The organism is Rhodococcus sp. KRD197, from assembly GCF_017168235.1.
GTDB lineage: Bacteria > Actinomycetota > Actinomycetes > Mycobacteriales > Mycobacteriaceae > Rhodococcoides.
Genome location: NZ_JABFAO010000004.1, coordinates 1137878 through 1187196, shown reverse-complemented (window position 1 = coordinate 1187196; position 49319 = coordinate 1137878). Strand labels below are relative to the sequence as shown.

Sequence of the window (49319 nt, the reverse complement as noted above, 5' to 3'; positions counted from 1 at the left end):
CGCCACCAACCGGGCCACCATATCGATGGCATCCTTCTTCAACTCCGCCGAGTACCGCTTCGATCCTGCTGCCATGAGGTTTCATCTTTCCCTGAGACGAACCCTCCGGAAACACCGGGACGGATCAAGCTGACCCGAACGGCAGCTCAAAGGCTCGCTCACTCGCTAGGGTCGGGAGTGTGTTCGACACCTACTTCACACATGGGCCCGAAGACGGCAAAGAGTACGGACGATGCGCCGCGCTCATCGACGGCATGCAAGCCGACCTTTTGCACTCAAGGTCAGCGACACCAGGATCGCTTGTGGCCGAACTAGATATTCAATACGCGGGCTCAGACCCCACACCGTCGCTGCTGCTGAGGAATGCTCTCGAACACGCCGTGCACAACCTGCAGTTCGTCACCCTTACGCTCGAAAAATTTGGCGGGCACTCGATCCCGGTGACCACACTGATGTCCGCCATTCGCACATCGCTCCTCGGGGCCTCGCACCTGGCTTACGTCGTTTCCGACACCGACCTCTCCACCGCCGCTCAGCGCATGGGCTCGCTCTACCAGCTTGAAAGCAAATCAGCACGCAAATTCGTCAAGCAGATCGACTCACCCGCTGCGCGGCGTCTCATGCCAGGGATGTGCCCACCCCCCGGCAGCACCGTCCGATCGCTCGCCGCCTACGACCCTCCACACAAGACGTCTGGCCAGCTCAACGAAAGCACCCTGCTAGACAACCTGAAGACCGTCGTTCTACCTGGCGTCATCACCGCAACAGGGCACGACCCGGACTATGCGCAGATCATGGTCGACCATCTGTTCAACACCACTAGCGGTGCCGCGCACGGCTACGGGTGGATCAACACCGACGGTGTCGTCGCCCACGTGGTTGCGCAATTGTCCTTCTCCACTACCACCGCCAATATCGTGTTCAATCACTATTTCGCCGCGCTGGACAGCTGACGCCCGCTACGAGCCAGACGAATTACTGTCGGATATCGCCGAATCGTGCCTGCCGATTATCTCGTGACGGCGCTCATCGAAACTCCCCATTGACTCTCACTGAAATTCCCCACCCGTGTGGCACCGCCAACGAGGGCGGGTCTCCCCGGATGCTGGTGGTCTCTGACCACACACCAGCTACCCGAAGGAGACCCGCTCCTCATGCTTACACGGGAGGAAGACGTGGAAATACACGCCCTGCACCAACGAGGCTGGAAGATCGCCGACATCGCGCGCCATACCGGCCGCGACCGCAAGACCATACGGTCCTACCTCAACGGGACCACCACCCCCTGGAGTGCGCAAACGCAGCACACCGGACCCCTTCGAGGTGTTCCTGGCCTACGTCACCGCACGCCTGATCGACGACCCGCACCTGTGGGTCCGTACCTTGTGCGACGAGCTCGAAGACCTCCGATATGTGATGTCGTATCAAACGTTGCACCGCAAGATCCGCGAGCTGAAACTCCGCCCGATCTGCCAAGCCTGCCTCGCCGCAACCGAAAGACCCAACGCGGTGATCGAACACCCGCCCGGTGAAGAGACCCAGTGGGATTGGGTCGAACTACCCAACCCGCCCGCCTCCTGGGGGTGGGGTTCGATGGCACATCTGTTCGTCGGAACGTTGGCCTGCTCGGGCAAATGGCGCGGGGTCCTCGCCCCGAACATGACGCAGCCGCATGTCGTCGACGGACTCGACCGCATCTGCCGAGGACTCGGCGGAGTCAGCCGCGTGTGGCGGTTCGATCGGATGGCGACGGTTTGCCACCCGGAGTCGGGCCGGGTCACGGCCAGCTTCGCCGGCGTCGCGAAACACTACGGTGTCTCCGTCGCGATCTGTCCACCACGTCGCGGCAACCGCAAAGGCGCGGTGGAGAGGTCTAATCACACTGCCGCACAGCGGTGGTGGCGAACACTCTCGGACGATCTGACCGTCGAGCAAGCGCAAGCGAGCCTCGACCGGTTCTGCAGTCTGCGCGGCGACACCCGGCTGCGACCCACGAAAGACGGGAAGGCGTCGGTGGCGACGATCGCCACCACCGAAGGGCTGCATCCGATGCCGGCTACTGCGTATCCGGCGATCCTGACCACCGACCGGATCGCCTCCCGCCAAGCGTTGGTCTCCTATCGCGGTAACCGGTATTCGGTCCCACCCGAACTCGACTGTGCTGCAGTGACCGTGACGCACGTTCTGGGCGCCGATGTCATCGACATCGTCACCGCCTCCGGCATCACCATCGCCCGACACCACCTCGCAGCCGACGGAACCGGGGCGATGGCCGCGACCACGGCCACATCTACGCCCTCGAACAAGTAGCGATGTCCGGTGCGAACACCGGCCGCCCGCACCGCCGCAAAGAACGCATCCCACCCGGACCCGACGCCCTCGCTGCCGCAGAGAAACTCCGAACATCGACCGAATCAACACCGTCCGCCCAAGACGTTCAGACCGCAATCGGCAGTCACGCAACCGAATCCACTGAGACTGGGGCGGTCATCTACGACCTGTCGGTCTACGAACGGGCTGCACACGGAAGGAACACCCTCTGATGGCCGACATGAAGACGAGCGACCGGATGCCGGCACCGAACACGGCCGAGGTTGCCAGTCTCTATCAGCGCCTGCGCGGCCACCTCGCGGTCCTGAAACTTCACGACGCCGCCGAAGCGTTGCCCTCGGTTCTTGACCAAGCTGCGGCCGAGGAGCTGTCGATGACGGCGGCGTTGGATCGGTTGCTCTCGATCGAGGTCGACGCGACCGAGGCACGCCGGTTGACCGGGCGACTGCGGTTCGCGTGCCTGCCGACGCCGGCGTCTCTGGAGGACTTCGACTACGACGCCGCAGCCGGTGTCGACCGCAAGCTCATCGACGAGCTCACGACCTGCCGATACTTGGAGACGGCGACGAATGTGCTGCTCATCGGACCGCCCGGTGTCGGGAAAACGCATCTGTCGGTCGGGCTCGCGAGGGCGGCTGCGCATGCCGGGTATCGGACGTACTTCACCACCGCTGCCGATCTAGCTGCGCGGTGTCACCGGGCCGCGATCGAAGGCAGGTGGGCGACGACGATGCGGTTCTATGCCGGGCCGACACTGCTGGTGATCGATGAACTCGGGTATCTACCGTTGCCGGGAGAGGCGGCGTCGGCGTTGTTTCAGGTTGTCTCGCAACGATATATGAAGACATCGATCGTGATCACGAGCAATCGTGGTGTCGGTTCGTGGGGAACGGTTCTCAGTGACGACACCGTTGCAGCAGCCATGCTCGACCGTCTCCTGCATCGATCGGTAGTCCTCGACATGTCCGGTGATTCCTACCGGCTCCGCGACCACAACGCACGTTCGGAGAAGCTCCGCAAAGCCGTCACCGGGACCCGTCAACCGCTACAGTGATCACCGCTACCGGGTGAGCACTTTCGCTGACCGAAGTTGAGCACTTTCGATGAGCGCCGTCAGCCTCGCGCGTCGTGGGTGCGCGTTTGGCTGTCGATGCAGGCGGCATTGGGTTGCTTGACGACCTCATTCATCCCCAACCGTCGTTTTAGCCATCGATATGGTGTACTGCACGCCAGCGTTCCCAATTGGCACGGGAGGTCGGGAGTGGCGAACGACTTGATAACCCTGATTCGACTAGCTCAGCAGAACGGATGGGCCACCACTGATGCAGTCTCGTTCGACGTCCTATTGCGGCATGCAAAGCCGACTCTTTGGCCTGTGAGCAACAGGGACTCGGGCCCGGTCGTCGACTTACTCCGACCTACCGACGCCGATGAGGCGCACCAACGATCACTGAGCGCGCTCGTCGGCCTAGGCGAGCAGCCCCTCCATACGGACGGTGCGCATCATGTTGCTCCTCCGGACTACATAGTCCTGTCCTGTCCGCAAGGCAGCGGTGTCCCTACCTTCTTGTGGCGGTTTCGTTCGCATGACAGCGATAATCGGCCCGTCGAGGACCTTCGTAATGGGTTGTTCACCGTCCGTGCTGGCAACTCGTGTTTTCTCGCTCCATCGTTGACGATCACGCCGGCCCAATTGAGGTACGACCCGGGTTGCATGTCGCCGGCGGACGGCCGTGCTTCACGCGCATCCGAGTACCTCAACTCCAGGCGCGCTGAGAGCATCCCTTTTCAATGGGACACGCCTGGCCGCGTCCTTGTCATCGACAACAGCAACGTATTGCATTGCCGTGGCGACACGTCCGGCGAACCGGGCCGCGAGATGCTGCGGGCAGGCCTCAAAGTTGGACGTATGCCCAAGGCCCTGCGATTGCAACCGGCTCCGGTGGTGCGGGCATGACAGCTCCGTATGACCACGATGCACTCTGGCTCAAGGCAAAAATGTTTCTCAACCGCGCCATGGACGAACAAGACGTACGCCCGTTCGACGAACGTGCCCTTTGGGCAACTTTGGCGCTTGAGCTTTTAGGCAAGGCCGCTCTTTCGCGCACCTCGCCAGTGCTGATTGCCGAGCCCACAGAGGAAGGTACAAACTTACTGATCGCGACGGGGTTGCTCGAAGGTGAAGCGCAGTTCGTCTCCGTCCGCGCAAAAACCGTCTTCACCCGTTGCCAACGCGCCTTCCGACCGTTCAGTTCAGACGAAGCAGCCAAGCTTTGCAATGCGCGTAACGAGTACCTTCACGGCGCGACCCCTGGTTTCACCAATATCCCCGAGGATGGCTGGTGGCCCCTGTTCTGGAGGCAGGCCGTCATCCTCAATGGCGCTATCGATCGAGATATCGCAGACCTTGTCGGCGGCGACCGGGAAAATATCGTCGAGCATCACTTGGATCAGAATCGAAAAAATATCGAGCACCGCACCGAAATGCTCATAGAGCAAGCTCGAACTCGACTTAAACAGCACCACGCCGGGTCCTTGCCCGCCAAAATCGCCAAGCAATGGTCTCCCGGCATCTCGCAAACCGCCGGTCTCCGGTACACCGAGAATGCCCACTGCCCCGCTTGCGGTAAGACAGGGACGATCGAGGGCGACGATGTTGAAGATCGATCCTTAGAGCATCACCAAGTTGACGAACACGACTGGGATACCACGGTTGAGCTGACGATTTATTCGGAGTACTTCAGCTGCTCGAACTGCCGCCTCGTTCTCGATCGGCCTGAACTCCTAGAGACGGCCGGAATAGATTCGACCTTTGCCGTCGACGGAACGGAAGACTACATTGCACATCTCGAACCCGAATATGGCAACGACTAAAAAGCCTGCGGTTCGTTCGAGTCGATTGAAAATCCATTCTATGATAATTCTACGAACTCTCGCAGTTATAATTTTCTACTGAATTTGCACGGAATCGAGCTTGCAGCGAACCTCCGCCTCGCAGTCGATTGCCAGGCAGCATATCGCCGTGTCCCATTGCGTGTCGAGTTAATCACCTGAGCAAGAATCCCAGAGATAGGACCACATGACAACCTCAGCTGAGGCCAACTCGAGCTTAGTCGACGACGCAATGCAACAAAACCACTTGCTGCTGCGACGGTTACGCAGAAGTATCAGGTCAAGCATTTCAGCGAGTAGCCGGTCAAGCTCATGGAATCCAAAAGAAATCATGAGGGAAGTTAGCGAATTCGGTGAGACTCTCGAATACCGGAACGAGGAGCTAGGTTACGATTTGGGCCGCAATCGAATTAAAGCAAGAAAAGCACTTCAGGATGACCTAGACAAATACGTAACACCCTACGAAAGGAATTTCTACGGTTACCTGACAGTTGCAGAACATATTAATACGGAGAGCGCTACAAACTGGCGGGTCAGCACGAGATCGAACGCTAAACTTGATATCCTTTGCGAACTCCACAGTCAAGCACTTATCGTTGCAGAGGAAGTAGTAACCCTCATTTCCGCTGGACTACCTACCGGCGCTACCGCACGATGGAGAACCCTCTACGAGATAACCGTAACGGCACTCTTTATCGCGAAGTCGCCCAACATGGTTGCGGAACGCTACAAGCACAGTCACATAGTCGAACAGTACCTAAGGATACGCAATGGCGACACTAATCATTTGATGCGGGACGCGCGTTTTAGCAAAGCGGAGCGAGCGCGCAGAACGGCAGTCGAACACGAAGCAGCAAGGCTCGAAACGAAGTACGGCTCAAGTCTCATTAGACCGTACGGGTGGGCGAGCGAACGACTCAAGCAAAAGCGTGTGACCTTCAACGACATCGAAAAACGAGTCATGGATAAGCAACGTCACCTCACCTACATCACTGCGGCACAAGACTCTCACGGCGTCAGACTGTCGTCGGTGAGAAACATGGTGCGCCATCCCGAGAGCGAATCGCTCTTGACGACTGGTCCACTCGATCCGTACATCATCCAAGTGGAGACGGCTTGGACTCTCCAAGACTTGACATGGGAATTGGCGCGCCGTGTGCACCGACGCCAGGAACAACCCGAGGCGCTGTACTGGGGTTACGTCGCGTATATGTACGCCCTGGATCTCGCGACCGAAGCAACTCACGCGCGCTACACCGTATCGCCGTCACACCTTCGTCTGCTTTCATCAATCAGCGATAGTCGATCCCCGAAACTCAAGCCCCAGTCCAAGTCCTACGACAACCTGTCTAACGAGCCCATTTGACGAATCACGATCTAAGTACCATTCTGTCGAATGCTGCGTCCTACCTTCGATGCCTGTCCGATCGCAGGTCTAGGACTGCCCAAGCCTGCGCAACGTCCGCTGCGGCCTCGGGTGCTGTCACATTCAGCCGCGTCTGCCCCGATAGCTGACTTTCCCAATCAGCCTCGGTCGGCGCATCTGCGAACTGCCATTCACCCGGCAGCTTGTTCGTAGGCCCGAACCTCCGATACAAATTGGCCACTTCCGGCTCGAATGCGCCAATCCGATTCAGTGCCCACAAGTCCCACAGATCACGCGATGCCCGCCGATCACACCAGGTGGCTGTCTTACCCGCAACGAACGCGGGCCGCGTAGGCATCGTCAACGCAGCTCCGGGTGCATCCTCATACCGCTGTTCGAGCTACCGGCTCTCCAGCGGCCATGCCGGGCGACCTTCCGCCGACAGCAACTGCACCTTGACCGTCAGACCGAACTGCGACCTCAACACTGCACCGAGGTGCTCGGGCACCTCGGTGATCGCCGGATCCCACACCAGTCGCCCGTGGCTGCGCATGACAGCGCGCGGCAAAGCGCGGTCGAGATCACCAGCGACCTCAGATCTGGGACCGACCGCGATCAGGTCGATGTCCTCGCTGAGACGACCGTCGACCAAATGCGTTCGAGCCAAGGCTGTTCCGCCAATGAATACAACCCGGTCCGCGAAGTGCGCACTCAGATAGCCGAGCAGGTGCGAGATGAGATGATCCCGCTCGACCTGGGCACGCGCGACACCGAATTGCGCAGCCACCGAGGCCAACTCGTCTACATTCACCCTCGCTCCCCCAACCGATCCTTCACCCGCGTCAACGTCGTTCGCATCTTCTGAGCCTCAGCGATCTCGGCTAGCACCTCTGGATCGCACCGTCGATACAACTGCTCGACCGCTGGCCACGCCTCGCTTTCGGCATCACCGAGCCCTGGCCGCTTCACCAGATCCAACACCGTTTGCTCGGGCGTCGTCACCAACACCGGGCCCAACTCCGTATCGATCCGCTCCGCATCCAGACGCGCTGTATCGCGCACGACGAACCGGACTACTGCCTGCCGGTCGGCCAACTGAATCGGATCGTGTCGCGTCGGCACAGCCACCACAGCCGTCGCCAACGCCCGCGGAATCACACCGTGCAACCGAGCCGCGCTGACACCCATCACGACAGCATCATCTAAGCCGTATGCGGCAACCGCGATACCGGCCGAAGCAGCCTCCAACCCAGGCATCCAACCGCCACCCACCTGATCGTCGGGCACCGCCACATAGAAGCCCGTCGCCACACGATGCAGCAGACCCAAGTCCGTCAAACGCGCCAGCTCTGGACGCGGATGGGCATACACTCGCGCGGCCGTCGCAGCCCGCACCATCCGCATCGGGAGGCGAGCAAATTCGGGAGGTAACCCTGTCTGACGGCGTCGAACATCGCTCGAAGTCACGGCTACCTCCAGTCAGTATCGGATACGTAGGCTCAGAGCCTACAGAACCAACACTGACTGCAACACCCCGAGCGAACGCCGACGCCGCGTGCCCAGGCCATGCGGATCCACCTACATCCACACGAATGCTCACCGATGAGTTAGCAACGAGTTGTGACATTCTGTGACACCCAACGCCGAATCGAGCCGCCGAACCATCAAATCCCCAGGTCGCGATCGCCCAATAACTCCAGGTCAACGAACCGGCTCATTCCCGAATCGAGCGCTCCCCACCAGGCCGACAAGAAAAAGCCCCAACCATTTCACTGGTCAGGGCCTTCTCGCTGGAGCCTCCTAACGGGATTGAACCGTTGACCGCTCGCTTACAAGTATGTTGCGAGACAACCAGATACGTCCGCATGGAACCATCACAGATACTCTGACCTGCGTCAATCGTCCAGTCCGTACCACCCGAATCCACCCTCGTTCGTACCGACATGTGACACGCTCGTGACACCGAGATTCGTCTGGTAAAACCGTGTGGACCGTGGTGGATCCGCCTGAATGCACGTTGATTTGGAGCGCTCTGAGCGCTGCAAGTCGTTGCTCTCGAGCCACGACATATTCATCATTACAGTGTAGAACTCGCCTTTCGGACGGGCATTTGAACCCCTAACCTCCTGGTAGTAACTCACACGGTTTCGCGGACCGGTGTGGATCCATATACACCCCCTGAGCTGACGATTCGGGAGTTCAAGTGCCCGCCCGAGTTCAGGTGGGAACATCCGAACCGAGATCAAAGTGTTGAGCGAGTTCCGGGGTCGAGCGTCTTCCGAAGTCCGACGAAGTCAATCGACGTCGACCCGGTAGGCAAGGACCGTTGCCACCTGGGCTGGGCGGTTCCGACCGGTCGCTGCAGCGACAAGTACGTATGTCCGACCATGGAGCAGGTGACTGCACAGATCCTCACCTTTTTCGACATGTGAACACGACGGCCTCTGGCACGCCAGAGGCATAAACCTCAGTTACCGCACCGTCAACGCATCTTGACCTACGCAAGCGATCGTGACGGCGCCCCGTCGGTCGAGCAGGTCTACTACAGTCAAGAATCGACCCTCTACCCGGAGATGTCGCAAGCGTGGAAGCGGCAAGAAAACTCGGGGCAATTCAGAGTGTCGAGTGTCTCACGGGTCGAACTTTTTTTGCACGGCTCCGCCGAAGTCTCCTTTAGTCAGGACAGGGGAAGATCGGCCAGCGATTGGCGGTCCTTCTTTCGGTCGACGTAGGTCAGGTCCATATCTCCGACCGTAAAGCGGTCGGTCCAATACGTGCCGGTGATGTACTTGGGGAGTCTTCCGACCACAGTGAACTCACATGCCCCTCGGTGCGGAGCGCTCCGCGGGCGGTGTTCCGCCCGCGGCTCGTTTCGGTACGTGTAGGTCAGCAGCGTTTGCTCTTTGCTTTCGCCGTGGTTGCGCAATGATGCGATCTCCGACATCGAAGAACTCTCGGCCGTCAGCAGTCGCACGCTGATCGTCCAGAACGTCTGCTCAACGACCACAGCGCTTGTGATCGGCCCCCAGTTCCCACCCTTCGGAATTCGACTCTTCTGGTGCGGCCGGATGGTCGTGCGCCAGGTTCCGTCCATACGTGGTCGCCCTACCAATATATGAACCCCTGGCCACTTCCAGATCCAGAGGTCGAAAGCGACAGCGAGTAACACGGAGGCGGACGGAATGTAGGCGAGAAGTCGTCGCATCGAGTCATCGATATCGACGCCGCTGAGGTAAAGCCCAGCGCCCCAAACCGCGCTGACTGCAACGGCGACGATCCGGACAAGCCGAGCTTGGTCCTTAGACATTAGTAGTCCAGGTACTGCCAGGTCGCGAGCACGAGTTCACGTGCATCGCCCGGAGTCCATTTGGCTCCGGGGTGGAAGAGATACTTCAACCCGTTCGGTTCTTCCCAGTCTGTCCGCACGTAGTTCTCTTCCTTCAATCCGTTCCACAGCCACACGAGCACGGACTTGAACCCGGCGCTGAGATCCGACCCACCCGTGAGTATCTCGTCCTGCACATTCCAGATAAGACACTCCATGAAGTAGGACGGCAGGTCGCTGATGGTGCCGTCTGCGACCAATTGGTTCTCTGCACTCTTCAGAGCACGTGCGAATCTCTTGTATCGGCCGTTGGTCCGTCCGTTCTTGGCCGTGCCGCGGTCGAGTTGCTGTTGCGGGTAGTTGACAATGGGCGATCCAGTTTTCGGGAACACCTTGCTGCCTCTATGCTGCCGGGTTTGGTCGGACGAGTCGTAGCGGACGTAGTCAAAACTTGGGACCACGTCTATGTCGGGGCGGGTGCCGTCGTGCTCGTCGATGGTGATGGCGACGACTCCGGACCCGGAAACCTCGCCTGGGAATTTTGCATCTAGCGCCGCCAAGATTTCGGCGCGCCAGAGTGGCGGTGTCCAATCGCCGTCATATGTAGGGGTCCCTTCACTCGACGGTTGCTCGCAGCCGTTGTACTCGTAGTAAAGGCACTCTCGGTTTTGCACCGCGATGTCGACATCACTGTCGAGGCGGACGTTCGTGTTGTTGGCGTAGGAGCCTTTCGCGTAGATGTGGTACGCCACGCCATTGAAGGCCGGCCACGCGTCAATGGCGCTCTTGACCATCCGTAGAGCGCGGTCCTGCTTGTCCTTCTCGTAATCGCTCGACGGCATCACCCAACGACGAAGAATCGCTTGGCGTTCTACAAGGTTCTTATCTGCTCCCGGTTTCTCACCAGGAGGCTACAGCTGGGCACCGACAGTTCTAACTATGCGATGGAGCCCGTGACTCCAAAAGCCTCTGACAGGCGACAACGAAATTGCGAGCACGTACGTGATGCGAATCAACGAGGGCGACCCGGCGGCTCTAGGGTCGCGAGACCGTCACCTCCAGGCAGACTGGCTATAAGCCGATGTCGTTGACGGCATTCCCAACGAGTGGGGTGTGCTCGCGGCGGTACACCTCGACCGAGTCGAGGCTGGCGTGGCCGGTTTGGCGGGCGATGGCGGATCCGTCGGCACCGTTGCGGGTGCCCTGTGTGACAAACCCAGCGCGCAGGGAATGACCTCCGAGCTTGGCGAGAGCGGTTGGGTCGAAGCCCGCGTGGTCAGCACGGCGACGGATGGTCTGGTGGATTGCTGCTCCGGACAACGCAGTGTCCCCCAGGTTTCCGTTCTTGGCGATGGCGCGAAACAGCGGCGCGCGAGCGGCGGTGCGAGGTACTCCCCCACGGCACACGTGCGCGTCGAACAACTCCCGTTTACGGAGCAGCCTAATCACCGACGGCCTGCCGCCGACGTCGAATGCGCCGACGATCTGGACCCAGCGAACGTACGCGCATGGCGGGCAGGTCTCGTGAGAGTCGGTGTACGGCAGCGCTTTCACCGCTCCTCTGCCCTCTTGGTCGGTCTTCGACTTCCGCAACCGGATGTGGAGGCCGTCGTACCGATGCACAGTGACGTCCCCACACGCCATCTCTGACAACTCGCTCCGGCGGTATGCGCCGGCGAAGCCGAGGAGCAGAATTGCCGAGTCACGGCGTTCGAGGACCTCGTCGGCCCACCCGCGACACCGCTTCCGGGCCGTCTCGACAAGGAGTTTCATGTCATCGACAAGCAACGGGTCTCGCGGGGTGCGGGCGCGGTCCCCCGCGGCGGCGTACTCCCGGCGTATCCCGGACAGGGTGGCGGTGACGAGTTCGTGTGCGGACGGGGAGAGGTGTCCGGTGGTGCGGTGCTGGTGGTTGATCGCGGCGATCCAGGTCCCGAAGGTAGAGACGGCGTAGGACCGCTCCCCCGCTTCGGTGCGGGTATCTGCGGCGTCGACGAGATACGCGGCAACGGTGACCGGGTGCGCCGGCAATGCGGCATGTCCCTCGCGTTCGCACCAGCGGGCGAAGCGTCGCCACCCGGCGGCGTAGGTGCGCCGCGTCCCCTCCGACCGCGAAGATTCCACCGCTCTCGCGATCCGCTTCGCGACGGCCGGTGGGATCTCCGGCTCCACGGCCGCAGTTGCAAGTTCCACACGGCCGACCGATGTGCTCACCGCGGGTGTTCTGCCTGGCCGGAAGTCGATAACGGCAGCCTAGCGCAGGTCACCGACAGAGCTGCGGAGCGAAAACTGTGCTGAACTGGCGTTTCAGCCAAAACGGTGCGGAAAATGCAACTTACCGCGGGGACATCCGATGTACTTATAGACGTTGCTCGATACTGACCGTCGTGCAATGCGGTGGCGAGACTTCCGGCCCGAAGTCATTTTCACGCCGACGTTTCATCGTATCTTCGAGCATCTCCGTACGAACGCATCCAACCACTGGGTACAAACCGGAATACAGACCAGCTGGTTGCTAGCGCGACCTTCAGTCATTCGTTACTGTGCCTAGTTACCAAGGGCAGCGAGGTGCGGGAGGCGGCGTTAGATGCCAGGGGAATGGAGAGCAGTGGTCACCGGCGCAGGTTCTGGGGTCGGCCGCGAAATTGCGTTGCAGCTAGCAAGCCAGAAATGGTCACTTGCTCTCGCGGACAACAACTACGACGCACTGCTGGACACGCAGTCCCGATGTGCTGCTATGACCACCGTCGCACGCGCGACCCAAGTCGACGTCGCCAACCGGACCGAGATCAACTCGTGGGCCGAGTCATCACGTAGAGCGCTTGGCGGTCTCGATGCGATCTTCAACGTCGCGGGCGTTCTCTACAGGGGTGACGTCATCGACACTCCCACAGCTGACTTCGATCTCGTGATGGCAACCAACTTCGAGAGTGTGGTGAATAGCTCTCGCGCCTTCCTTCCAGACATCCTGAATTCACGTCGAGGTCGAATCGTCAACGTGTCGTCTGCATTTGGGGTTATGTCCGCACCAGGCTACTCGGCGTACAACTCGTCGAAATTTGCCGTACGAGGTTTCACCGAGGCCCTCAACCAAGAGCTGCGGCTCGCATCACGAACTGCGCGTGCGACGTGCGTTATCCCTGGTGGACTCAAAACGCCGATCGCACGGACGGCACGGGCGGCACCCGGCGTTGATCGCGCGCGAACGGCGAATTTTTTCGACACCCGCGTAGCCAGAACCGCCCCTAAAGTGGCAGCCCAGAAGATCATTGCGGGCGCATGGAAGGGTAAGTCGCAGGTGACAATCGGAAATGACGCCCGCCTCATCGACGTAACCACGCGCCTACTCGGCTCTCATTATCAACATCTGCTGCCTGCGCTCCAAGCACTGCGGCGGCGCTGAGAAGCCGTCACCAATTAACATTTCACTCACCAGACCTGCGGGGGTCGGTCAACCATGTCGAATAGCTGGATCCTGATTGAGACGTTCGGAGACGGGGAGCCGTCGGTCATCGGGGTTGGGTCTTCGCCCAAATCCTTTGTTCCACCTCGTAAAGTTCTCCGTAGCTCCACCAGCCGCGAAGAGGCAGTCGCCGCGGTAGCGGAGGCGCTTTCTACAGGAGCCGTAGTGGATCGGCTATCCAAAGACCGAGTCAGGCGAGTAGTGGCCGAACCACTACAAACGTTTGCTGCCCGTACGCATGGCGCGTGGGTATGGCTTGGCCAGCGTGACGAGACTCCACCTCCACGCCACGCCGCGGGGGCGTGGCAGTTCAACCTCACGAATAGCACGGCAAGCGGTAGCGACGATCTACTCGACCTGTATCGCGTTCCGCAAGACGAGCGCGAGACCCAGCGCGCACTCGCGGGCGCGTTCACCCGACTGGTCACCAACCGTGACGAGAGCGAAGCAATGGCGAAGATCGTGCAATCAGCGCCGGGCACCACTCACCAAGCGGTCTGGACAGTGAGGCGGGACGACGGTGAACTTCGGGCCGCGCACTTCTCGTGCCGGATGATTGCCGAAGACGGGGTTTCGGGAACCGAAGTCATCCTGAGGGGTATCACCCACGACATCGGCCCCGCAGGGGAAATCAATATCGCTCCCCCACCTACGATTCTCGAGCATCGCGTTCTGGAGGCTTCCACCAAAGAAGGCGAGTACCGCGCACTGGTGAACCTCAGAACACTCAACTTGTTGCGCTGGTACAACTCTGAACCCGCACCGGATATCTGCTGGGAAAACCTTCCTGGCGAACCGGTACCTGCGATTCATCCGGACGACGTACCAATTGCGAAGCAAATGTCGAACGCACTCGCACGCGAACGCGCCAACGGCGTGCTTCGCTTCAGAACTCTTGACGGAAATTGGAAGCCGATGACAATCGACGCGGTTTTAGTTTCACTCGATCAGCACACCACGGCCGCACTCGTCACTCTGACCGAATTGTGCAAGTAGTAAATAATTTCGCGGATTCATATGGATCCACAGAGACCGCTGCGGACCGAGAAAGATGGGAACCATTGGGACCCAGATCAGTTTTATAGTTGCGTGATTTACAATACCTGCGCGCGTGTCGTGCGAGCATCGCGCGTTCGACTCCATGCAGCTGCCACCGTACGCGTCGACACCCCATACGTTTCGGCAAACGACTCGATGCGCTCCTCGGTTTCGGGCTTACGCCCACGCTCGATGTCGGCGAGAACGGTGTTCGACATCCCGAGCAGCTGCGCAGCGTCGCCCTGAGACAGCGCGGCGTGCACCCTAAGGTCGGACAATTTCAGCTGAGACTCCGGGATCGGAACAAGCGCTGCGACCGACGTGTGCAGTGCGTTCGCAATTCGGCCAAGCGTCGCAGGCGGTGGCGTCGAGCGCCCCGTTTCCCAGGTCGACACTGCTTGCCTGGTCGCGCCCACCTTGGCCGCAAGGTCGTCAGCACTGAACCCCGCACGTACCCGCAGCTCACGCAACCGGTCGGCGCGAAACCCACGAACTCCGCTTCGCGGCACTGTCCCCAACTCCCTGTCGAACCTACAAGACAGTCCCATCTTGCTCGATCCACCGCAGCCTCGAACTCTTGTGCGTTTTATAGTTGCGCGTTACTGTTGCATCCATGCACCTATTCGATTTGAGTTCCACGAAGCAGAACGGATTGCGCGGTGCACCTAACCTGTTCTACAGTCCTGATGCGCGCCCAAAAGGGATTCCTCGGTGCTTGTCGTTCTCAGCACTGCTTGTAGCGCGGGACATCAGGTCGGTCTGTTCGCAGGTTCCGTCCGATCTTTCCTGTCGGGAGTTCCACATGTTCGCGTCTTTCGCCCTTGCCGCATCGCAATTGCCATCGACGGCTGAGATCAGCAATTGCCGTCGTCGAAGTTCAGCGTTGGGCCGTTACGGACAAAGTGCGACGGCAGGTGCATTCGCCCGACATCGCCGCTTTCGCCGGGGTTACGGGGGCGAATCAAGGTGAGTGCCGCACGGGATGCGATGGTGCCAAATTTCCTCCCGCAGAAACAGTTCTGCGCGTCAATCGTCGTAAATCGGACACATGGCGACTTGATTGCCTGCTCGCTCGACCACGGGCATTCCGGTCGCCACCAATACATCGGTGACGACGGAGCCCTGCTAGCCGAGTGGAGTCCATCCACATCGTGCAAGGAGCGGTCCATTCCTACCCGTAAGCCCTAGACCTGACAGTCCGGACTGCAACCCGACTCGGGTGGGCTTTCGCTGATAGTCCCACTCGTGAGCTACAGGAGCTCCCCCGCGCCCTGTAGCTCGACCGGTGGACCGGCGCGAGGGTCGCGCAGTGAGCGCATTCATCATGTTCAGCGCTGCGCGACCCCGCCGGGACATCACTCCTCGAGATCACACCCGTCCGCACAGAAAGGATTCCGATACCCGATGTGGATTTTTCAGCAGCCTTGGTTCTGGTCGGTGGTGTTCGGCTAGATCTAAATGAGTAAGTGAGGCAATCGGATCGACATCCACACATGCCGATGCGATTGCCCCACATAGCCTCCCTGCTGGTCAATAGCTGAATTGCTCGACCGATCTGAGATCCAAATTTGTTGTAGGTCAACAAATCTCAAAGGAGATATATCACCATGCCGACTCGCTCTTCAACTAAAGCACGCCACCGTGCGATCCCTCGCCCTGTCGCAGCGTCAGCGACAGCAGCGCTCACTTTGACGGTGGCCGCGATGTTCACCGGCGCTGGATTCGCCGTTGCCGCGACAGGGCAGCCCGGGGTAACCACAGAAGTTCCCGGCGGCCAGCCGAGCGTCACTGCACCGTCCCCGTCGGTATCGCAGCAAGATTCAGGCACGACGGCGGACTGGCAGTACGTCGGCCCCTACGTGCCACCGGCGGAGTACCGCAACGCACCGACCCGTTCGGTTCCCAACTACAACGCGCCGATCTACTACAGCGAACCCAAAGTCGAGCAGACGCCGCCGACGCCTGCCCCACAGCCCTCGACCGACGCTGTACCCGAACCTTCCAAGGACGAGACGGTCGTAGCACCGGGTACGCCGGTTGCTCCGATTCAGGCCCCGGACAACACCGTTCGTTTCGGTGCTATCTCCGGCGAGAAGCCAGGTTGGTTGAGCCAGGACGACGCGGACCGTGTCAACAACACCGCCGCTGTGCTCGAAGCCCAAGGCGCGACGTACTTCAACAACCTCGGTATCCCGACGACACGCTCGGACCGGATGGCTGCCGGCACCTCGGCAGGCGTCCTCATCGGAGGAACGACCTCCGCTGTCACGACCTACGCAGTCGTAGCACCAGCGGCGATCTTGGCCGGCGGCCTGATCGGCGGCACCATCGGCGGCATCACCGGCGCAGGAGTCGGGTCGGTTCTGATCCCCGGTGTCGGAGCTGTCCCGGTGGGTGTCGCCGCCACAGCCGGTGGTGCAGCGATCGGTGCAGCGGTCGGCGCTGCTGCAGCGCTGATTCCAGCGGCCGGTGTCGGCGCAGCCGGAGCGGTCATCGGCGGTGTCGTCGGCGGCGCATACGGTGCGGGCGAAAACCTCGGTGAAGCACCTTCGCCCGCCCCAGCACCTGCACCTGCACCTGCCCCGGCACCCACGCCAGTCGCGGCCCCGGTATGGACTCCTCCGGAGGCAGCGAGCATCGCACCCGCGCATCCGTTGGAGGTGCGGGAGATCGTCGCTGCGCAGCCGGGCGGTGCCGATGCACTCGCCGCTGCCGACAACGTTGCAGCGCAGGCGGGATCGTTCCTGGATTCGGTTGCCCCTGCTGGATGGCACCTGTGACCTCGCGTCCTCGACTCCGCGTTGCTCGCGTGGCGTTGGCTGCGGCCGCCACTGTGGCGGTCGTGGTCAATGCCACGTCGCCGGCGTTGGCTGCTCCGAGCGAATCGGGCACGGACCTCATCACAGGTCCGTGCCCGGCGCTGTTCGCCCTCGGCGTGCAAGGGACCGGGGAGTCCGCCCCCGATGCCGCGCCGACGACCGACACCGGGATGCTCTCGCAGGTCTTCATGCCTCTGCTCGCCAAAGCCGTATCCGGTGGTACCGAGCTCGCTGGGCGGGCGTACGTGCCGTACGACGCCGGGTTCGGCGGCGCGGTGCCCGGCGGCAACGTCCCCTACACACAGTCGGTCGAGCGTGCGGAGACCAGCATCGACGCCATGGCTGCGGAGGTCGCTGCCGCATGCCCGGAAACGAAATTCACCGCCGCCGGCTACAGCCAGGGCGCTCACGCGGTCTCGACGTGGGCACAGAAAGTCGGAGCCGGTCAGGGGTCGATTCCGGCCGCCAAGCTCGTCGGGGTCGCCACCTTCGGCGACCCGACTCGGGCCGTGGGTGCACCGCTGTTTCCCGGTGCACCAGGGCAGACGACCCCAAAGCCTGCACCGGGCACCGCAGGGACAGAGGTCTCGAAGATCGAGGCCCTCGACCAGAACGCGCCGACCGGTGGAGGTATCGCGCCCACGTCGGACACGGTGAGCAACTACGGCGCGTTGACCGGCCGGGTCGCGAGCTTCTGCCAGTCCGGAGATCTCGCGTGTGACGCACCGTCGGATTCGCCGATCCTGCGGGTGGTGACCAACATCGCCGGTCAGTCCGAGCTCTCGGCCGGTGACCCGGTTCGGTCCCTGTCCTCGGTCGCGGAAGCGTTGGCGATGACCTCGATCAAGACGGCAGTGACGGTGGTCAACGAGGACATCAAGGGAACGACGCTGGCGAACCTGTCGATCGCTCCGAAGAAGTCCCTGTCCGAGCGTCTCGCGGTGGCATCGGATCCCAATACCCCGCTACCGACTGCCGACCAGGCGATCTCGGCTCTGCTCAAGGTGGGGACGATCGGGTTCAACGCCGTGAAAACGGTCGCGAAAGAGATCCTGACGCCGGCGAATATCGCCGAACTCGCCACAGTCGGGATGTCCAACCCCGTCGCCGCGGTCGGGTTGCTCGGAACCAAGCTCCTCGGCGCGGCCGCCAAGCTCGTTCCCCCGGCCACGACATCGCGGTTGACCAACCAGGCCTTCACCGCTGTCAAAGACAACATCACCGACAACAAGGACCTGTTGAACCTGGCGACCCTGACGAAGTACTCGTCGACCATCGCTCAACACGGCTCCTACGGGTCGACACCGACCACCCCGACAGGTGAATCGGCGACGGCGTTCGTGACCGACTGGTTCGTCGCGCTTGCCAAGGACCTGGCTAACGGTTCGACCGATACGGGCGGCATCGACGCCGACCCCAGCTCCCCACTCCCGAGCACTGCGATCACCACCACCGCCGTCGTCACACCACCGGCCAGCAGCAGGCCGACCACGACGACCCCGGCCGCTCTGCCGAATTGAGAAAGCCCCTGGCGCACACCTGCTGTGCGCCAGGGACTCTCGAAGACAGGAACCAAAGATGATGACATACAACAACGAAGCATCGACCTCCCTCGACTCTTGGTTTCCACCCTTCGATCCCCTCGACGCCACCCCGGTGGCTGATCCCACACCGCCACAGGACGTTCCAGCAGACAAGACCGATGACACCCGCTCCGCCGACGACGGGTCGCACTGGCTTCTCGCGCCCCCACAGCCCGTCTCGACCGATACCCCACGCCCCGCTCGACGCCGCCCCGTCAACGCCCGCGCGCTCGGCATCACCGCGGCGGCCGTCGCGATGACGATCGGTGTCGGAGCACTTGCGGTCTCTGCCTTCACCTCCGACCCGGACACCACGCCCGAGATCGAGGCCGTGTCGACCCCAGCCCCGACATCCGAGCTGCCCGCACCCACGACCACCACCGCTGCGCTCGCCCACTCCTGGTGCCCCGAATCGGTGACCGACGGCGTGGTGACCGGCGCGGGCCCAGGCGGTACCACCTCGGGAAGCGCAGCAATCCTGGCGTTCGAGCACGCCTACTACGTCGAACGCAGCGGCGCGGCCGCCCGCGAGATCCTCGCGCCGAACGCGCAGTTGAAGTCTGCAACCGCCGACGAGCTCCAACGCGGCATCGACACCATTCCCGCCGGTACCGAGCACTGCGTGAGCATCCGGGCCGCCGCCCCGAACACCTACGCCGTGACCCTCGAACAGCGGTACAGCGACGGCACTCGCACCACGGACAAACAGACCATCAGCACCACCGACGCCGGTGGCCGCACCTTCATCACCTCGATCGGAGCAGCACAGTGACCGAAGAGCGCGCCGAATGGATGAGCGAATGGCTCACCCCGCCCCCAGAGAGTCCGTTACCCGACCCCGCGGACCAGGGCGCACGGGTCCTTCCCCTACGTGCTCACCCCGAACCGGTGCCCGCCCCCGAACCGATACCACCGATGACTCTGGTCCTCGGTGCCTGCGGGGGCGCAGGAGCGAGCACGACAGCACTCGGACTGGGCAACGCATGGTCTGCCCGCGGCCACGACGTGGTCGTCGTCGACGCAACACCTGCAGGCGGTGATCTGGTCGAACGCGGCGCAGATTCCATGGTCAGCGACACCGTCATCGAAACCGCCTTCGACAGCTCCGACCCCGACAACGTGCCGGCCTCGGTCGCCGACTGCACCTCTGCGACCTCGGCAGGAGCACACATACTCGGGCGCGCCTGGCTGCAGTCGGCCGAGCCGGCATACCGGGGCATCGATCGCTACCTCCGCAGCCAAGTCGATACCTCGATCTACGACCTCGGACACCGCGGGTTCGGCCGCGCCGCAGCCGATCCGCTGCGGTCCGAGCCCTGGGCGGCGATAGTCCTGGCCGTCCATGCCCGCGCCGATGCCGTCAATCGGATGCGCGCGGCACTGGAAACCATCCGCTACACCGCCACGGATGCAGGCCCACTGCGCACCATCATCGCGATATCCCACCAGCTCCCGGGAACACCTGGAATCGACCTCAACGAACTCCGAAACCACCTGCACGGCAAAGTGTTCGCCGTCCTCGACATCCCCTACGACCCTCACCTGGCCACCGGGCTGCCGATTACGGCCGACGAGCTGAACCCAGCGACGTCCGCCGCCTACGAGCAGCTGCGGGCAAACACCGTCCGCGCTGCCGCCGGAGGGCAGGACCGGTGAGCATTCCCCACCTCGCGACCTCCAGCAACCAGACACCCCGCAAGTCGGGAGATCTCTCGATGCGCCTACCCGAACGCGAGCTCCCGATCTGGGACAGGCCGATACCACTACCGGATCGTTCCCCGTCCCCGATGCTCTGGCTGCTCGGCGCACACGGCGGCGCAGGCGTGAGCACCCTCGCCCACGTCCTCGCTCCCGCCGGCGACTGCGGTGACCGCTGGCCCGGCGGGTACGGAAAGCAAAGTCCCTACGTCGCGATCGTTGCCCGCGAGACCGTCTCGGGACTGGTCAAAGCAGGTGAACTGCTCCGTCAACACACCGCAGGCCACGGTGGACCCTCCACGATCATCGGCCTGATCACCGTGGCCGACCGACCGGGTCGAAAGCTGCCCAAACAGATCCAGCAGACCCGCGACGTGGTCACCGCACTCGTCGGCCGCGACTGGCGCATCGGCTGGATCGAGCAGTACCCACTCGCGCGAGATCCCAGCGGCCTGGCGGTCTGGTCACCGTTCGATCCGCAACCGGAGAAAAAGCGCAGTGCCACAGACGTTCCCGCCGACATCGCCACCGTCGGATCGGAACTACGCGAGGCCATCCTCCTCGACGTTCAACGCTCCACCACCCCGACAAAAGGAAAGCCATGATCCTGCACAGCCTGCACACCGGAATCGACATCCTCGCCCAGATCGAGCTCACCCCCGAAGCGCCCCCGAAGTCCGACGGCTTCCTACGCCTGGGCCGCTGGCTCAGTTGGTTTGTCCTTCTCGCCGGGGTGTGTGCACTGGTCTACGGCGGCGGAAAATTCGGCTGGGAGAAGTACAACGGCGGGGCACTGGAATCGCCGAAGATCATTGTCGGTGCCCTGATCGGCGGTGTCATCGCCACCAGCGCCGGCACCATCATGACCAGCGTCGCCGGATGAGCGTGCACAGGTGAAGACACCACCGACCGAGGTCACCGAACCATTGGTGCAGTTGCTGCAATACCTGCTCTGGTTCGCCTTCGCGATATTCACCATCCGATTGATCTGGGCCGCAGGACGTTTGGCCTACACCCGACGAGAGTCCCCCCACGAGACCGACGCCGCTCAATCGATCGTGGTCACGCTCATCTCGGCCGTGTTCGCCTCTGCCGCAACCGGTATCGCCGCAGCCCTGTTGACGTTCTGACCATGCGAGCGCCCCAGCATCGCGTAACGAAAGAGGCATCTCCGACCATGACCGCATCCACACCCGACGACGGGGCACCCCGCATCCGCGGGGCACGAGCATGGATAGCCGTCGGGCTGCTCGCAGCGGCACTGGCCACGGCCTGCAGCTCCGGCGGCACCGAAGCCACCGATACGGCGGCTCCGACCACCTCGACGGCCCCGGATCCGTCCGCACCACCGACCGGGGTGCGCTGGCAGGACTACCAAGGCATCGCACTGCCTGTCGGCGATCAGGGCCCGGCCCGCAATCCGGGAAGCGGCCCTGTCGGCGGATTCACTCACGACCCGCAGGGTGCGGCCCTGGCAGCACTGCAACAGACCGTGCGGATCTCGGTCGCTCCCGACTACCAATGGCCATCGGTGGTCAATGCCGCGGTCGCTCCCGGACCTGCACGTGACTCGTTCGCCGTCAACCGGCAGCTGATCTCGATCACCGCACCCCCTGCCGCCGACGAGCGTCCCTCGATCGCCGGGTACCGGATCACCGACTACACCGCCGAGCGGGCGGCTCTGACGATCTACACCACCTTCCCCGACGAATCGATCGCCGCATCCGACACCGCAGTTCTCTGGTCGGGCGAGGACTGGCGGCTACTGCTTCCCGAGCCCGGCGACACCACCGTCAGAGTGCGCTCGATCACCGAAGTACCGGCAGAGGCAACACCCTTGGAGAAATCGTGATGAGCACAGCCCCGCGACACAATCCCGTGCCGTCGTCCCCGGGTGACGACGGACAGGTCCTGGGCGGACGCCGGTGGACGCTGGTGCTGTCGGTGATCGTGATCGTTCTCGTCGTCGTCGGCGGCACCGCGGCCGTCCTGATCAACCGCAGCGCCCGCGAGAGCGCCGCGTCGCAACCCGACACCGCCAGTCCCGCCGCGCCGCAGCCGACCCAGAGCAACCGCGCCGACTGGGGACTGCCCTACCTCGACGAACTCGGCTTCCGCGTCGAGGTGCCCCCGAACCCGAACGGCATCGCCCTCGACCAAGACCCCGGCTCTCGCCCCGATCCCAGCTCCGCCGACTACCAGAGCGCCCCGCCTGCCGGGGTGATCTGGCAGAAAGTGCAGAACTATCCCCTCCCGTTCTCCGCCTCCGACGGGCCCACCGCAGTCGACGGTGCCCTCGCCACCGGCTTCGCTCGAACCCCACAAGGCGCGGCCCTGGCGGGACTGCAGCTGGTGAACCGCAGCCAATCCACGTTCGAGGGTGCAGCGGCAGTGATGAGTACCCGAGCGGTCGCCTCGACCCCCGAGCTGCAGACCGAGCTCGACCGCAATCTCGCCAACGCCCAACGTCAGATCGCGGCCGGCAACACCGCGCCGCCGGCCAAGCCATTGTTTCGACAGGAGGCCTACCGCCTGACCTACTACTCCTCGGATTACGCGGTGATCGAATACGCCGGCAAGAACGTCTCCGGCAACGGCTGGACCACGGTGCCGATCGAGCTGCTCTGGCGCGGCGGCGACTGGTCCCTCAAGCTCGCCGAGGCGGGCAAGGTCGGCAACACCCCGACGTTGGCGGGGTGGACGCAATGGCCCGGCAAATGACGACCCTCGCCCTCCGGTACCTCCGGTCGACCGCAGTGGCACTGGTGATCGCGCTTGCGGTGATGCTGACCGGCAGTGCGATCGCGGCCGCGCAGCAACCCACCCCGGACGACACGGCACAGACGGACTCGGCGCAGACCACCGCGTGCGACACCGCCGGCGACGTCGTCGGAGACGTATTGGGCACGCAGTTGCCGGTTATCGGCGATCTGATCGGCGGCGCGAGCGGCGCACTGTGCGCCGCCGATGGCAACCCCCTCGACGCAGCCAAAAACTTCGCCACCAGCCAGTTCGCGGAGATGTGGGAATCGCAGTTCGGGGAGATCGTGCAGTCGATCCTCACCGGCATGGCGCAAGTACTGACCATGGCGATGACCTGGTGGATCAAGATCCCGAACCCGGATCTGCAGAATTTCACTCCGCTGCAGACGATCTCGGAGTACACGGGCTGGATACAACTCGCACTGCTGGTCGCGACGATCATCTTCCTGGCCTTGCGTCTGGCGGCTGCGCGTCGTCACGCACTGCTCAACGAAGCCGAAGAAACCTATAAGGCCCTCTCCCGCACCGTCATTGCCGCCACGATGTTCTCCGTCGTCGTCGCCGCGGGAACCCGTGCCGGGGACGCGTTCTCGGACTGGCTGATCACCGATACCTCCAACCGTGACCCGGTGGGCATGGTCGACTCGATGCTCTCGATCAACTCCTACGGCAGCGCCACCCCGGGGCTGATGCTGATCATCGGATTTGTCGGACTTCTCGGCGCGATCGCGCAGGCAGTGATGCTCGTGGCCCGCCAGGTGCTTCTCATTGCCGCTGTCGCGGCCGCACCGCTCGCGGCCGCGGCCGGAGGTACCTCGGTCGGCTCACAGTCCTACGAGAAGATCGTGGCCTGGATCATTGCGTTCCTGCTCTTCAAGCCCGTCGGCGCACTGGTCTACGCGATGGCGTTCCTGACCGCACAGAACTCGGCGAACGTCACCGAGGGCGAGATCCCCGACATCGACCAGCTCCAACAATCGCTGTTGGGCATCGTCATGCTCACCATGGCCGCGGCGGTTCTGCCCGCGATGATGCGCCTGTTGGTGCCGGCGGTCGCGGCCGTCGGCTCGGGTGGATCCGGTGCCGCCGCAGCAGGAACAGCTCTGATGGCCGGAGCTGCGGTCGCCACGGGCGGAAAGTCCATGGCTGCAGGCAAAGCAGTCGGTGGCGGCAGCGCAGGCGCGGCAGCGTTCTCCGGAGGGGCCGGTGAATATGCGACGAACGACACAGCACCGAGGTTGTACACCTCGTCAGGTTGAGCGGCGGAGAACGCCCGCATCAGCGACGACAGGTCGAGCAAGTTGCCGGAAAGGATCTCCACGAACGGGTGACTCTGCTCGAGCAACGCCCGCTTTGGATTGTTCTGACCGCGCACCAGGCCGTACACCTTGTAGCCCTTGTCGTGCAGCAACTCGGACAGGTACAAACCGTCCTGACCGGTAATACCCGTGATCAACGCTCGCTTCATCTGCTTCGTCCTCATACTTTCTGATCTAGACGCTGTGAAGCGCTAGATGCTCGGTAGACCGCTTGCTGCAGCGCCTCGGCAAACCGTTGTTCGCTGAACTGATCCAGATGGGTGTCCATAGCGTCCTGAGACCAACGGCGATCCTCTAGCGCGGTCAGCGCAGCAGCAATGGCTGTTGGCTCGGGCTCCCCGAAGTAGACTCCGGTAACGCCTTCTGCAACGGTGTCCAAGAAGCCTCCCCATCGCAGTACCGCACTGGGCTTCCCGTAGCTTGCGGCCTCCAATGGCGTAAGACCGAAGTCTTCGTAGCTTGCGGCGACCAAGCCTGCGCAATGTGCGTACAGCCAACGAATTTGGGCGTCCGTCAAGTCCTTGACCATCGTCACATTCGGTCCCGCCAATTCAGCGAGCTCAGCTTCTTGCGGGCCACTTCCAACAACAACGAGACGCCTGTCGCCATGCTCGAACGCACGGATAACCTTGTCGACGTTCTTGTACGGCAAGAGGCGCGAGATGCAGAGGTAGTAGCCGTCAGACCATGGCTCGACCGCCTGGACTGCCTCCGTTGGCAGGCTAGCGTCGAGGGACTGGGGAGCCGGAAGCACCGTGGACGGGAGGCCGTATGCGTTTTCGATTCGCGACTTGACCACGGATGAGATAGCGAAATACTTCGACGCGGACTTTGCGGCTCTGCGGTCCCATGCCTTCAGAGCCGGACTGGATGCCGCGATGAGGCCCCGCAGGGTTCGAGACGCCGAAGTACCCAGGTATGCCTCACGTTGATACAGCCAGCGCGCCGGTGAGTAGCAGTAGACGATCTTGGTACCCGATGTCCGGAAACCGTGAGCCCACCCGCTGCTGCTGGCAAGGACGACGTCGGCATCGATTTTCGTCGTCGACGACGCAATGGGCAACAATGGCAGTGCGCTGCGATGGTGCTCGCGAAGGTACTTCACCTTGTTGAGCGGCGAAACCCTGATGTCGAAGGATTCGAACTCAGGGTAAGTGCCGTTCGGGTCGTACAGCGTCGTGTAGATGGGTGCCTCCGGGAAGGCTCGCGCCATAGCGAGAACGACTTTCTCTGCCCCACCCCGCTGTGTTAGGTAGTCGTGCGCAATCGCGACCTTCAGTTTTTCTCGCAAGTTTTCTTTCCCCGACCTTGTTCTCCGACGCGCGCACGCGAGGAGCAATGCTCCAACTGACTAGGTACTGTCGAGAGTTCGCTCAGTACGCGCCGTCACTCCCGGCTACCGCCCTAACCGTTTTTGCGATGATCAGCAGGTCGCCCACCATCGACCAGTTCTCCACATATGACAGATCGAGCCGAACAGTCTCTTCCCAAGACAGGTCTGACCTACCGCTGACCTGCCATAGGCCTGTAATGCCGGGTTTGACCAGCAAGCGACGTCGAACCTCGCCGTCGTACGTCTCGACCTCTCGGCGGAGTGGCGGACGTGGTCCAACGACACTCATTTCGCGGCGCAGGACATTGATGAATTGCGGCAGTTCATCGATGCTGAATCGCCGCATGAATTTGCCGACTCTGGTAACCCGCGGGTCCTCGCGCATCTTGAAAAGGACGCCACCCTCGCTCTCGTTCTGCGCGAGCAGTCTTTCAACGTGCTTGTCGGCATCCTGCACCATGCTGCGGAACTTGATCATCGAGAACGGCTTACCGTCGATGCCCATCCGCTCGGACTTGTAGAAGACCGGCCCCCGGCTCGTCACCTTCACAGCGATAGCCGCGATCAACAGGACCGGTGTGATCAGAAGCAAGACGGCGGATGCAAACACCAAGTCGAAGGCGGTCTTGCTGAAGCGTTTTGCGCCGTTGTATTGCGGCTTCTCGACGTGGATGAGGGGGAACCCTGCTACCGGGCGCATGACGAGCCGTGGGCCGGCCACGTCCACCACACCGGGAGCGACAACCAAGTCGACGTCTTTCTTTTCCAGGTCCCACACCATCTTGCGGATCCCTTTGGTTCCGAGATGCTCGGTTGCTGTCACAGCGACGGTGTCAGCGCCCGAGGCTTCGATCGCGTCGACCACGCCATATTCGTCGCCGAGTACAGGAATCTCGTACCCCTCAAGTGTCACGGCGTCACGCGCCGGTTCGTAGCCGGGCAGGCACATGCCGACGACGCGGTACCCAGCACCCGGCGAACGCTCGAACTGCTTTGCCATCGAGACGGCAGCTTTGCGACTTCCGACGATCAGGACGGAGGTTTGGTACTTGCCCTTGCTGCGCTTCACCGCCACCCCCTTGCGCCACAACCAGCGGCTGAGGAGGAGCCCCAAGAGACCGACAGGGAGAGCGATTGCCAAGTACAAGCGAGCGAAGTCCACTTTGAAGAGCAGCGACACGATCGCAATCACGCCGAAGAGCTTGAAGGTGGCCGACACGATGCGGCGGTATTCCTCGGCACCGTTGCCGATGACGCGGGTCGATCGCGTCCGGAAAATGGCGAGGAACGCCACCCACAGCGCAGCCAGAACGATAGACACTCCGCTGTAGCTCAGCGTCGCCTGCAGGCCGTTGTTTTGCAGCTCGCCGAACCGGATGAGCTGAGCGAGTGCCACCGCGAGAACAACGACAGCGACATCGGTGATGCGTAGTCGATAGATGTACTGGTGCTCCCAAACACGGCGCGAGGTCAAGCGCTCTACGCGTCGCGCCTGCTGGTCCTTCTCAACCCCCTGCGGAGTCTGCTGCACGGATCCGAGTGTTGCCACCGGTTCCCCTCCTGAATCTGCTCTCTTGCTTCTATGTCAACGGTGTCTGCACTCCGACACGTCGACACTGACGTTGGGAGACGAGTCGATGGCTCCGCAGCCTGAGATTTAGATTTTCGCACGCGGTGCGACTTGCGACCTCTCAAGTGGGTCACATCACAAAACAATTACATCCAACATGATTGGTCTACCACACTTTCAGCACAGACCGGGAAGAGAATAGTGATCCGTCCCAATTCATCCCCTATCGTCCAACTCGTCGCCGTCGTTACAGCAGCACGATCCGACAGCCATTGTCGAAAACCACTGTTTCGCAGGCTGTTTGCATGTTCAAATCCAAATCACCGCATTGGTCGGGACGGATTTAACCTGACGGTAACTGGTCGACTTCATCGCTTTCGAAAAACTTTCAAGTAAATGGTCGCGAATCCGTCTAGAACCAAACCTGCCGTTATCAAGCAGTCATTGTGCCGGTTTTTCGCAAGCGCCACAAACGCCACCGTGCGGTGAATGCATCAACTGAACGACACCAGTCTTGTTTGGCCGGTTCGCAGCAGCGGACGAGACGGGTTACGGACGCCCGAGTCCGCGGTAGGTCCAGCCAGCCTCACGCCACTGCACGGGATCGAGGCAGTTGCGGCCATCGATCAAAGTCTTGGCGCGAACCACGTCATCGAGGTCCTTCGGGGTCAACGCCTTGAACTCTTTCCACTCCGTCAACACCAGCACCACGTCAGCGCCTTCACATGCCTCAAGCGCGGACGCGCTGTACCCGAGGGTCGGGAACAATGCCCGTGAGTTGTCCATGGCCTTCGGGTCGTAGACGTTGACAGCAGCACCCTGCAACTGGATCTGACCTGCGACGTTGAGCGCTGGCGAGTCGCGTACGTCGTCGGAGTCAGGTTTGAACGCCGCGCCCAACACCGCGACCCTGGCTCCCAACAATGATCCGCATGCTTCGCGGGCCAGCTCGACCATACGAGTGCGTCGGCGCATGTTGATGTTGTCGACCTCCCGCAGGAAGGTCAACGCCTGGTCCGCGCCCAGCTCACCGGCCCTGGCCATGAACGCCCGAATATCCTTCGGCAGGCATCCTCCACCGAACCCGATACCGGCATTGAGGAACTTGCGGCCAATTCGGTCGTCATGACCGATGGCATCGGCAAGAACCGTCACGTCCGCACCCGCGGCCTCGCAGACCTCAGCAATCGCGTTGATAAACGAGATCTTGGTCGCTAGAAAGGCATTGGCTGAGGCCTTGACCAGCTCAGCGGTCGCAAGATCGGTCACCAGAAACGGGATCTTCTCGTCGAGCAATTGCGCGTAGACCTCGCGGGCCAGGTCCTCCGCCCGGCCGGGTCGATCGCGGTCGACGCCGAGGACCAGACGATCGGGGTGCAGCGTGTCCTTGACTGCGTAGCCCTCACGGAGGAACTCCGGATTCCAGGCGATCTCGACGTCGTTGCCAGCTGGGGCGAGTTCTCGCGCCATTGCGCCTAGCCGAGCTGCTGTGCCCACGGGAACGGTCGACTTGCCGAAGATGACGGCGGGCTTGGTGAGCAGGGGCGCGAGTGTCTCGACCACGGAGTCGACATAGATCATGTCGGCCGCGAACTCGCCCTTCTTCTGGGGAGTGCCCACGCCGAGGAAGTGCACGTCGGCGAATTCAGCGGCCTCTTCGTATGAGGAGGTGAACCGAAGTCGACATGCCGCGATATTGCGCTGCAGAACCTCTTCGAGCCCGGGCTCGTAGAACGGGACCTCACCGGCCTCGAGCTTGGCAAGCTTCGCCGGGTCCACATCGACACCCAATACCTCATGGCCGAGCTCTGCCATGCACGCAGCATGGGTGGCACCGAGGTATCCGGTACCAAACACAGTAATCCGCATAGCGCTACTTCCCCCGTCGAAGACAAGACTCAGTTCATAAACGGCCGCACGAACCACCGAGTGGATTCCGACAACCGGCCGCTACGGCCACATCCTAAGGCCACCAATCGACAGCTCGCGCACCAGGGATTTTCCCTCAGAGGTCGGAAATGCTGCCGGACAGCCACCCAGATTGGCCACGAGAACACCAGCAGGGCAACAGGGCACGAACGGGCGTTGAACTAAGTTCGAACGACCAGAATTGTCAGCGGTGAATGCGCGCAGTCAGGGCGGCCGCGAGACTGCGGAGTACAGTTCGCGGCTTCTGTGGTTTCGGGGTCCGCTCTTGATCTTCGCCCCAGTATGGTTCCTGCAGCCATCCATATTGGTCGGCAGGAGGGCAAGGGGAAGGTTTTGTAGTCACAAACAAGAGAATCGGGTGTTTGTGATGGCTCGTTACAACCCGAACGTTGTTATTGAGTGGTTCATTCGACCGAGTGACGGCGGTCCGAAATGAGCGCGTATCGCGAGGGGTAGATCAAGCCGGGGCGCCTGGCCTCGGCCTCGGCCTCGTACATGTCGGCATCTTCCCTAGATGAACGCACATGGTCGGGCTCCTTGCACAGCAGCTCGCTACTCCCCGCATCAAAAGCTGAGTTCGGTCATCAGCTCGGCGTTCGAGAGTTCTTCAGGTTAGATGCCGAACCGTCCGTCACGATCGAATCGAGAGGGCCACGCTGTGTTCGCCGAGGTGGGCGCATAGCTCGCGTTATGCGCCCGTTTTCAAGCAAGCCCGACAGCGATCAGACCGAGCGGTACGGCATGATGACGCGGTGGATTCTCTCGCCCGTCTCAGCTACCTCGGACTTGCAGCGATCCCGCTCGATTGCGTGCTGTACATGATGCATCGCAGTGGCAACTCCGTGTTCCGATCACGCACCGAACGGAAGCTGGATAATGAGCGCGTGCCAACTGCGGGACCTGCGCGAGGACGTCGACCCACATGATGGGCGCACCTGCAGCGAAGCCTGCGCCGACGAACTATGGCTGGACCGCAACGGATAGGTGGGCGACTGACCACCCGGTACGGCACAATGACAGACTATGACTCTGGCGCACGCAACCCATGACGCCGAGGCTGTTCAGCCACGCAGCGTCCGTGACATACTGCGCGGCAATTGGCTGGTGTTTCTCACCGTGCTTGCCGTGCCGATCAGCTACCTGCCGTACGAGCTGACCTCGTCACGCTGGCCCCCGACGTATCCGTTCTTCGCGCTAGTCGTTGCCACCGGCGTTCTCGCCGGCGTGCTCGGTCGACGTCATGGCCCGGTCGACTACGCGCTTGCAGCACTTGGGCTGTGGATCGCCCTCGACCTGACGATCATGGGCATCGGAACCTCCACGCCGCCGTGGAACCAACTCACTCGCGAACTACTCACCCTGTTCGCCGGACTCGTCCTGTTCCGAATCGCGCAGACCTCCGAGCGGAAATTGGCCATTGTCTACGGCCTCCGCGCCGCCCTCGTCCTCTGTGGCGGCTGGGGTGTCTACCAGTATTTCGTCGGGCTTCCGTTCCTGCTGTCACAGGGGTACGGGTCGGGCTTCTACTTCGCCACCGCTGACGGCACGTACCGTCCTTTCGGAACGTTCTTCTCTCCGACCGTGTACGGCGGATTCCTTGCCATGCTGGGCATAGCGGTTATCGCAACGCTGACACGCAGTCTGTACTTCTGGCTGACATTCGTCGCGGTCGCTTCCGTGCTTCTCATGACCGAGACCCGATCGGCCATCATCGCTTTCGCAGTGGCGTTCGCAATTGTGCTGTTCCAATCCGGTCGAGCACGTGGGGTCCGGTTGGCCGTCGCCATCGCGGCGATGGGGTACGCCATCATCGGGTACCAGTTCTGGAAACCGCCCTATGTCGCGTCCGCCCTCGAACGACTGTTCTCGGCATCGAATGACGCCGACACTTCGAGCGTCACCCGGCAGGCTCTGTGGCAGGGCGTGATCGACGGCCTCGATCATCAGGGCGCGTGGTTGACAGGGTTCCTCGCCCGTGATTTCGTGCCTACGATCTCGCCGTACACCGGTCTGACGGTCGCCCGACTCGGCCACCCGCACAGCAACTACTTCCAAGAGCTCTACCGGTACGGTCTTCCCGGACTTGCGTTGTTCGTCGCGCTACTGCTGGCGATGTGGTGGACGATCCGCCAGGGCAGGGCGTCTGTTCCGCTCAGCATGAACACCGCCGCGCTGGCTGGTGTCGTCGTGTTCGCGGTCGACTCGATCTTCAACAACTCGCTGTCGTCGTTGAACGTGTTCGTTGGCCTTCTGCTGATTGCCGGTCTCGGGTCGGTACCGTCTCGCCGGAAGTCGGATCTTGGCGATAGATGAGCGGGCCAGGATGTGGGCCGTCTCGCATTGTCGAAGGGCCGCAGCGGGAACCGTTCTTGCCCTTACCCCGCCGGAGCGCGAGCCCGTCACCAACTCGATTGTCGATCAGTGCCGGGTCGCTCTTGCTGACCGATACAAGGTGACTGCGTGGCGCCATGATGAGTACGCGGTCAGCCCGGAGGGCGTCGAGTGCATCGAGTTCGTCGGCACCGTGCAGATTGGCGATGAGGGACGGAACTATTGACGGCGCTCAGTGAAAGTGCCCAGATCTGATCTCTGAAAGTGCTCACCCGTGTGGCTCCGCCAATGAGGGTGGGTCTCCTCCGATGCTGATGGTCTCTGACCACGCACCAGCGTCCCGAAGGAGACCCGCGATCTCATGCTTACATGGGAAGAGGACATGGAGATATCCGCACAGCCGCAATCGAGGCATGTCGATCTCGGACATCGCCCGCCACACCGGCCGCAACCGCCGAACCGTCCGCAACTACATCAACGGCACCACCACCCCCGGAATGCGAAAAAAGTCGAGCCCGGACCAGTTCGAGGACTTCATCGACTACATCCGGTATCGCTTCACCGAGGACCCGCATCTGTGGGCAGTGGCCTTGTTCGACGAACTGTTGGCCCTGGGATTCGGATTGTCATACCCGACGATGACCCGCAAGATCCGGCAACAGAAACTACGCCCGATCTGCCTGGCCTGCAGGACCGCAACCGACCGAGCCAACGCCATCATCGAACACCCACCGGGCGAGGAAACTCAATGGGACTACGTCGATCTGCCGAACCCGCCTACTGAATGGGGCTGGGGCAAAACAGCACACCTGTGGGTCGGTTCCCTCGCACACTCAGGCAAGTGGCGGGCAGTGCTGACCCCGGCGATGGATCAACCGCATCTCGTCGACAATCTCGATCGCGTTGTCCGCGCGCTGGGCGGCATCACCCGAGTGTGGCGTTTCGACCGGATGGCCACGGTCTGCCACCCCGACTCCGGTGCGGTGACCGCTAGCTTCGCCGGCGTCGCGAAGTACTACGGGGTCTCCGTCGCGATCTGCCCACCCCGACGAGGGAACCGCAAAGGCGTAGTCGAGAAGGCCAATCACACTCCCGGCGCAGCGGTGGTGGCGATCACTACCGGACATGAGCGTCGAACAAGCGCAAGCGCATCTCGACAACTTCTGCGCCGCCATCTCCGACAGTCGCACCCGCCACACCCCCGACGGGACCAGCACGGTCGCCGACCTCGCAGCGGCCGAACCATTGCAGGCACCGCCGGCCACTGCGTATCCAGTGATTCTCGGCGACAGTCGGACAGCGTCGCGGCAAGCGTTGGTGTCCTACCGCGGTAATCAGTACTCGGTGCCGCCGGAGTTAGCATCCGCGCAGGTCACCGTCACCCGGCCGGTCGGCGGCAGTCATCTCGACATCGTCACCGCCTCCGGCATCACTGTCGCCAGGCATGCGGTCGCCGCGGACGGCCTGGGCATGATCATCCGCGACAGCGGCCATGTCATCGCACTCGAGCAGGTCGCGATAGCGACCGCGAACACCGGTAAACCGCACCGCCGCAAGGAACGGATACCACCCGGTCCTGATGCGGTCAGGGCGGCAGAAACATTGCGTGGCAGACGTTTTCATCACTCGGTGACCGACACGACGGAGACCGAATCAGGCTCTACGGAAACAACATCGGATGTCATCGACCTCTCAACCTACGAGCGGGCCGCACGAGGAAGGAACACCCTCGCATGAGCGAAACACCGACATCGCGTGCCGTGGCCGATCGACTTCCCGCACCGAACTCCGCGGAAGCTGCGAGTCTCTACCAACGTCTTCGAGGTCATCTCGGGGGCCTCAAACTCGCCGACGCAGCCGAAGCGTTGCCATCGGTCCTCGACCAAGCGGCGGCGGAGGATCTGTCGATGACTGCAGCGTTGGAGCGACTGCTCTCGATCGAGGTGGCCGCCACCGAAGTCCGGCGGTTGACCGGCAGGTTGCGGTTCGCGTGTCTGCCGACACCGGCATCGCTCGAGGACTTCGACTATGGCAACGCAGCCGGCGTCGACAAAAAGTTGATCGACGAGCTCGCGACCTGCAGATATTTGGAGACCGCGACGAATGTGCTGCTCATCGGACCACCCGGAGTCGGCAAGACGCATCTGTCGGTCGGGCTTGCGCGAGCCGCAGCGCATGCTGGGTATCGGACGTATTTCACCACCGCAGCCGATCTAGCTGCGCGGTGTCACCGGGCCGCGATCGAAGGCAGGTGGGCGACGACGATGCGGTTCTATGCCGGGCCGACACTGCTGGTGATCGATGAACTCGGGTATCTACCGTTGCCCGGCGAAGCGGCGTCAGCGTTGTTTCAGGTTGTCTCGCAACGGTATATGAAGACTTCGATCGTGATCACCAGCAATCGCGGGGTCGGTTCGTGGGGCACAGTTCTCGGCGACGACACCGTCGCAGCAGCAATGCTCGACCGTCTCCTGCATCGATCGGTAGTCCTCGACATGTCCGGGGATTCCTACCGGCTCCGTGACCACAACGCACGCTCGGAGAAACTCCGCAAAGCCGTCACAGGAACCCGTCAACCACTACAGTGATCACCGCTACCGGGTGAGCACTTTCGCTGACCGAAGTTGAGCACTTTCGATGAGCGCCGTCACTATCGCTGCTCGATCGGCCCGGACCCGAAGATCGGCGCTGTGACCGATCTTCGACCCTGGGTTACACCGATCCGTGGATGCCTACTCCTGAATCAAGGTTCGTAGCACCGGCGGGAGTGATGGTTGCAGGCGGCGCGCCATTGTCGGAATCGGCGTACAACGCGAGCCCTGCCGATGCCGCGTACCCGCCGACCGCCGACTGTCCCAGCGGTGAGGACATCGTCTGCCCTGCGTTGCCGCCGACCGTTCGCACTGCCGCTGCCACCTGCTCGACGCCGCCCACCGCAAACCACGTGTTGGCCGGAATCGTCAGTGCGGTTCCGGCGGTCACCGTTCGCTGACCGACGACAGTATTGTCCGTCTGCCCGGACTCGACCAGCAACGTCGCCCACGCAGTACCGATCGCCCATGAGAACGGGTTCGTCTGGTCTGTGATCTGGAAGACGCCGCAGCGTGTGACCAACCCCGCTGCCCTAACCGTGCCCACGAGAACATCAAGCTGGTCGATCGTGAGACCTGCCGTCCCAGAGAAGAACGGGTGCAGCGCGACCCCCCGATGCTGGGAGTAGCGGTCCGGATGCCGATGATCAACGGCGACGGATACCACCAACCGACTGCGGCTGGCGTGAACAGCAGGTTCCCGCCCGTCGATGCAGATGCGGAACCGATCGTTTCAACTGCGCCTGAACCAACCTTGCATTTCAGGCCACCTGCTTCCGCCCAGATCACAGCGCTGTTGGTTGCCGTGCTGGTTGGAGCGGTTCCATAGGGGAAAAACTATTCCCTTCTTTCCACCCGTGTTCCCCCGGTGGGCCCGCCGATGAGGAGGTTGGAGTCGACGTCCCATCCGCAAATCTCGCCGCCACCGGGTGGAAATGCGGAGCTTGTTCCCGCCGTAGAGATCGATCGCCCAGAGGTAGCTCCCGTCTGCCCAGAGAGCTTGCGGCGTGGACTGGAACCCTCCCAAGAATCCGACCGGGATCGCACCGAGCGAACCAGGTGCAGTGGGAAGCGCACCCGAGAACCGCGAGTTCGCACCTGCGATATTCGTTGTAGGGAGCTTGTCCCGCCCTCGGCCTAGCACGGTCCACCCGGCCGGGAATGGCGCGGGTCAAATCGAAGTTGATGCACGAACGATGTTGATCGCGACGCCGTCACCTACAGTCCCGGCGATCGTGATGTTGGTCGGTGTCGCGCTGGGGTCCTGGTTCAGTAAGATCGTGTCGAAACGAATCTGCCTGCTGTTGTTGATGATCATCTCCGCTGTGGTGGACGCAACCTTGACCTGGCTGAATGTGGCCGAGTGCGGCCCACCATTAACATCGCCGATCTCGATACCTGTTGCGCAACCTTCGATCCAGACGTGCGAGAACCAGAACAACTTCGACGATCGCTCGATGTGGATCGCGTGCCTGGTCGTGCCGGTTCCAGGTGGGGAGACCATCGTCGTATTGAGCACCGGCAGTCCGGCTGCGAAGTCCGTGCCAGCAGGGTTGCGCCGTAGACGTGCTTCCAGTTGGACCCGACTGCGCAGTTGACGATGTAGTTCTGGATCGCGTCAGTATGGACACCGATGCCGAGGTTGTTGATGTCGCAATCCGAGACACGGTTGTCGCCTGCGTTGGATCGGAAGTTGAAGCCCTCCTGCGTCCGGTAGGTAGCGCAGTCGCGGAGACGTCTTGGCCTGCGATAACGCACCTCGACCAGGAGCAGCGGAAGGAAGGAGTCGACGGCGTCAAACGCAACGGCCCCGGCCTGAGTGACGGTGACGCCAAGGTTCGCGAACTTGACCTGCGTCTTGCTCGACAGAGTGACAAAGAGCCTGTGCCGGTGTACCGGAGCTGTGAAAAGGGCGCCGTAGTTGGGAATTGACAGCGAAGGTGCGCATACGAATGTTCCGGACGGGATGAAGTCAGTACTGCCGACGACTGATCCGCTCGACGAAACGGAGTCGTTCGCGGCCTGAATGCGCGCGGTGGCGTCGGAGCCGTCACCCTTCGCGCCGAACCGGAGGTCGGTGATGATGACCCAGCCGAGGGCGCGCGCAACCTGTTCGTGCGAAGTTCCCCGTCGGACGCCCGGGAGGTGGACGCATCGTTCTGGCCATCTGGCACCTTCGACCCGCGGCGATGCAAAGCTGGGTCGGAAGAAACGAGACGAAGTGAGGCGCACAACGCGAGGTATGTACCCGCTGTGAAACGACAGTAGTCTTCGCAACGACGGCAGTTCCTTGCGGCGATTGGCGGGGCGCGCGCTCGGTTCGGCACCCTGCACCCTCGACTACCAACGTGACGTCACCTCCACCCCCGACATTCGCGCCGAGTTCGCGATCGAGGATCGACACGGCGACCGCGCCATCAACAAGAATGAAGTCGTAGCCGAGGCAGACGAATGGGGCCGAGTTCCGCCGCACTACGCGGCGATGGCACGTTCGAACGGGGAGGTCCGGCAGCACCTGAAGCAAACCGAAGACCCAAATCCACGTGATCACGAAGGCTGGACTCTACTTCTGTTCGCCGCCCGCTCGGCACGCCATGACGTGTTGGGTTCCTACTCGATGCAGGTGCCCGAATCGATGCGGTGACCAACCATGGGCACCATCCGGCCCCGATTGGTCTTTCATTGCACAGACCACTGTGGTACTCCTTGAATATGAACACATTCGACACGTCGAAAGGCGCATGAGCGCCCGTCAATTCCCTACTTTCGGTGCTGCGGCGCCGGGGTGTAGATCATGAAACTTGCCGAGGCCCTCGCAGAACGGGCGGAACTGGTCCGGCGCGCCGAACACCTGAAGGTTCGGATTCTGGCGAACGCTCGCCACCAAGACGGTGAATCACCTGCAGAGAACGCCTCCGAGCTGCTGGCGGCGCATGCCACAACGCTCGACAGGCTTCAAGTGCTCATCCGCAGAATCAACCGCACCAACAGTGCCGCAATGGTGCGCGACGGAACCGTCACCGATGCCCTCGCATCCCGTGATGTGCCGCGCATGAAGCACAAGGCCGTCACCGCCGCAGCCGATGCAGAATCGGGACGGGAGCACGACCACCGATACGGGCCCCGGCAGCTACGCTCGGAGCTGGTTTATATTGCAGCACTGCCAGTCTCGGAGCTACGCGATACTGCCAATGACCTCGCCAAACAGATCCGTCAGGTCGACCTCGAGATCCAACGCGTCAGCTGGGAGTACGACCTGATCGACGAGTGAGATAGCAGCCGGGTAGTAGGTAGTCTTCTTCGAAGCGAGCACGTACCGCGGGCCGGCGGTTTCCGGCCTACCTCCTGCGTGGTGGGCAGCGTTCCGAGATTGACTCGGATAACATTGCAGCTCAGTACATCTCACGCACGACGGTGCACCGCGCACATCACATCACCGTGTGCTGGTCGAACGAAGACGAGGGTGGGCAAGGGGCCACTCGGCTGACATTTCCATAGGGATATGAGATCTACCTGTGGCCCGCTTCCACTCTGTCGCTGCGCCGCGGTGTCGCACGGAACCGACAGTTCGACGCCCCGCAAGAGACCGTTGCAGTGTCCACGGAACAGAAGCCACTCACCACTCGCACCCCAAAGCGTGACCGACCTGGCCGACTGACCGATGGCAACAGTATCGATATTGGTCATCGCGTCGTCACCAGGGGTTCAACCTGATCAGGGTTGCGCGAGCGAGATTGTGCCAGCATTCTATGTGAGTGGCTCCGAATCCGAAACGGGTAGTTCTCAGCAATGGAATCGATTGGGTGACCGTCTTTCTCGACGGCCGCGTGAAGGTCGCGTCACGCTCTCACCTGTGGGATGTGGTCGATTCCGGTCGACACACCGCCATGGGGCAATACGTAACCCTGGGCGTCGGCCGCGACCTGGACCTCGAGCCAGGATCCGGCGCCCCGACAGTTCCGGCGTTCGAGACCCGCCTCGACCAGGAGTTGGGTGACGCCCTCGCCGCGACCGTCGCAGCCACCAACGGCACATTCGTCGAGTTCGTGCACGACGGCAGCATTCGCGTGGGCAACGACAACCGCGACATCGCCGAGACCTTCAACACCGGCCGAGAGTCACTCGAAGGCGGACCCTCAGGCCGCGGAGGTGCCGTGATGATCACCTTCCTGGGCACCTACAGATCAGCGCGCGTGCGGGAACATGACTTTCTCGTTGACATTCCCGATAAAGAGCGACCAGCTGCGAACAGGCTCCTCCCTGGCGAGTTCGTCATCAAGGAAGGAAAGATCGCGGCGCCGCGCACCACTCCGGCTTCATGGTGAGCCACCAGCCCCACCCAATTGCCGCGCCGCGGAGCATGTCCGGGCGAATCGTCTCGGCCAGATGCGTACGCGGAAGCGTTGGCACCTGATTCGTTCCGTGGCACTATGTCGAAATGAACGAAGAAGAGCCCTCCGGTGCACGCCGGCAGGTCAAGAAACAAGCTGCAGTAATCATTGTCGGCGTCGTTTCTGGCTTGACTGTTCTCTTTCTAGGTCAGCATTTCTGGGGCATCGACTCGGCGATTCAGAATGCACAAGCAGTAGACGGAGCGGCGCTTGCACAAGATGACAACCTACCCGCCGCGGAAGCCACCTTCGTCGGGTACGGAGAGAGGTCAGCCGTAAACCCCTGGCCAGGGTGGGTTAGCTCCGAGATAGTCGACATCCCTCCGGGAGTCCAAGAATTTCCGTTGCCCCCTGGCGCCACGAACATCGGACGACCAACCTTGGCCGTACGAACCCCGAACGATCCCGAGCACTTACCGTACGTTTCGCGAGAATTCGTCTTCAACCTCAAAGGGTTGACCAAACTACCCACGATGATCACCGACATCGAGGTGATGATCGCCAGCCAAGGACCTGCACCCTCGGGAACAGTAGTTTGGTACATGCCACAAGGCGACACTCTCCGTAGGGATATCGGTTTCGATTTGACTCCAGGCGCATCTCGTTCGGCGCGCGTGATCGACGAGCACGGCGGCCTGGGCGAGAACTACTTCAACGAGAGAATCGTTACGTTGAGCCGTGACGAGTACCTCGGATACAAGGCACTCGTGTTCGCTCCCCCCGACTCCGATACCGAATTCTTCATCCGAATCAATTTCGATAACGGCACGCACGTCGATCTGCGGGATTCGCAAGGCGAGAATTTTCGCCTCACCAGCTACCCGCGGTCTACAGACCGGGCATTCGTCAACAGCACGCCATCAGGGAGCTACGACGACATGGGCTTGTACCAGTGTGAATACCCTGCCGGTTGCGCATGGAGCTTGAACTCGATGCTGCAAAGCGGACCACGGTAGCGCCGCGCCTACGATCGAACTTCGATCCTGGTGGACTTGTTGAGCGTCGACGCTTTGGGGATGGACAGACAGCACGATCAGCTCTCTCGGGTGTCGAGTATCCCTCCGAGCAGTAGGACGAGCACCACCTCGCACAATCCGATGGCGAAATACACAACCTGCAGCCACCGCGTGAGTGCCGCCGACCACGACACCCAGGATCAGTCCTGGCGCCACGAAACTGTCGAACGGCGTGCCGTCCAAGTATCGGTGCGGCACGCCTGCACCATCGAAGAACACGCCCATGACGCCGCCGACGGCAGCTGAAGCCGCCGCGAACGACAGCATTATCAGCAGAGACCAACGCAGGACTGGACTGCTCGTCATGTCCCAATGAGTGTCGTTGCGGCTCATAGCGTCCTTCCTGACGCTTCGTGTGATCCGGAGCCTCCATTCCACCCTGGGCCCAGGTCGCGATCCAGTGCCGAAGGTCCTCATTCACCCCGTTTGGGCAGATCAGGTACTGCGATTCGGTCAGCAGGCGCTGATCTGCTCGGCCCGCCGAGGACACGGTCATCGCTACTCGAGCAGTCCGGTTCCCGCAACTGCGGATCGCCTGGAGGATTCACTCTTTTCTGAATACAGAATGCGATGTACCGTTGCGGGCATGGACATCCTGACCCGCGTTTCGGTGCTGTCACGATTCGGCCACGCGCTGTCCGACCCAACCCGCACCCAAGTGCTGCTGGCGCTGAAAGACACACCGAGGTACCCGGCCGAACTCGCCGACGCACTGGGTGTGACACGCCAGAAGTTATCGAATCACCTCGCATGCCTACGCGGCTGCGGCTTGGTCGTTGCCGTACCGGACGGACGCAGAACCCGATACGAGCTGGCCGACAACAACATCGGACAGGCGCTGGAGGACTTACTGAAAGTTGTTCTCGCGGTCGACCCGACCTGCTGCCCGGCATCGACCACCGAAAACTGCTGCTGATGCCCGCCGAGCTGGGCATGACGTCGCCGCCGAACTCGCCCTCCGTCGAGCGGCGAGCCGTACTGTCCACCCGCATTCGCTGGTTCGTCGCGGCGACGATTCTCTACAACGTGATCGAAGCGGTCATCGCCATCGCAGAGGGTGCTCGGGTCTCATCCACCGCGCTGGTCGGGTTCGGCCTGGATTCGATCATCGAGGTGTCCTCGGCAGCGGCCGTGGCATGGCAGTTCTCGGCCAAAGACCCCGAGACGAGAGAGAAGGTCGCTGTACGAATCATCGCATTCTCCTTCTTCGGGCTGGCAGCGTACGTCACCGTCGACGCCGTGCGCGCACTGTTCGGGCTCGCAGCCGCCGAGCATTCAACAGTCGGAATCGTTCTTGCAGCAGTCAGTTTGGCGATCATGCCCACGCTCTCGTTTGCCCAGCGTCGGGCCGGACGCGAGCTGGGTTCCGTCACCGCCGTCGCCGACTCCAAACAGACCTTGCTGTGCACCTACCTCTCCGCCGTTCTCCTGATCGGATTGCTCCTCAACAGTCTCTTCGGTTGGTCGTGGGCCGACCCAGTAGCTGCCCTCGTCATTGCCGGCCTCGCCACGAGGGAGGGAATGAACGCTTGGAAAGGAGACACCTGCTGCGCGCCGATACCCGCCCGCACCGAATCGGACGAACACCGCTGCGACTGCTGCGAGTGATACCTGCCCAGTGATCTCACGAGTGCATTGATGCCACGATCTCCACTTCGATGATTGGTTGCCTCTGGTACGGGTACTCCGCTTACCAGGCGCAGCAGCTTCACGGGGAACTAGTCCCAGCCACCGAATGGGTGGCAGAGGGCGGGCCGGGGATGACTCACGCACTCCGCGCACGCTCACAATGCACCGTTGCCACCTCCGCTCGAAAGGGGACGCGATGTCGAAGAACAGCACAGAGGAGCCCCCAGGGAGATCCAACGAAGGGTTCAACTCGCGCCACCGTGGGGAAAGCCCAGAGCAGGCGCTCGATCGAAACTGGACCAGCCTGCTGCAGGAGCTCAGGGTGGTGCAGACCGGAATTCAACTACTGACCGGGTTCCTCCTCGTTCTCCCGTTCCAAGAGAGATTCGCCCAACTCCCCAGCTACGACAAAGCCATCTACATGATTGCGGTCCTCGCCTCGGTAACCGCAACGATTCTGTTGACCTCTCCAGTCGCGATGCACCGACTGTTGTTTCGACGACGAGCCCTCGCAGACTTGGTCTCTACGGCACACCGCGCCGCCCTGGTGGGTTTGATGTTGCTTGGCGTAGCGCTCACCGGTGTGGTTGTTCTGATAACCGATGTCGTCATCGGACCCGTAGCGGCGATCATCGTGGGCATCACTGCAGCGTCGGGCTTTCTCGGAATCTGGGTGATTCACCCGCTACTTCGGCGTCGCCGCGCGGAGTCCACAGCCGGCGAGAGGTCGTCCCCGTAGAGGCAATACTGCGTCGCGCAGCTGGTCCTCACCGCACCGCATCGCTCAGCTGTTCCGGTGTCCACCGCTCGATCGTGCGGCCGTGACTGTCCGCGAAGTTCTCGACGGTGCCTTCGGGGTCGACGACGATGATCCAGTAACCCTCTTCGATGAGTTTCGCCGCGGTCTCCGAGGACGTGCGTTCCGCCACGGGCATCACCTCGTCGACCCGGCTCATGTCGAATACCACCAGATCTGTACCGGGCGGATGGGTGACGATCTCCTGCACCAGCGACTCGATGCTGCTCAACACGAGGTCGCCCTGCAGCACATAGATCGTCGCTTCCGTACCGTCGACGAGGGAGACGACCTGCGTCTCGCGCAGCGAGGAGCGCGAAGGCCTGGTCGCCTCCATCAGGTGCAGGCCCATGTCCTCGGACAGCAATTCCATCATCGCCACACCCCTGGCGCTGTTGCCGTGCGCATCCAACCGAGGCGAGAACACCGCCACACCAATCTGCCCCGGCAATACCCCGATGATTCCGCCGGCCACCCCGCTCTTGGCCGGGATACCCACCGTCGTCAACCAGTTGCCCGCCGCGTCGTACATGCCGCAAGACGCCATGACGCTGAGCAGGTGACGATTGGTCCGTCTGCAGAGAAGCTGCTTGCCGGTCTTCGGCTGCACTCCGCCATTGGCCAGAGTGGCTGCCATGAGGGCGAGATCGCTCACCGTCACCGACGCCGCGCATTGGCGAATGTAGCCCGTGACCGACTCGGTGGGATCGGCTGGCAATGCCCCCGATCCGTGCAACAAGTACGCCAGCCCCAGGTTGCGATGGGCCGTGGCCAGCTCCGAGTTCGCCACCGCCTCGTCCACCCGAATCGGCCGATCCGCTAGGTCGCCGAAGTACTCCAGCATCCGATCGACCGCCGTTTTCTCTCCCTCGGAATTGATCAGGGAGTGCGTGGTGATCGCGCCCGCATTGATCATCGGATTGCGCGGCTTGCCTGTCTCCGGGTCGAGAGAGAGCTCGTTGAATGCATCACCGCTCGGTTCGACGCCGATCCGATCCAGCACGTACTCGAGGCCGTGGTCCTCGATTGCGAGCGCATACGCGAACGGTTTGGACATCGACTGAATGCTGAATTCGTGATCGGCATCGCCGCTGGCATAGACGGTTCCGTTGCTGGTGCACAACGCGATCGCTGCACGAGTCGGATCAGCTGCAGCGAGTTCTGGGATGTAGTCCGCTGTCGATCCCGAGTCGACGTGCTCGGTAGTAGCGATGATGCTGTCGAGATAATCAAGAATCGGCGAGCGCATCAGCAAACCTTTCTCGGCCGCGGTCAGCGGGTCGTGTATCCGCCGTTGGCGAAAATGGTCTGCCCGGTGATCCACCAACCCTCACCTGCGAGGAACCGCACGAGTGGGGCGATGTCCTCGATCTGTGTGAGTTGATTCTTCAGCGCCTGCGACTTGTGAAACTCGACGCGCTCCGGGGTTTCCTGGCCGTAGAAGAACGGTGTGTCCATCGGTCCGGGAGCGATGTTGTTGACCGAGATCCCGCGTGCGCCGAACTCTTTGGATGCGGCGCGGGTGAAATGTTCCACCGGACTCTTGCCGCCGGCATAGGTCGAGTAGCCGTCGGTCAATGCGGCGAGCAGCGCAGTGACGATGGTGATCACCTTGCCGTCGTCGTTGATTCGTTTGCCTGCTTCCTGAATGAAGAAGTAGGCGGCCTTGCTGTTGATGCCGAACATCGAGTCGTACTCGTCCTCCGAGGTCTCGACGATCGGCTTGCGGAGCACCTTGCCGACGGTGTTGACGGCGATATCGACGCCGCCGAAGGCGTCGACAGCGGTGTCGAACAGCTTCACGATGTTCGCCGGACGGGTGAGATCACCTTGAAACTTCACGGCCTTCACACCCGCTGCCCGTACTGCCTCGACTGTCCGGTCGGCATCGGCCTCGGTGCTGTCGCTGTTGTAGTGCACTGCAACGTTGACGCCCTGCTCGGCGAGGGTGGTGCTGATCAGTCCACCGAGGTTCTTGGCCCCCGCGGCTACCACCGCTGATTTGCCCTGTAGCGAGTTGCTCATCCGAATCTCCTGTCGCACTGATCTCGATGTCGAGCTAAACGGTAGGGTTCAGAGCCACAATTGAAAAACACTAAAAATGGGTGATTGCACAAGTATCAATTGTGGATAGGAGAGCCATGCCGAATCGACCCAGCCCACAGCTCGACCTCCGTCGTCTGCGTCAGTTCGTTGCCGTCGCCGATACCGGGTCGCTGACCGCCGCTGCGGCCCAAATGTTCGTCTCGCAACAGGCCATGAGCAGCGCCATGCGTCAGCTCGAGAAGGACCTGGGGGTGCGGCTCCTCGAACGACACGGCCGCTCGACCGTTTTGACCGCCGCCGGCCTCGAACTCCGCCAGGGTGCGTCGATGCTCCTCGCTGCCGCCGACGCGTTGGGTGCGGCAACTCAACAGGCCGCCCGGGGCGAGGCCAAACCGTTCGTCGTCGGCCACTCTCCCGCAATCACATCCGAGGAAGCCTTCACCAAGATCGAACCGATTCGCGCAGCGATGCCGGAGATGTCGGTGACCGTCCGGCAGATGTTCCCGGACCGAATTCACGATGAGCTCGTGGACCGGACCGTCGACGTCGTACTGCGACGCGGAGTCATGACGCCACCCGATCTCGCCACCGCGGTACTCCACTACGACACACTGAACATCGCCGTCGACGCGAACCACGACCTCGCCCGACGCGGTGAGATCTCGCTACCGGACATCGCCGACTGGCCACTGGTGGTGTGGGCACCACCCGGGCACTCCTTCTACACCGACTTCCTCGTCTCTGCCTGCAGACGTGCGGGTTTCGAGCCGACGTTGGTTGTGAACCCCATTCAGGGAACACCTCCGGTGACGGCCGTCGTTCGATCGGACCGGGTCGCACTCGTCACCGCGGCCGTAGGCTCTGCCCTGGGCGGGCAGGTGCGGGTATCGAGCCTCGCCGACGCCCCGCGTGTCCCAGTGCAGGCAGTGTGGCTGCCGCACACCATCTCCCACGCTCGGACGGCACTGCTCGATGCAGCACTCCCCTGACCGACGAGCGAAGCCACCGGCCGGGTAGTCACATCACCGTGTGCCAACTTCGCCGCACCCGACAATTCGGGACAGAAATAGTCGAGACATGGGCATGCCCCCACTCATATCGTTGTGCTCGCAACCGAAGAAAGGCGCTCACGGACATGCTGGAACGATGGAACGATGCTCTCGGCTACATCGAGGAGAACATCGAAGGTGAGATCGATCCGACGGCACTCGCACGGATCACTCTCACATCCGAGTACCACTTTCGACGCGTCTTTTCGGCACTCGCTGGGATGTCACTATCACAGTACATCCGGGCGCGCCGAATGACGCTGGCAGCAGCGGAGATTCTGGACGGCACCGGCATTCTCGACGTCGCATCGAAGTACAGATACACCTCCGGTGACGCGTTCAGTCGCGCGTTTCGACAGATGAACGGTATGACGCCCGCTGAAGCGCGCCGTCCCGGGGCCATCCTCCATTCACAGCAAGCACTGACATTTCACCTGACCATCCAAGGACGGAGCACCATGCGCTACCGCGTAGTCGACCTACCTGAACTCCACATCGTCGGCAAGACAGCACGAATCCCCCTGAAACATCACGGCGTGAACCCCGCGATGACCGAGTTTCACCAAAGCCTTCCGGCCGGCACTGGAGAACGCCTGCGCAAGCTCGCGGACATCCCTGCGCTACCGGAGATCCTGTTTGTCAGCACGGATTTCGAAGCTGATCGCGCCGACGGCAGCTTGTTCGACTATTACTTCGCCGTCGCGACATCCGTCCGCCACCAAGGTTGGGACGCACTCGCGGTGCCGGCGTCGAAATGGGTTGTGTTCGAGGCGCACAGCGAAGGCAACCTGCAGGCTGAATTGCAGCAGCTCTGGGCCGACGCGTTCAGCGAGTGGTTTCCATCCAATCCCTACCAAATAGTCCCGGGCCCGGAAATTCTCACCGTCACCGAGCATTCCGAAGACTGGACCACAGGCACAGGCGAGCTGTGGATCCCCGTCGAACGCACGAGCTGACGCCGGTCGACGGAGGAAACGAGCCCGGTGAAGTATTCGCAACTACCGGAACCTGATCGGACCGCTTTCGGTCAGGTAGTGGCCTCGGCATCGAGCCGGCTCAGAGTGTCGGACAGCTGTTCCTCTGTGACCAGCGGGAACTTCACCTGCTCGAGGAGCTTCTTGTCGGTCACCTTCGACCAGTCGTATGTGTGGCGCACCAGTGTCTCATTGGGTCCCTGAGACTCCAACTCCCACAGCCACTCCCACCCGGGAGGCTCGGTACCCGCGGGCGCGGTCTTCCAGGCCAACAACTTGTCCTTGGCGTATCCGGACACATAGTTGTCGGTTTGGTACTCACCGCCCATGTGATCGCCCTGCATGTTCATCGTGAACACTTCACCGACCTTCTGGATACGATCGGCGTGGTCCACACCTCGGATGAACCCGGAGCCGTCGAGCGATTGGTGTCGCTCCGGATTGGAGAGGACGTCGAAAACTGCGTCGACCGGCGCCTCGATGGTTCGTTCGACAGTGACCTTCGTTGTGTCGCTCATCCCTCCACCCTGCCTGCACTTTGCCGACGCGGCAATCAAGCCCTGGCCAAGACGCCTCGGACCGGTGGACCAACATGCCCCGAACTACAGATCAGGAGGTTAGTGGTCACGCCCCTGCCTGCCCTGTTGACGACTTCGCTCGCACCCCTCGCTCCTAGAATGCTGGCATGCATCTACTTCTGCTGTCCCTCGGTGTCGGTGCTGTGCCCGAGTTCATCGCCGCCGCCTGACCGACTTCACCGCCGCCGATTTCGACGATGCCGAGACCTTCGGTGCAGCCCTCGACGACTTCGATGTGCTCTACGTCGCGGGCGGCAACACCGTCGTGCTCCTGGCGTCACTCCGCCGTCGCGGCGCTGATGTGGTTCTGATCGAGAAGGTACGGGCGGGCCTGCCCTACATCGGCTCCAGCGCCGGATCGATCGTCACCGGTCCCAGCCTCGAACCGGTCTCCATCATGGACGACCCGTCGGAGGCGCCCGAGCTCACCGACCGCAACGGTCTCGGCCTCGTCGACACCGTCGTGATCCCGCACGCCGACGGAGCGCTGCCTCCGTACCCGCCTGAACTCATCACCCAGATCAAACAGACCTACGACTCCGAGTACCCACTCACCTTCCTCGACGACGACCAAGCCCTCCTCGTCGAGAACGGGCCGCCGCGACTGATCGCCTCGCCCTGAACTCGCCTCGCGCGCACCCCACACTGATACGGTGCCTGCGTGGCCGAGGATCGACGAGAGTCGCTGCGCCGTAAGTACCTCTCACTCGGGTTGGGTGAACTGGCCGCGGTGACGGTGTTCGTGGCGGTCGCAGTCACCGTCGTGATTCCTCGACTTGACAGTGGCGACGATCGGGCGGCGCTGTGGTCGGCACTCGTGCCTTTGTTGGTCGTGCTCGTGCAGGGCGGCGCGTACTGGCTATCGGCCCGCGCCTGGGTGGGGCGCGCCCCGATGCCGACGTTCTTGGCGACGCTCTACCGCGCGTTCCGTATCGCCGATATCGGTCTACTGACAGCTGGCCTCGTCGGAGTCGTGGTGTTCCTGCCCGATCACCTCGGTGTGACGTTGTTCGTAGTAGCCGTATGGCTGTTCGGCGTGATCGAGTACGTCAACTACTTCGTGGCTCGTCTCTCCTACTCCCTCCGACAACTGCCCTCGCAGCTCACGCAGTGGCGCACGCCCAGGCTCGTGCAGGACCTGACGTCAGCGGGGTAGCGTTCAGCGGTGGGGTGAGATTCTACGTATCTCCGAGAATGCGGTCCAGGTATACGCTGCCTGATCACTACGCGACGATAGGAGCCATGGACGTCACCGTCTCCGTACTTGCCGACCGACCCGATCTCGCCGATGCCCTGTGGAGCATGCCTGACTCGTGGCCGACATTCATGACGCACGATCCCATCGCCAAGATGTACTACACACCCGACGTCATCGAACTGTTCGGAGACTACGTACTCGTATGCCACGACGAGACAGGAACCGTCGTCGGGAAGGCGTTTTCGATCCCGTTCCACCTTCCCGCCGGAGACGAGCTGCCGATCGACGGCTGGGACGGCGCAATTCAACGCGGCATCAGCACCCGGCTCACCGGCCGGACTCCGAACACCGTCAGCGCCCTCGAAATTGCGGTAGCACCGGAAGCACAAGGCCATGGACTGTCGTCGACACTGCTCGTCGCGCTGCGCGAGAACACTCGCCGCCTCGGATTCGACGAACTAGTAGTCCCACTGCGACCCAACGGCAAGACCGACATCGACGAACCGATGAGCACCTACGCCTACCGAACACGGTCCGACGGATTACCCGCCGACCCCTGGCCGCGCGTCCATGTCAGAGGCGGTGGACGCATCGACAGCATCGCGCCGCGGTCGATGGTCATCCCCGGAACGCTCGACGAATGGCGCATCTGGACCGGGCTGCCGTTCGACCGATCCGGACCGGTCGAAGTTCCGGGAGCCCTCTCACCGGTGCATTGCGATCTGGCACACAGAACCGCCGCATACACCGAGCCCAACGTGTGGGTTCGGCACTCTACTGCGCGCTCCTGAAGCGCAGTCATTCAACGGGCGGATCAACTCTTCTAGCGTTCGAACGACCAGAATTGTCAGCGGTGAGTACGCGCAGTCAGGACGGTCGCGAGACTGCGCAGTACGGTTCGCCGCGTTCGTGGTTTCGGATGCTCTTGATCTTCGCCCCAGTATGGTTCCTGCGGCCATCCGTATTGGTCGGCAGGAGGCTCACGGAAAGGATCTGTAGTCACAAACAAGAGAATCGCAGGTTTGTGATGATTTGTTACAACCCATGCGCTGTTGTCTCGATATCTCGAGAATCACCCGTTCGAGACGGACCCGACCATTCTTGTCGGTGGGCGGTTGTACCTTCCCTGGCATGCAGAAGAAGTTGGGGGACTTCACCACAGCCCACACGCTGTCCGACCAGGACATCGTGACCGGACTCGCGCACATCCACACCACCGAGACACAGCTCGCCGCAGCACGACTGGCAATGCTCACCGAAGCAGACCGACGAGGACTCGCACTGCAACTCG

At 62.1% G+C, this 49319-nt stretch carries 45 protein-coding genes and 3 pseudogenes; 32 read left to right on the top strand and 16 right to left on the bottom strand.

Features of this window, described 5'->3' with window-relative positions:
* The first annotated feature begins 302 nt into the window (after positions 1-302).
* The 5 genes and pseudogenes from J1M86_RS11910 (at position 303) to J1M86_RS11890 (ending at position 6589) form a co-directional block, all read left to right on the top strand.
* On the top strand, positions 303-953 hold the full coding sequence (locus tag J1M86_RS11910) for a hypothetical protein (RefSeq protein WP_206509950.1): 651 nt from the start codon (positions 303-305) through the stop codon (positions 951-953).
* Between the two features lie 201 nt (positions 954-1154).
* Positions 1155-2543 (top strand): annotated as a pseudogene (locus J1M86_RS11905) (transposase).
* Complete coding sequence (gene istB, locus J1M86_RS11900; protein ID WP_206509949.1) at positions 2543-3385, top strand: IS21-like element helper ATPase IstB; 843 nt, start codon at positions 2543-2545, stop codon at positions 3383-3385. The pseudogene J1M86_RS11905 and the gene istB (J1M86_RS11900) overlap by 1 nt, the downstream one beginning before the upstream one ends.
* An 899-nt stretch (positions 3386-4284) precedes the next feature.
* Positions 4285-5205, top strand: coding sequence for a hypothetical protein (locus J1M86_RS11895; protein ID WP_206509948.1), 921 nt, complete (start codon positions 4285-4287; stop codon positions 5203-5205).
* A gap of 349 nt (positions 5206-5554) precedes the next feature.
* Entirely contained in the window at positions 5555-6589 is a 1035-nt protein-coding gene (locus J1M86_RS11890; RefSeq protein ID WP_206509947.1) for a DUF5677 domain-containing protein, read from the top strand.
* Positions 6590-6629: 40 nt separating this feature from the next.
* On the opposite strand, the pseudogene J1M86_RS26855 reads toward J1M86_RS11890, so the two are convergent.
* The 6 genes and pseudogenes from J1M86_RS26855 to J1M86_RS11865 form a co-directional block, all read right to left on the bottom strand.
* Positions 6630-6971: pseudogene (locus J1M86_RS26855) on the bottom strand (nucleotidyl transferase AbiEii/AbiGii toxin family protein); the annotation flags it as partial.
* A gap of 18 nt (positions 6972-6989) precedes the next feature.
* Positions 6990-7400: a nucleotidyl transferase AbiEii/AbiGii toxin family protein gene (locus J1M86_RS26850; protein WP_307786616.1), complete on the bottom strand. Its 411-nt coding sequence runs from the start codon at positions 7398-7400 to the stop codon at positions 6990-6992.
* Positions 7397-8056 carry a type IV toxin-antitoxin system AbiEi family antitoxin gene (locus tag J1M86_RS11880; RefSeq protein WP_307786615.1) on the bottom strand — a complete coding sequence of 220 codons (660 nt, stop codon included), beginning with the start codon at positions 8054-8056 and terminating at the stop codon, positions 7397-7399. The genes J1M86_RS26850 and J1M86_RS11880 overlap by 4 nt, the downstream gene beginning before the upstream one ends.
* A gap of 1210 nt (positions 8057-9266) precedes the next feature.
* Entirely contained in the window at positions 9267-9896 is a 630-nt protein-coding gene (locus J1M86_RS11875; protein WP_094650840.1) for a hypothetical protein, read from the bottom strand.
* Entirely contained in the window at positions 9896-10756 is an 861-nt protein-coding gene (locus J1M86_RS11870) for a hypothetical protein (protein WP_094650841.1), read from the bottom strand. The genes J1M86_RS11875 and J1M86_RS11870 overlap by 1 nt, the downstream gene beginning before the upstream one ends.
* A 229-nt stretch (positions 10757-10985) precedes the next feature.
* On the bottom strand, positions 10986-12128 hold the full coding sequence (locus J1M86_RS11865) for an integrase (RefSeq protein ID WP_249277103.1): 1143 nt from the start codon (positions 12126-12128) through the stop codon (positions 10986-10988).
* A gap of 373 nt (positions 12129-12501) precedes the next feature.
* Here J1M86_RS11865 and J1M86_RS11860 point away from each other — a divergent pair, with 373 nt between their 5' ends.
* Together J1M86_RS11860 and J1M86_RS11855 are read left to right on the top strand one after the other, a co-directional pair.
* Complete coding sequence (locus J1M86_RS11860; protein ID WP_094650843.1) at positions 12502-13317, top strand: SDR family oxidoreductase; 816 nt, start codon at positions 12502-12504, stop codon at positions 13315-13317.
* A gap of 54 nt (positions 13318-13371) precedes the next feature.
* Positions 13372-14373: a GAF domain-containing protein gene (locus tag J1M86_RS11855; protein WP_094650844.1), complete on the top strand. Its 1002-nt coding sequence runs from the start codon at positions 13372-13374 to the stop codon at positions 14371-14373.
* A gap of 98 nt (positions 14374-14471) precedes the next feature.
* On the opposite strand, the gene J1M86_RS11850 is transcribed toward J1M86_RS11855, so the two are convergent.
* Positions 14472-14924 carry a helix-turn-helix transcriptional regulator gene (locus J1M86_RS11850; protein WP_094650845.1) on the bottom strand — a complete coding sequence of 151 codons (453 nt, stop codon included), beginning with the start codon at positions 14922-14924 and terminating at the stop codon, positions 14472-14474.
* A gap of 1098 nt (positions 14925-16022) precedes the next feature.
* On the opposite strand from J1M86_RS11850, the gene J1M86_RS11845 reads away from it, so the two are divergent.
* Genes J1M86_RS11845 through J1M86_RS11805 form a run of 9 tightly spaced genes read left to right on the top strand, consistent with a single transcriptional unit; the run spans position 16023 to position 23236 of the window.
* Positions 16023-17195, top strand: a complete 1173-nt coding sequence (locus J1M86_RS11845) for a hypothetical protein (RefSeq protein ID WP_141216328.1) — start codon at positions 16023-16025, stop codon at positions 17193-17195.
* Positions 17183-18754, top strand: a complete 1572-nt coding sequence (locus J1M86_RS11840; protein ID WP_121870943.1) for a cutinase family protein — start codon at positions 17183-17185, stop codon at positions 18752-18754. The genes J1M86_RS11845 and J1M86_RS11840 overlap by 13 nt, the downstream gene beginning before the upstream one ends.
* A gap of 58 nt (positions 18755-18812) precedes the next feature.
* Positions 18813-19589 carry a hypothetical protein gene (locus J1M86_RS11835; protein WP_094650848.1) on the top strand — a complete coding sequence of 259 codons (777 nt, stop codon included), beginning with the start codon at positions 18813-18815 and terminating at the stop codon, positions 19587-19589.
* Entirely contained in the window at positions 19586-20473 is an 888-nt protein-coding gene (locus J1M86_RS11830) for a ParA family protein (protein WP_147458314.1), read from the top strand. The genes J1M86_RS11835 and J1M86_RS11830 overlap by 4 nt, the downstream gene beginning before the upstream one ends.
* Positions 20470-21120, top strand: coding sequence for a DUF6668 family protein (locus J1M86_RS11825; protein WP_259468021.1), 651 nt, complete (start codon positions 20470-20472; stop codon positions 21118-21120). The genes J1M86_RS11830 and J1M86_RS11825 overlap by 4 nt, the downstream gene beginning before the upstream one ends.
* Entirely contained in the window at positions 21117-21398 is a 282-nt protein-coding gene (locus J1M86_RS11820) for a hypothetical protein (protein WP_121870945.1), read from the top strand. The genes J1M86_RS11825 and J1M86_RS11820 overlap by 4 nt, the downstream gene beginning before the upstream one ends.
* Positions 21399-21408: 10 nt before the next feature.
* Positions 21409-21645, top strand: a complete 237-nt coding sequence (locus J1M86_RS11815; protein WP_032393575.1) for a hypothetical protein — start codon at positions 21409-21411, stop codon at positions 21643-21645.
* 47 nt (positions 21646-21692) lie between these two features.
* Positions 21693-22367, top strand: coding sequence for a hypothetical protein (locus J1M86_RS11810; RefSeq protein ID WP_121870946.1), 675 nt, complete (start codon positions 21693-21695; stop codon positions 22365-22367).
* Positions 22367-23236, top strand: a complete 870-nt coding sequence (locus J1M86_RS11805) for a hypothetical protein (RefSeq protein ID WP_241259768.1) — start codon at positions 22367-22369, stop codon at positions 23234-23236. The genes J1M86_RS11810 and J1M86_RS11805 overlap by 1 nt, the downstream gene beginning before the upstream one ends.
* 937 nt (positions 23237-24173) lie before the next feature.
* On the opposite strand, the gene J1M86_RS26350 is transcribed toward J1M86_RS11805, so the two are convergent.
* From J1M86_RS26350 to J1M86_RS11780, 4 genes are all read right to left on the bottom strand, one after another.
* Positions 24174-24746 carry a GDP-mannose 4,6-dehydratase gene (locus J1M86_RS26350; RefSeq protein WP_241259767.1) on the bottom strand — a complete coding sequence of 191 codons (573 nt, stop codon included), beginning with the start codon at positions 24744-24746 and terminating at the stop codon, positions 24174-24176.
* An 11-nt stretch (positions 24747-24757) separates the two neighbouring features.
* A complete protein-coding gene (locus J1M86_RS11790; RefSeq protein WP_206509945.1) occupies positions 24758-25810 on the bottom strand; it encodes a glycosyltransferase in 1053 nt (350 codons plus the stop codon).
* Between the two features lie 160 nt (positions 25811-25970).
* Positions 25971-27461 (bottom strand): sugar transferase, encoded by a 1491-nt coding sequence (locus J1M86_RS11785; RefSeq protein WP_206510061.1) that lies wholly within the window; start codon positions 27459-27461, stop codon positions 25971-25973.
* A 588-nt stretch (positions 27462-28049) separates the two neighbouring features.
* Positions 28050-29369, bottom strand: coding sequence for a UDP-glucose/GDP-mannose dehydrogenase family protein (locus J1M86_RS11780; protein ID WP_206509944.1), 1320 nt, complete (start codon positions 29367-29369; stop codon positions 28050-28052).
* 1083 nt (positions 29370-30452) lie between these two features.
* On the opposite strand from J1M86_RS11780, the gene J1M86_RS11775 reads away from it, so the two are divergent.
* The 3 genes and pseudogenes from J1M86_RS11775 to istB (J1M86_RS11765) all read left to right on the top strand — a co-directional run bounded on the left by J1M86_RS11775 (position 30453) and on the right by istB (J1M86_RS11765) (position 34348).
* Positions 30453-31742 carry an O-antigen ligase gene (locus J1M86_RS11775; protein WP_206509943.1) on the top strand — a complete coding sequence of 430 codons (1290 nt, stop codon included), beginning with the start codon at positions 30453-30455 and terminating at the stop codon, positions 31740-31742.
* A gap of 379 nt (positions 31743-32121) precedes the next feature.
* A pseudogene (locus J1M86_RS11770) lies at positions 32122-33497 on the top strand (transposase).
* Positions 33494-34348 carry an IS21-like element helper ATPase IstB gene (gene istB / locus J1M86_RS11765; RefSeq protein ID WP_206509942.1) on the top strand — a complete coding sequence of 285 codons (855 nt, stop codon included), beginning with the start codon at positions 33494-33496 and terminating at the stop codon, positions 34346-34348. Before J1M86_RS11770 ends, istB (J1M86_RS11765) begins: the two are co-directional and overlap by 4 nt.
* A gap of 124 nt (positions 34349-34472) precedes the next feature.
* Here the strand turns inward: istB (J1M86_RS11765) and J1M86_RS11760 are convergent, their stop codons facing one another.
* Positions 34473-34898, bottom strand: a complete 426-nt coding sequence (locus J1M86_RS11760; protein WP_206509941.1) for a hypothetical protein — start codon at positions 34896-34898, stop codon at positions 34473-34475.
* 624 nt (positions 34899-35522) lie between these two features.
* Entirely contained in the window at positions 35523-35792 is a 270-nt protein-coding gene (locus J1M86_RS11755) for a hypothetical protein (protein WP_206509940.1), read from the bottom strand.
* Positions 35793-36650: 858 nt separating this feature from the next.
* Between J1M86_RS11755 and J1M86_RS11750 the strand changes: the two genes are divergently transcribed.
* The 8 genes from J1M86_RS11750 (at position 36651) to J1M86_RS11715 (ending at position 42126) form a co-directional block, all read left to right on the top strand.
* Positions 36651-36995: an ankyrin repeat domain-containing protein gene (locus J1M86_RS11750; RefSeq protein WP_206509939.1), complete on the top strand. Its 345-nt coding sequence runs from the start codon at positions 36651-36653 to the stop codon at positions 36993-36995.
* 150 nt (positions 36996-37145) lie between these two features.
* Positions 37146-37622, top strand: a complete 477-nt coding sequence (locus J1M86_RS11745) for a DIP1984 family protein (RefSeq protein WP_206509938.1) — start codon at positions 37146-37148, stop codon at positions 37620-37622.
* Positions 37623-38106: 484 nt separating this feature from the next.
* Complete coding sequence (locus tag J1M86_RS11740; protein WP_206509937.1) at positions 38107-38676, top strand: hypothetical protein; 570 nt, start codon at positions 38107-38109, stop codon at positions 38674-38676.
* 521 nt (positions 38677-39197) lie between these two features.
* Entirely contained in the window at positions 39198-39698 is a 501-nt protein-coding gene (locus J1M86_RS11735; RefSeq protein ID WP_206509936.1) for a hypothetical protein, read from the top strand.
* A 60-nt stretch (positions 39699-39758) separates the two neighbouring features.
* Positions 39759-40004 (top strand): hypothetical protein, encoded by a 246-nt coding sequence (locus J1M86_RS11730; protein WP_206509935.1) that lies wholly within the window; start codon positions 39759-39761, stop codon positions 40002-40004.
* A gap of 340 nt (positions 40005-40344) precedes the next feature.
* Complete coding sequence (locus tag J1M86_RS11725) at positions 40345-40674, top strand: helix-turn-helix transcriptional regulator (RefSeq protein ID WP_206509934.1); 330 nt, start codon at positions 40345-40347, stop codon at positions 40672-40674.
* Positions 40674-41366 carry a cation transporter gene (locus J1M86_RS11720; protein ID WP_206509933.1) on the top strand — a complete coding sequence of 231 codons (693 nt, stop codon included), beginning with the start codon at positions 40674-40676 and terminating at the stop codon, positions 41364-41366. Before J1M86_RS11725 ends, J1M86_RS11720 begins: the two co-directional genes overlap by 1 nt.
* Before the next feature lie 217 nt (positions 41367-41583).
* Complete coding sequence (locus J1M86_RS11715) at positions 41584-42126, top strand: DUF6328 family protein (RefSeq protein ID WP_206509932.1); 543 nt, start codon at positions 41584-41586, stop codon at positions 42124-42126.
* Between the two features lie 28 nt (positions 42127-42154).
* Here J1M86_RS11715 and glsA read toward each other — a convergent pair whose 3' ends face one another.
* Both glsA and J1M86_RS11705 read right to left on the bottom strand, forming a co-directional pair.
* Positions 42155-43432, bottom strand: coding sequence for a glutaminase A (gene glsA / locus J1M86_RS11710; RefSeq protein WP_206509931.1), 1278 nt, complete (start codon positions 43430-43432; stop codon positions 42155-42157).
* 23 nt (positions 43433-43455) lie between these two features.
* Positions 43456-44208, bottom strand: a complete 753-nt coding sequence (locus J1M86_RS11705; protein ID WP_206509930.1) for an SDR family oxidoreductase — start codon at positions 44206-44208, stop codon at positions 43456-43458.
* 116 nt (positions 44209-44324) lie between these two features.
* On the opposite strand from J1M86_RS11705, the gene J1M86_RS11700 reads away from it, so the two are divergent.
* Positions 44325-45218, top strand: a complete 894-nt coding sequence (locus tag J1M86_RS11700; protein WP_206509929.1) for a LysR family transcriptional regulator — start codon at positions 44325-44327, stop codon at positions 45216-45218.
* A 146-nt stretch (positions 45219-45364) separates the two neighbouring features.
* The gene (locus J1M86_RS11695; protein ID WP_206509928.1) at positions 45365-46234 is read left to right on the top strand and encodes an AraC family transcriptional regulator; all 870 of its coding nucleotides are present in this window, start codon (positions 45365-45367) and stop codon (positions 46232-46234) included.
* Between the two features lie 71 nt (positions 46235-46305).
* Here the strand turns inward: J1M86_RS11695 and J1M86_RS11690 are convergent, their stop codons facing one another.
* Entirely contained in the window at positions 46306-46770 is a 465-nt protein-coding gene (locus tag J1M86_RS11690) for an SRPBCC domain-containing protein (RefSeq protein ID WP_075838939.1), read from the bottom strand.
* A 295-nt stretch (positions 46771-47065) separates the two neighbouring features.
* Here J1M86_RS11690 and J1M86_RS11685 point away from each other — a divergent pair, with 295 nt between their 5' ends.
* From J1M86_RS11685 to J1M86_RS11675, 3 genes are all read left to right on the top strand, one after another.
* Positions 47066-47452 carry a Type 1 glutamine amidotransferase-like domain-containing protein gene (locus J1M86_RS11685; protein WP_307786613.1) on the top strand — a complete coding sequence of 129 codons (387 nt, stop codon included), beginning with the start codon at positions 47066-47068 and terminating at the stop codon, positions 47450-47452.
* Positions 47453-47491: 39 nt separating this feature from the next.
* Positions 47492-47986, top strand: coding sequence for a hypothetical protein (locus J1M86_RS11680; RefSeq protein ID WP_206509927.1), 495 nt, complete (start codon positions 47492-47494; stop codon positions 47984-47986).
* Between the two features lie 86 nt (positions 47987-48072).
* On the top strand, positions 48073-48819 hold the full coding sequence (locus J1M86_RS11675) for a GNAT family N-acetyltransferase (protein WP_206509926.1): 747 nt from the start codon (positions 48073-48075) through the stop codon (positions 48817-48819).
* The last annotated feature ends 500 nt before the right edge of the window (positions 48820-49319 follow it).

Bases quoted from the DNA above. Each gene is read 5' to 3' on its own strand.
- J1M86_RS11860 (WP_094650843.1), top strand. From the start codon at position 12,502: ATGCCAGGGGAATGGAGAGCAGTGGTCACCGGCGCAGGTTCTGGGGTC.
- J1M86_RS11790 (WP_206509945.1), bottom strand. From the start codon at position 25,810: ATGGCGCGAGCCTTCCCGGAGGCACCCATCTACACGACGCTGTACGAC.
- J1M86_RS11675 (WP_206509926.1), top strand. From the start codon at position 48,073: ATGGACGTCACCGTCTCCGTACTTGCCGACCGACCCGATCTCGCCGAT.
- J1M86_RS11875 (WP_094650840.1), bottom strand. From the start codon at position 9,896: ATGTCTAAGGACCAAGCTCGGCTTGTCCGGATCGTCGCCGTTGCAGTC.
- J1M86_RS11870 (WP_094650841.1), bottom strand. From the start codon at position 10,756: ATGCCGTCGAGCGATTACGAGAAGGACAAGCAGGACCGCGCTCTACGG.
- istB (WP_206509942.1), top strand. From the start codon at position 33,494: ATGAGCGAAACACCGACATCGCGTGCCGTGGCCGATCGACTTCCCGCA.
- J1M86_RS11720 (WP_206509933.1), top strand. From the start codon at position 40,674: ATGCCCGCCGAGCTGGGCATGACGTCGCCGCCGAACTCGCCCTCCGTC.
- J1M86_RS11820 (WP_121870945.1), top strand. From the start codon at position 21,117: ATGATCCTGCACAGCCTGCACACCGGAATCGACATCCTCGCCCAGATC.
- J1M86_RS11780 (WP_206509944.1), bottom strand. From the start codon at position 29,369: ATGCGGATTACTGTGTTTGGTACCGGATACCTCGGTGCCACCCATGCT.
- istB (WP_206509949.1), top strand. From the start codon at position 2,543: ATGGCCGACATGAAGACGAGCGACCGGATGCCGGCACCGAACACGGCC.
- J1M86_RS11810 (WP_121870946.1), top strand. From the start codon at position 21,693: ATGACCGCATCCACACCCGACGACGGGGCACCCCGCATCCGCGGGGCA.
- J1M86_RS11725 (WP_206509934.1), top strand. From the start codon at position 40,345: ATGGACATCCTGACCCGCGTTTCGGTGCTGTCACGATTCGGCCACGCG.
- J1M86_RS11730 (WP_206509935.1), top strand. From the start codon at position 39,759: ATGGACAGACAGCACGATCAGCTCTCTCGGGTGTCGAGTATCCCTCCG.
- J1M86_RS11705 (WP_206509930.1), bottom strand. From the start codon at position 44,208: ATGAGCAACTCGCTACAGGGCAAATCAGCGGTGGTAGCCGCGGGGGCC.
- J1M86_RS11890 (WP_206509947.1), top strand. From the start codon at position 5,555: ATGAGGGAAGTTAGCGAATTCGGTGAGACTCTCGAATACCGGAACGAG.
- J1M86_RS11840 (WP_121870943.1), top strand. From the start codon at position 17,183: ATGGCACCTGTGACCTCGCGTCCTCGACTCCGCGTTGCTCGCGTGGCG.
- J1M86_RS11895 (WP_206509948.1), top strand. From the start codon at position 4,285: ATGACAGCTCCGTATGACCACGATGCACTCTGGCTCAAGGCAAAAATG.
- J1M86_RS11805 (WP_241259768.1), top strand. From the start codon at position 22,367: ATGAGCACAGCCCCGCGACACAATCCCGTGCCGTCGTCCCCGGGTGAC.
- J1M86_RS11835 (WP_094650848.1), top strand. From the start codon at position 18,813: ATGATGACATACAACAACGAAGCATCGACCTCCCTCGACTCTTGGTTT.
- J1M86_RS11715 (WP_206509932.1), top strand. From the start codon at position 41,584: ATGTCGAAGAACAGCACAGAGGAGCCCCCAGGGAGATCCAACGAAGGG.
- J1M86_RS26350 (WP_241259767.1), bottom strand. From the start codon at position 24,746: ATGAAGCGAGCGTTGATCACGGGTATTACCGGTCAGGACGGTTTGTAC.
- J1M86_RS11695 (WP_206509928.1), top strand. From the start codon at position 45,365: ATGCTGGAACGATGGAACGATGCTCTCGGCTACATCGAGGAGAACATC.
- glsA (WP_206509931.1), bottom strand. From the start codon at position 43,432: ATGCGCTCGCCGATTCTTGATTATCTCGACAGCATCATCGCTACTACC.
- J1M86_RS11855 (WP_094650844.1), top strand. From the start codon at position 13,372: ATGTCGAATAGCTGGATCCTGATTGAGACGTTCGGAGACGGGGAGCCG.
- J1M86_RS11745 (WP_206509938.1), top strand. From the start codon at position 37,146: ATGAAACTTGCCGAGGCCCTCGCAGAACGGGCGGAACTGGTCCGGCGC.
- J1M86_RS11690 (WP_075838939.1), bottom strand. From the start codon at position 46,770: ATGAGCGACACAACGAAGGTCACTGTCGAACGAACCATCGAGGCGCCG.
- J1M86_RS11700 (WP_206509929.1), top strand. From the start codon at position 44,325: ATGCCGAATCGACCCAGCCCACAGCTCGACCTCCGTCGTCTGCGTCAG.
- J1M86_RS11845 (WP_141216328.1), top strand. From the start codon at position 16,023: ATGCCGACTCGCTCTTCAACTAAAGCACGCCACCGTGCGATCCCTCGC.
- J1M86_RS11775 (WP_206509943.1), top strand. From the start codon at position 30,453: ATGACTCTGGCGCACGCAACCCATGACGCCGAGGCTGTTCAGCCACGC.